This window comes from Natrinema sp. LN54 (assembly GCF_052439245.1).
GTDB lineage: Archaea > Halobacteriota > Halobacteria > Halobacteriales > Natrialbaceae > Natrinema > Natrinema versiforme_A.
The window spans coordinates 114295-159952 of record NZ_JBQVRP010000008.1; the positions used below are offsets into that span (position 1 = coordinate 114295).

Here is a 45658-nt window from a genome sequence, read left to right on the forward strand (position 1 = left end):
GAACTCTACGACCGGCTTGAACATCGGTCACCCGAAGTACTCTGCCGGGTTTTTAATCACTTCTACTTTGAGAACGTCGCGGACCATTGCGACCCAGACGAATACGATCCAAAGGGCTGGCGACGCCTTTTAGCAGATGCCCTGCCTGAGGAGACGCGAACCTGGCTGCAGACTTATGACCAGATCGTAAACGAGAACGTTGATCGCGTCCATGCGGTCGCACATCTTAACGAGACGTACGACGTACCTGAAGAGAGGCGGGATCCGGACACACTGTATGAACTGGCGATTTTAATACACGAACTCGGAGTCGAAGAGCAGCTACCACAGTTCATCGTTTCTGCGCGGATCAAACAGAACGAGATGAAACGAACATGGGTCCTCAGCGAGGAGATTCCATTATCAAATCTCTCTGAGAAGATCGATTCGTTTCATGAGTCGTGGAACCGGCGGGAGAACCGAACGAAAGCAGTCCTCGTCCAGCAGGAACTTTCAGACGAGTCTGTAGCGTCACTCCAGATATTCGCGGAGAAAGGAGCGGGCGTAACTGAAGAACTCACCTTCGAGTTCCGAGAAGGAGGGCAAGGCAGTGACACCGAAATTCCAGAGCGACCGGAACTCTCGACGGTACGCTATCGGGAACTCAAACAAATTCGGATTTTGTTAAAAGTCGAGTCGGGTAGAACACTCGTCGTTTTTACGGACGAGCATAGACGCGGGTGGACCGGTGTCCTCAATGGATTTTTCGAACACACCTTTGGTATCGAATCGATCACGAGCACGATAGATAAGCAGACCGTCACTGAGGCAACCGAGCTCCGTAAAGAGGCGCATGAATCGGTCGATATTGACGACAACCCCATTGAGAAGATGACAGGGTTGATCAACGACCGTTCGGAAGCCGCCCTTGATGCAGTAGATAATTCACCACACGGAGCTGAGCGGAAACAGCGACTCAAGACCAAAATCCAAAATATCGAGCTCTCTGGCTCCGAAATCGAAGATGATCCCAATCTTGGCACCGAAGAGTTCCGATTGATTGGTAGAACGAATCTTGATGAAGTGTTCAAACAGGTAGATATTGAAGACGGGTTTTTCCAGTTTCTCGACCGGGCAAGCAACGAAAGTCTGGCACTGGTTCTGAATGTCGATGGACGACACGTCGCTGCCCGTAAAACAGGTCCTCAATCGATTGATGGCTCTCGGCTTGGCTCAGAGACACAACTTGCGCTCACGTATTTCTTCGACCAGGAGGGGGTACTGTGAACGAAGAAACAGTCAAAGCGCTTGAGTCAGTCATTGATGGACGAGGGAGCGACGGTCGGTACACAGACGAGAATCTCCCAGAACCCCTTGCAGGAACAGAATTCGTTACTGCGAGCGAAGAACTCCCCAACAGATGCCAGCGAGACGAATGTCGAATAAGCTGCCAAGTAGTCGAACGGAACGGCAGAGAGATTCGGATGGAATGTCGACGCGAAGAATATCCCCACACATTCACTATCAGTAGTGCTAAATACACTTTCTATGATATCGAATTCGATTCTCTCCTCCGGATTGTCGCCGACCACATCGGAGAGGCTATCGGCCAAGTAGCGTTTGATCTGCCACGCCGAGTTACTGCAATAACCGATTCTGGTTTGCGGCTCACAATGCCAGTCGCTCCGGCTCGTTTTGAGCGAGAAGTGATGGAGATTTACGCGGAGGCGCTCCGAGACGACCAGCCAACACTGTTACTCACAACAGAAGGTAAGCTAGAGGACCTTCTTGAGCTCGCCTCACTGTTTTCGACAGGGAGTCTCGTCTACGCAACACCACTCTCTGCCTTAGCAGAGACGTCGGGACATCTGTCAACGATGACCGAGACAGCTCAAGCGATTCAAGCAATGGAACAGGAGTTCGTTGATGAGCGATACGACGAAGCTGGTGATCTCGTCCACCGGGTGAATATGAACCCGCGATACATTCTCACGGAACTCAATCATATGCGATTGCTCCGGAAGACAGGACATCTCTCGGGTGGTGATCGTTTAGAGACAGTTGCTGAACTCGTCTTCTCACACTTGTTCTCGACATATCCAGGGGAAGGCGGAGAGGACAATAGTGGCCAGAGCGTCCCTGATAACCTGTTCCATGTTCCAGTCCTCGATTCGAGTAAGTACTCAAAATCGATTCTTGGCGTCGTCGACGCTAAATCCGCAGATCGTGCAAAATTCGGTCGAGAGGAAGCCCGTGGTAAACATGACGAGTACCTTGAACGGGCAGAACGAGAATCAATCAACACCGACCAGGTCGCACATGCGTTTATCATATTGGAGTTCAAAGGTCAACAGGAAATCGAGTTTTTCGATAAGATGGACGAGTTCTACGATGAAGATACTCACCTCGTGATCTTTACCGCCGATGGGCTTGCGATGCTTATGGCAGCATATCTCGCAGCGACTGTCGCAAACGAATTGGAACTTATTCGAGGCGACTTTCGTGCAGCAATCTACCCGCTGTTCGAGCCAACAGCGTTCAGAGACGCCGGTCTGGGCCGTGTTGAACGGGAAGTCGGTCAGTTGCAAGAGGATTACCGTGACAGATACCTCCAGCGGTCGGACCTCTTGATCGTCCACCGTAGTGTGGTAAAGAAGCAGTTACAACGCTGTCTGGCGTCTGAAAAAGAAATCGAGCCAATCTTCGAGCGGTATTTCGCTGAAATGCCGCTTATTTGAATTAAGAACATAGGATATATTTTCATATAGTGGTATAAAATAATATGGGAATTGAAGCTGGCTGACACGTCGATGTGGACAGAGTGAAACCCTTGCCCGCTCGCCGCTGCCGCCCTCCGGGTCGCTCGCGACCGACCATTCCGGGCGTGCGGGCGCTCTCCGCACCGCCCGCGCCCATTCCGGGCTAAAATGAATCTGGTCTTGACGCCAGCGCATTCCCCGTTCGCCGCGACGGACGTGGAATGCGCTGGCCGCTCGCTCCGGGCGGGGTCGGCGCGTGAGCGCCTTCAGTGGTACCATGGAGAGATATCAATACCCAGTAACAACGCTAGCGGAAAGGTCGTTTCGGTCGATGACAAGCATTCGAGAAAGCGGGCGGTCAGGCGGTCGATGAAGACGGCTTCCCGGTCGTCGACGAGACGCCGGAGTTCGAGGCCGCGGTCAAGCAGGAGACGCAGGCCAAGGTCGATGCGAACCACCCGGACGGGATCGCAGACACGAGCAAGGACCGGATTCACGGCGTTACCCTCGAACAGGAGGAGCGCATTCAGGCGCGGGAAGCCGAACTGGAGCGCATCAGTGCCCAGGCCGAGCTGGGAACCCAGGACGGTCGCGAGCAGCGCACGCGAGAGGTCGTCAGCGAGCAGTGTGGTCGTGACGAGCCGGTGCCGGCAGCGCACGGATCCCCGAGAGAAGCTGACGCAAGAGGAACTCGCGGCGGTCAACAAGCAGGCGATGCGGATCAGCGACGAAGTGCAGGGCGGCTGGTCAAGAGCGGTCGTCGCGAAGCAGCTGGCCGAGAAAGTGCAGCGCGGTCGGGACGTCACGAAGGCGGTGCTGGAGACCCTCGAGGAGTTGAAGGCGACGTCGGGGGCGATCGTGCCCATCGCGGACGTGTCGGACGTCCCGGTCGGTGAGGTCACGGTAGAATGCACAGTGAGCGAACTCTGGGATCCTAGTTCCCCAGCAATCGCCCAAGTCGGACTCATCGAAGACGAAAATGGGCGCACGAAATTCACGATTTGGGAACGCTCGAATCAGCCCGTGGTGCGTGAAGGGCAGACGGTCAGGTTCCGGGCGGCAGCCAAGAGCTGGTACGAAGGCCGGTGCTCAATTGCGCTGACTGGCTGGTCGGATATCCACTTCCCAGAGCGCGGCCGCTGGTGGGAAGCATAGCCTGCTGACGTAGTCTTCTTTTCTTATGAGCCGGACCGACCCAAACCCCGCCACCCCACCCTCCGCTTCGTGCTCGCTCCCTACGGTTGCTGCGCGCGCAGCCACAACCTCAATACAGACTAGCCAGCGAATGACATTACTGAGAGGCGGGGTCCTCTTGAATTTCGAGGAGAGCTTCATCTAGCGAGAATTCTCCGGGCAGGTTCGCCCGTTCCCGATGCCAATCACTAGGCATTTCCTCGGGAGGATTGAAATTCACACGTTGCGTTTTTTCCATTTTGTGAGCAGGCACGTATATCGCCGTACCTTCTTCGTGGATGGCACCAGCGAATATGTCGACGGTACCATCAGGATACCGTTCTGGGTCAATTTCCAGTTCGTATCGATAGTTATCATACTCGCTCGCGGTCTTTACCTGGACTCGTAACAGCCCCCACTCAACGTCGATTATCAGGTCGTATTTTTGCTCGTGACCATGGGGATAAGCTACACCATGCCCGTTTCGAAGGATATCTGCGGCGACTAAGGCTTCGGACGCATCACCCCGCCAACCTCGTTCCATATCCATACTAACCCTCTAGTGGTACTACTACAGGAAAGTACGTCTGATTTGTCCCGGCTTCGATGAAGTGACTGCGCCATTCTATTGTAGAGGACTACAATACCGTAATTCAAGCCGATAAATCGCAGGCGATGCGACAGTCCTGCACAGAGTCTATTGTCCCCTCAATAGGTGAGGGGCTCGCTGTACTGGCAGATTCCCGAAACACGGTGAGAACGATGGCAACTAGAGACATCTACGAAACTGGCTTCGACGAGGATGTCCAGACGGACTCGAACACCAACCAATGCCCCGAGTGCGACGGCCGGGTCACCACGAACACGGTCGAAACGGTCTGCGAGGACTGTGGCCTGATCATCGACGACAGCGTGTCGATCACGGGCCGGAGTGGCGGACGTACGACGACGAGGAGTGCGAGCGAACGGGCGTCCCACTCACTGCGGCCCGTCACGATCGTGGCCTGTCGACGGAAATCGGTCGCGGCACCGACGCGAAGGGGAACGAGATCTCTGGACAGAAGCGACGGCGACTCGCTCGGATGCGCCGTGAGCAGACCCGGGGCCGCTGGCGGTCGAAAGCAGAACGGAACCTCGCACACGGGCTAGGCGAAGTGTGCAGGCTGGCGAGTGCCCTCGAACTCTCCGATTCGGACCGGGACCAGGCGTGTCAGCTCTTCCGGAGGGCCCAGAACGAGGATCTGCTTCGTGGCAGATCCATCGAGGCGATCGCCGCGGCCAGCGTCTACGGGGCCTGCCGGTGCAACGGCCGCTCGCGGTTAGTGGACGACGTCAGCGAGATGGCCCGCGTCGCGGAGTCACGGGTCACGAACGCGTACAAAACGTTGAACGAGGAGTTGGGACTCCCTGCCGAGCCCGTCTCCCCTAGCATGTTCGTACCGCGACTCGCCTCGGACCTCGAGTGTCCGGACGAGATCCGGCAGCGGGCCCGAACCCTCGCAGAGCAGGCCGAGGAGCGCGGCGTCACGACGGGCGTCCATCCGGCCGGATTCGCAGCGGCCTGCCTCTACAAGGCCGGTCGCGAGGAGGGCCGATGGTTGACGCAATCCGAGGCCGCGGACGTAGCGAACGCCTCGAAGGCGACTGTTCGGGCACACCGGGATACGTTGGAGGAACGGGTCGCCTGAGGCAGTCCACTGTCTCTCCGTCTGTACTGCACATCGTTCTATCCACGCTACGATTTAAACACGAAGGCGAGCCATGTTCTCTGTAGACTGCTCTATGAACGGTCGTTACTCCGACTTTGAGGAACTGCGGCCGACTGGCGAGGCGTCCCACATTCCGGACACGAGGCTGGACGACGGCTGTGAGGGTGCCCCCCGGCGGCAACGCGTCGCGACGAGCTCTGGTGGCTACCCTGATGCGCCGACGGTAACCGACGGCGAGTGCCGGTCCTGTGGGGCGTCAGTCCCAGACGGCCAGACGAAATGCCGGTTCTGTCTCACTAACCATCTCGGGAGTGACGCCACTAGCACGAACGAGACAGCGTCGACGACGTGCCTCGGCATCGTCCACCTGGTCGTCGAGTCGACCACGTTCTATGGCGCCGTCGCGAAGGGCGGCGCCGCGGCGAACCTCCTCTCTGCCAACGAGGCGGAGCCGGCCGTCGACGACTACACGCTCATCTACGATCTCGACGAGGCGCCGGCGCGCCAGCTGGCCGAGCAATGGCCCTCACTTCCCGACGCGGTACAGGTGTCGTCAGCGGAGGGAGAGCGGCTTCTCAGTGCCGCCCGTGACCGGACTGGGTGGCACGGGCAGGAAGCGTCGGAGCGTCAGGAGCAGGCCCCGACGCGGCTCTACGACCAGCGTGGGGACGGCATCCGCGGCGCGTCGCGTCTCGACGCGGTCCTCGACGACGCCGACGACGCGGTGTGGCTGGTTCCAGCGATAGCGCTGACCGAATCCACTGGCGAGGCTGCGGCTGATCACCAGGAGTCGTCGGTACCGACGACGCAGGAACTCGAGTGTCAAACCTGTGGACGGGCGACCGACCATCGGTTCAAGACCCACGAGTCGGTCCCGGATGCGGCGTGGACGGGGCAACCGATCTGGGAGTGTCGGGTGTGTGGCTCGGCTCGCTATGGATCCAGTCTCGAGTAGCCCCAGTGCTGGGCGTCGATTAACCAACAGCTTGCGAGTACCGTCGAGGTTCGTTGGTTAATGCCGCCAGCTCCTGCAAGCCCGACGCCAGTCTCGATGGCGAGTCTTTCCGCGCCGGCGAGCGATGAGGCGCTTCCGATGGAGCAAGAGTTCAAACAGGGCTACCGGATGCATCGTATACTCAGCAATCTCAACCGACTCGACATCGACCGGTTGGACGAGGCGGATCGAGAGCGAGTCAAGACCGCGAGAGACCTCCTGGAGGAGGTGAGCCTTCTCACGCGGCCGGGCGACGGAGCCGGGGCGGACGCCCACGCAGATTCCTAACTGGCGTCTCCGGCCACGCCTCGGGAGGCAACTCTCGCGTCGGTTTATCGCCCCCGACAGGGGTGCGGGGGCGACCCCGTGAGGTCCAGACATGGCGACACTACAAGCTGCGACGACGTCGACCGGCGCGATTGTATCGGATCCGCAGGCAGTCCGCGAGCTCTGTGAGAGCTACTGCTTCGGGACGCTCGACTGGGAGGTGACCGAAGACGGAGAGTCCACCATCTGGGGGTACGACGACTTCGAGGTGTACGAGGCGCGGGAGAACAGCCTGCCGGACTACGAAGGCGGGATCGTGACCCACGAATTCCTGCGAGAGCTCGCCGACCACCTCGAAGCCGACGAAGAGTTCGATATCCAGACGGCGGGGTTCACCAAGTGCCGCTTCCCAGTCCTGGCCAAGCGGTACGTCGTTCGCGACGGCGAAGTCCTCCAAGCGGACCTCAGTTCCCCCGACCCGATCGACGAGTAGCAGTAGTTTCCGATACTGTTTCTTTATTTAGAGTGAGAGCTGAAACAGCTGGTCAGTACAGAGCATAGATGCATCAGAGCGGTCACTACAGGGACGTGAGCAAACGGAGTGAAAACGATCTCCGGCAGTTATATTGGATTAATTGACATTTGCGGCGTCTTTCCACTGGTTCATAATGTCGTTGCTAAGACGGCCAGAGTCGTACTGGAAGCGTTTCCCCGTTTGGACGCCTTCGGCGACCTCTTTTACGTCATCGGCATAATCCGGGTCCCAGCCTTTTTCAGCGACTAACCAGGCTCTGATTGCTTCAGGATCGAAGCTGATGCCGTTGCTATGGAGGGTTTTGAAGATCTCGATACAGGTAGCACGATCTGACGAATGCGTGATCCCAGTCGAGGTGTTGACCAATGCATCGAGCGTGTCGACAGCTTCCTTGGCGACCGGATTATCGATTTCTGGTGCATCGCCACTCGCATCTGATTGGAGTGCTGACGCGCCCCAGGTATCGATCCAGAACTGGACGGTGTCCTTCGACCAAGGCACGACGAGCACATCGGTCACACCATACATTCCGTCAATCTTGTCCAGCAGGTCTTTGTCTGGGTAGATAGCAAGGACAGGACCGCTTTGCCACCCCGATGGATCAATCCGTTTCGTCATCAGCTGGATCTCTGCTTCACCGACGCCGACCGGCTTCTTTTTATTCAACGCCTTTGCTGCCTGGTCACCGATCACAGTAGATACGACACCGTCCAGCTGCTTTTTCGTGTTTACTGCCAAGACAGCATCTCGTTTCTCTTCATGCTGCTCACCGAGCTGTTGCACCCACGCGAAGGCCAGTTCGACAGCCTCCTCATTTGGCCCCTCGGAATCGATGAACCAAGATGTCCTGTCGTTTTGACTCATAATTCGGTACTTCTCAGCAACTCTTGAAAAATCAGGTGGGTATGTCTGATTGAGGCTGCTCTCCTACGACTTATAATACTGGTCTGTGAATACTTGCAGTGATAGGATGTCGGTTGGGCAGTACGTGACTGAGCGGTTCATCGGGAAGCTCATCCTTGCCTGGCTTGCTGCCTTGATTCTCGCAGGGATCGGAACCGTCTATACACCTTTTTCGCTCGTGGAGATTGCTGGTGTGATCGGTATGTTAGGCACTCTGGGTATTCTAGCGATCCAAGTCCACAACACGTCGAACAATAGAGTCGAGCCGGAGGACGCTGGCGAGTACGTGGACGGGACTGATCGGTCCGATACCAGTGACGATGTGGTGAATGGGGATGGAGATGGGGCATCGACGGAGCATGACGTAGGTGCGACAGAGGGGCTATCGGCGACCGAGCGGCGGGTCCAGAATGAATTGATCCGTGAGTCATATCGTAGGTTTACAGAGCAGCCGTTTACGTTCTGGCCGAGTCCACAAGGTGAACGGCTACGCAGCTATCTCAACGATGAATTCGAGGACGTTGATGAGGACGTGATCGATAAGGTGTGGCGGTTCTCAAAGGATGATGGGTTCTTCAAGCGGCGGCCAGGGAAGCGGTCACTGACGATTACACCGACGACGCTGTGGCGAGCAAAAGAGTTGGGTGAGGAACTCTTGTTGGATGACGCGGTTCAGGATGAAATCCTGGACGTGTTACTCCAGTCATACCGATCGGATCCTACCTATCCACGGGTTGATCGTGACGAGTTGATTGAGGCAGTGGGCCGGTCGTCAGACGTCGTGGATCATAACCTCTGGTTGCTCCGAGAGAAAGGATACGTCGAGACACAAGCCTACATCAATTCGAGTGACGGCGGGTACAGTGAGGCGGAGATCACCAAGCTCGGGCGGCAGGTCAGTCAGTAACCCACTTCAGTTGAATTGACGTTCAAGGAACCGCTGAGCCGCAGTCTGAGACATAACTTCCCACGATGGGAAATCCGTGTGCTCGTCGACATAGGTATCGAACTCATCCTCCGGGATGGCCTCGAAATCGTCCTCGTCCTCAACATCCCATTGACTTGCCTCAAGCAACGCTTCGAAAGAGTCGAATTCTGTGTACAGCTGCATGAACTCCTCTGTGAACAATTGCTCGAACGGGATCTCATTCTGCTCGTTCATCCGGAGCCCTGACTGCTCCTCTAACGCCTTCTCTATGTTCTTCTTGAACTCGCCGGCGTCAATATCCATACACGCATTTACACTGACTTCGTTCAAATAACTAAGCAATTCTACTTACCGATTTAGCCGCCCCGATTTCACTACTCATCCCGAATAAAGAAGCCTCGATAACAACTACTGGTAGCGTTGTTCGTCCCCCGAGAGGGGTGCGGGGCGATCCAGTCGCGGTCGCCCCGGAGGTGATTGCTCGATGGGACACCGCGCACTCGTTGCGTACGAACGCACAGACGGACAGTACACGCTCCACTACAGCCATTGGGGTGCAGCAAACCTCAAGCTCAAGCACCGAATCTCGGCTGAGTCGCCGTTCGGTGGCGACGACACCGACTCCAAGTGGGCGAAACAGCTGCTGGCGGAACTGGCCGATGGCCTCGAGGCAGATGCCGTCGACGGCTACCTCGCCGGCGAGGCTCGACCGTCGACGGTCGTCGAGCCGAAGCCCCGCGCTACCGGGCTCACCCTCGACGAGATCGTCGCTGATCACCTCGACTACCTCCACCACGAGGCGTTCTTCGTGGTGTCGACGACGTTCGAGGTGACCGCCTACCGGACGCTGTGGTTCGGGCTACAGTACGACTCGGAGACAGTCGAACAGGGAGAGACGGTCGGAAACGGTGCGCTCACGACGGTGCGCTGGTACGACGGCGAGCCGGTCGGCGACGGCCACCTGCAGGGACAGTTCGCGGCCCTCAAAGACGTCGTCGGCGACATGATCGACAAGGGCGTCTTCACGCCATCGACGGCGAGACAGTATCTGAAACGGAAGCTCGCTGAGCGGGTCGGGGATCGACAGGAGCTGCTCATTCCGACCGGAGAGTCACCCTTCGAGAAGGCGAGTCTGAACCACTCCTAGTTCGATCTGCTTCGTGGCAGCTGCTGTTTTTCAGGGGTCGGAATGGGTGAGCCCCGCCGTAGGCTCGTGATTCGATGACCTCAGAGGACGACCCGTTTCACGACTGCGAGTTGGATCCCGAGGCGATCCTCGGGACACACACCTTCGAAGACGTCCTGTTCACCGACGAGACGGAAACCCCGGTGAACGTGCTCACCGGCGAGACGCCGGCACATTCGCGAGCGACAGTCGAGGAAGCGAAGGAGTTCGCTGCGAGTATCGACACGGAGACGCCCCAGATCGCGCTCCCCGCATCCGTCGAGTCGCAGGTCGAAACACAGAGCAAGCCCTACACGGCAGCCGCATTCTTCCACTTCAAGGCAACTGGCTCGCTCGCACGCCACCGTGCTTACTACGCCGCCTACGAGTCGGACGCGTTCGCGGTCGACTTCGAGGCAGACTACGAATCGGGCGACCTGACTATCACTGTCGAACGAGCGGACGAGGCCTGAGAATCCGCCGTCACGAGGTGAGTTTTTCGAGCGCCGGCGATGGGTGCCGGCGCAGCTGGGGCGAGCAACAACCCCCGGTGCGTCGGCGTTTCGAGGTGTTCGAGATGCATATGGTGATTTACGCACTGGTAGAGGCATCGACGCACGACGACGCGCTGGCCACCGGAAAGTCGGTGTTCGACCGACTGGTCGGCGCGGACCCACACGCCGGCGCCGTCTTCGACTACTATGTGACCTTCGACGAGGAGGACACGTCCGTTGCGGGGAAGGCACGATGGGGGAAGTTGCCGACGGCAGCCCCCGTCGATTCTGATGACGGCCAGGATCTCCTCGAGCGTGGCTGGGAGGCGACGAAGGAAGAGTTCGAGCGTAATCTCGATCGGGTGAAGGAGGCCATCGACGAGCTCTCCGACGAGGAGATCATGCGCGACGAGGACCTCGCCCGGCACGCCTTCCACCAGGTCGGTGCGTACGACGGCCCGACGATCTTCCTGTATACCGAACACGGAACCGGCATTCGCCACCGAGGACAGCTGGATCGACTCCTCGAGGAGAGTGAAGAGCTCTGGATCGTGCCCGCTGACGTCCACTTCTAACCAATGCCTCGCATCACCAACTGGCGACGCGAGAGCCGCTCGCCGACGCTTGCGTATCGGAACACCGAGACCGGTGCGCGAGCCGTCCTGCATCGAGCCCCGGATTCCTACCGGTACAAGTGGCGCGGAGCAATCATCGTCGACGGCTACCCGGTCTGGTCGCGGGGATACGAGACGAAGGACGCGACGTCATTCCGTGACGAACTCCGGGAGCGGCCCGCGCCGGACCTCAGCTGTCCGGAATGTCCGAACAACGACGTTCGCGTCGGCGAGAAGGCAGCAGACGGGGCGAAAGTCCAGCGGTGGTATGACTGCCCCAACTGTGGGTACGAAGCCCCCTCACGTATCATCTACGGCGCCGAACGGTGAGTGGGTGAGCGCTGGGCGCTGTTTTTCGGCCGGGCACGAGGTGGTGGCCCGGTACGACCGGGTGAGTCAACCAATGAGTCTCGAAGTACTTGACCGACACAGCGAGGCACTGTTCGAGTTCCTCTGGTGTCCCGTCTGCGGGCAGGAGGTCTTCACCCACATCCGTTCGAGGGGGTGTTCTGCAAGAACTGCAACACCCAGGTCGAACTCCAGGAATCCCGCGAGACACGCGGCTACGAGGAGGCCGTGCTCGCCTGCTTCGATTCAAGCACGACCTGGAACCTCCACGTCGACGAGAAACTGCGGCGCGACCTGCCTGATGGGTCGGCGCGCGTGAAAATCCTCGGCGCACCGAAGGCCTATGAGGTCGACTGGTGGAGTCCAGAGCCGGGGGAGGACTGGGAACCTGTCGAGCGCGGCGAGTTCGACGACGTCGAGGAACCTGACGAGGTAGGGCATTTAGCGTAGGCACTCCCCAGAATTCAGCTCGGTAGTCGATCGGGTGAACTCCGTTGTCGAAGAGGTCGTCTACGCTGTCTCAGCCACTATTCGGTCAATTAGTCCGTCGCGGAATAGTTGTCGTGTCATTCGTCTTTAGATAAGACACACAACCCGATTGCGTAGCGGTAGCAAGTGTCTCTTGCAGGCTCGATTGTTGCGTGTAGATCCTCTGTACCCCTTTGAGCCGTCGTTCCAATAGCGACGATGGCGAGTAATCGAGGTACTCGCCGAATTCGTGGAGGGGAGCTGGGCATTTGACCGGAAGGTCGCCGCCCACCGTTCTGGCAGAAACACGATCTCATCGTCCGTCTGTTCGGTGGCTAGATCCAACAGATCACAACTCACTATCAGCGACAGCAACGGTGCGTACAGCAGGATTTCCACAACATCCGGATTGCTCGTATCGAACTCGTCCAGTTCGTACTGCGTCTGCAGCTCACGGAATAGCAATTCCCTCTCCAATCGACACCGGTAGAGCGTTGCTAGATCCGTCGACAGAAACTCTTCTCGCGTCAGAATTGTGATTACAAATGGTAGTCATCGGTGTCCGCGACAAGGACATCGACGACGCGGAACCGCTTCGTATCCAGCGACCGGGTCCCATTTTACGACCCACGCGTAAACTCGGCTTCAACCTCCACGTCGATGTACGTCCGCGAGAGGTCATCGACTACATCTTGAATCTGCTGCCTTCCAAGAAAATGGCGTAGCCGCGCCATTCCGTGATTCTTGCGACGACGAACGTAGCCTAGACGAACCCGCCAGCGATAGTCGCACCGACGTCGAGAACAGCAAAATACCGCCGCCCACCATACCTCCAACGGCGAACGATATCGCCTCAATCAGCCCGATTTCGTCGGAACTCATGTGACGGTTCTCCGGTGGGAGCCCGCGGAAGGGCGTTATCCAACCTCGCCGAGCCCTGCATCAGCGCGAGAATCTGCAGGAAGTCGTCTCCAGAGACGAGTCCGAGAACCCTCCCTCCGTGTTCGACCAGCACGCAATGTGCGTCGGATTCACCTAGCTTCCGAAACAGCTTGAACGCATCATCGTCGCTGGAGATCGTCGGTGGGTCCTCGGTCATCACGTCATCAACCTTCGTCTCCGGACCGATCATCTCCGGGAGCGTCTGGATGTTCGCGAGCGTGACGACGCCTAGCACCGTCCCGGACTGATCGACGACCACGTATTCGGTTCGGCGGTCGCGCAACATCCGATCAATCAGTGCCTGGACCGATGTTCCGGCACGCACAGTTGGCAGTTCTGGGCGAATCAGATCGCGGACTCGGACACCACTCAGTAATTCCTGCGTCATGACGATCGTCGCCTCGGAGCGAGCAGCGAGGAAGACGAATCCGGCAATCAGCAGCAGCAGAATATCCAGGGTAAAGATACCGACGAGGGCGAGGAGGATCGCCACGACCGTCGCGACTTGCACTGCACGCTGGGTTGCCTCCACGAACGGCCGCGAGCGAGCAAGCAGGGCCCGCAGGATGCGCCCGCCGTCCATTGGGAACGCCGGCAGCAGATTGAACAGCGCCAGCCCCACGTTCGTCAGTCCGAACCAGCCGAAGACAAAGCCGGCCACGGGGCCGACGGTGGCGTCACCTGAAGTAGCACGTATCCGAGAGCGCCGAGCAGCAGGCTCGTGATTGGGGCGGCGATAGCGATCCAGAACTCCTTGCGCCATTCTCTGGGGAGATCCTCGATATGAGCGACTCCACCGAACAGCCACAGCGTGATCGAGCGGATCGTGAGATCATATCGGAGCGCGACCCACGAATGGCCAAGCTCGTGGATTGCGACGCCCACGAACAGACTCACCGCCCCAGCAATTCCTATCAGCCAGGGTGTCGAACCCGACAGCAACGTGTCCGCCGTAATCGACAGTGGCGAGATGGCGTTAATGATCCCCGTCCACGTTTCGATGTACTGGGGACTGGCGAGTTGCCACGCGAGGAACGGGAGAATCACGAGCAGTGAGACGTGAATCTCGATCGGAATGCCCATCACCGTCGCGATCCTGTATTTGCTGCGCATGGCTACTGAAAGCCCGCTGGAGCAGCCTGTTCGTCAGACGATTCGCCACCCAGATCGTCGACGAGTTCCTCGTAGAACTCGTGCATTTCTTCCGTGACCGAGGGTTTGACTTTCCGAACAGCTTGCTCGAAGTGCTCCGCTTCGATTATGATCCCGTCAGCAGCCTCGTCGAGTTCTTCGGGCGATTCGACCCCGTCGCGTTCGATTGCCGTCACGGCCTCGTCCAGCGCAAGCATGCTCGCTTCTCGAACGATACCCTCGATATCGCCGCCCGTGTACCCATCTGTGTTCTCTGCGAGGGTATCCAGATCGACATCGTCAGCGAGCGGCATCTCTCGGGTGTGCACGCCGAAAATTTCGCGCCTGGCCTCGTCGTCTGGAATTGGGACATAGATGTTTTTCTCCAACCGACCGGGCCGAAGGAGTGCTCTGTCGATTATATCTGGTCGGTTGGTCGCGCCTAGGACGAAGACGCCGCGTAATTCCTCGATCCCGTCAAGTTCGGTCAGCAGCTGTGAGACGACTCGTTCGGTCACCTGCGAGTCGAACGACTCGCCGCGTTCGGGGGCGATTGCATCGACCTCGTCGAAGAAGATGATCGTCGGGGCGTTCTGTCGGGCCCGCTGGAAGACCTCTCGAACGCCTCGTTCCGACTCGCCGACGTACTTGTTGAGGAGCTCAGGTCCTTTGACCGAGATGAAATTCACGTTACTCGCGTTCGCAACTGCCCGTGCGAGGAGCGTCTTCCCCGTCCCGGGCGGCCCGTACAGAAGAATTCCTCTCGGTGCCTCGGTGTGAATCTTCTCGAACATCCGCGGGTACGAGAGCGGCCACTCGACCGACCGGACGAGCTCGTGTTGGACCGACTCGAGCCCGCCGACATCCTCGTAGGTGACGTCCGGGACCTCCACGAACACCTCCCGCATCGCGCTCGGTTCGACGTTCTGTAAGGCCGCCTCGAAGTCGTCCCTCGCGACCTCGATCTCCTCGAGAACGTCCGGTTCGATGTGGTCGGTTTCGACGTCGATCTCCTCCTGGACACGCCGCAACGCGTGCATCGCGGCTTCCTTTGCGAACGATTCGATGTCGGCCCCTACAAATCCGTACGTCCGATCAGCATACCCTTCCAGGTCAACATCGTCCGCAATCGGCATATCCCGCGTGTGAATCTGAAGGATTTCGAGGCGTCCATCCCGGTCGGGAGCGCCGATCTCGATCTCGCGGTCGAAGCGCCCGCCACGTCTGAGTGCCGGGTCGATCGCATCGACACGATTGGTCGCGCCGATGACGATGACGTCACCGCGGGCTTCGAGGCCGTCCATCAACGAGAGCAGTTGCGCCACGACGCGTCGCTCCGTCTCCCCCGAGACTTCGTCCCTCGACGGCGCAATCGAGTCGAGCTCGTCGATAAAGACGATCGCGGGCGTGTCCTCTTGAGCTTCGTCGAAAATCTCGCGGAGTTGCTCTTCGGATTCGCCGTAGTACCGCGACATGATCTCCGGCCCCGACAACGAAAAGAAGCTGGCGTCGATCTCATTCGCGACGGCCTTCGCAATCAGCGTCTTGCCAGTTCCGGGCGGCCCATGGAGTAATACACCCTTGGGCGGGGCGATGCCAAGGCGACGGAACAGTTCCGGATGCCGCATCGGCAGTTCGATCATTTCCCGGATGAGTCCGAGTTCCCGCCCGAGTCCACCCACGTCCTCGTAGGTGACATCCGGGAGTTCGGAGCGCTCCCCCTCGAGATCTTCCTCGGTAATTGGCTGGTCGCGAACCTCCAAGGTCGTTTGTTCGGTCACGAGAACGGGACCCGTTGGAGTCGTCTGCGTGACGATAAAGACGAACGGTTGGCCGAGCAATCGAAGGTGGATTGTGTCGCCACGAACGACGGGTCGGTTGAGGAGATGACGCTTCAGATACGGCTCTGCCCCACGCAGAATGATGCGCTCCGGGAGCGCAACCGTGATCGAAGTAGCTTCTTCCGGATCTACCTCTGTCACTTCGACGTAGTCGTCGATATCTACGTCCGCGTTTGCCCGAGTGTTTCCGTCGATTCGGATAACGTCCTCGGGATCGGTTTCGTATGCTGGTCGGACCGTCGCAACGGTGCGTCGACGACCGGTTATCTGGACGACATTACCCGGTTGAGCGTCTAATTCGTCACGGCTCTGTTGGCCGAGACGGGCAATTCCACGGCCGGTATCTTCCGGCGCTAATCCCTGGACACGGAGCTCGATAGGCATGATTGGTTTCGGGGTCTGTACAGGTCGGCGATCAGAACCCCATGATAGTATTAGGCATGGGTGTGGATAGCGGTAGAGGTTGCTCTGACTACCCAGTTATCAAGAGGGATGGGGAACGCCCCGAAGCGTTGCCAGAGATGTTCAATACTTGGAATCGAGTAATCACAGGCATGTTCTCCTCAATGGTCGGAAAAATGATTTGATGGCATACCTTCAGGGGCGCCCTTGTGGTCCTCCGATTCGTAGATACGGATGGTTACTCGATTTCGATTTCCTGGCTTTCCATTTCTGGCGTCTCAGATTTTGGCAGCGTTACTGTGAGTACCCCGTTTCGATAGTTCGCAGTAACCCGATCGGCATCGATCTCCTCCGGAAACCGGACGGATTCGACTAACGCTCGTTGCTCGCGTTCACTCCGAAGGTAACTCTCCTCCCCTTCACCCTCGTATTCCTCATGCCGGGCCGTAATGAAGAGAACATTACCCCGGACGCGGAGATTGATCTCCTCCTTGTCGAACCCGGGAACATCTGCAGATACTTCGTACTCATCCCCCTTGTCAACGAGATCGATATCCGCCTCCCGTAACTGGCGAGTCAGTCGGTCAAGCATTCAATTCACCTCAATTGGCCGGACGCGTTCGGTACTCCGTGTGTTCATTGCTTCTCGTGGGGCATGCTCCCCATGCACTATTTCCCGTGTGAATAGTTAGCATTGCAGGTTGCTCTGACTACCCAGTTATCCGCCGATATGATCATCGGTGACGAGGTCACCTCGTGGTCTCCAAGGCGTTTGTGACGAGTTTTTCGACGCCGCTCCGAATGCGTTTCGAGCACGCCTGCGAGCTGATTCCGAGTTCGTCCCCGATCTCATCAAGCGTGACATCGCTCGGTGACTTGAAGTACCCGTGGTCGGCAGCTACTGCGAGAGCCGTACGCTGTTTCGAAGTTAATCCAAAATCCCCGCCATCCTCGTTCGTACTAGAAAGAGGATAAACACGTCTGACTTGAATGTTAATTTCGTTGTCTTTACAGAAGTCAAAGAATTTTCCCAACTCCTTTCTGTCGCTGAAGAGCGTTTGAAGCTTCCACGTAGTATCCCCACTCGCTTGGAGCAAAACCCCATCTGATTCGAGAATACCGGAGAATATGTTTGTCTCTTCGCTCGACTGAATTCGATAGAGAACGTGGTCCCCGATCTGATCGATCCGTTTGAGACTCTTGATACACTGGTACCCTCGGAGTGTCTCCTCGAATCGGACTGCATCGTCGTCTTCAGCCCAAAAATATGGAGCGGCACCCTTCTGTATCGGGACTACCTGTTTGAGTTCGACGTGCCTTGGGGAGTTTCGAGAGAGAACTTCCCCGAAGTGAAACTCCTCCGACGAAAGTGTGAACTCGGCCAAGACGCTCATAGTCTACCTTGGTGGCTGTGACGATAATAGGTTCGTATAGCTTCTCTGAGATGAAACACCATCCAAGTCGTACATTCCGTGATGAGGACCATAACAAGGAACAATCCCACTACTAGGTGGGTGTCGTAGATTCGCTGGGTGTTCGATCACTGCTCTGCCAGCGACGCAGTCGGATTGCGAGCGCGAGCAATAACACGCCAAAGATGATCGCGTAGGCGGCAATCAGCCAGACTACCGCGAGGGCCCCGGGGACAGGAAAGAAGACGAGGAGAAGCCCGAAGATCACGGACGCGACGCCGCTCAGTGCAAGCCACCACTCGCTTTCGAGTTCCCGGCGGAGTTTAACCGCCGCGTACAGCTCAAGGGCTCCACTTATCAGGGCCCACGCAGCGATAACGTACAATAGTGCCACTGCCGTAATATTTGGCCACAGAAAGGCAACGATCCCCGCGATGACGCCGAGAATTCCTTCAAGCAGAAACGGCCACGCAGTATCGCGATTTTTGGAGGCCCGGTACGCACTTACAAAGGCGAACACACCATCCACGATGGCGTACGCCCCGAACAGGACCACTAGTACGAATAGTGTGAGACCCGGCCAGATGAACGCCAGTATACCAAATACAATCGCCAGGGCTCCTCGGAGCGCAACCAGCCACCAGTTCTCTCCCGTGACGGTGAGTATACTTTCTGGAGTGTGGCTCTCTGTAGCGTGGCTCATTTGACCTGCACCTAACTATGCTATGGTAACGACTCACAAGCGCAAAAAGCGCGAAGTTGCTGAGACAACCTATTTTTACCGTTTAAATGCCCCCGCTTTGGGGTATGCTGATCGAACTCGCCAAACCAGTAATATAAGATGTTTTGTCCAGCCGTTCACCGGTGCACTATTTCTTCCATCTAAGTCACGGAAATTGCTCACCGTTGACCAAGAATTGTATCGGGGGTTGCAGCGCCGATCATGCAGAAGTTGGCGCTCATACTGATGGCTCTGAGGGCCACTGCGTTCGTCATACGGAATGTTGTCGGAGCAGCGACGGACAGCGCTATTCTCTGTATTCCACGAATAGGCGGTGAGCACGACCAAACGTAAATGGGAGGAGCTCCGATGTAATCGGCCTACGACGCCTTCTGGGGGGTGTTTTACCTAGTATCGCGGCCAACGTCTACAGGTTATGGTCGCCACGGAATCGGTTGTCTCGTTGCTGGTCATCTTTGCCCTGTCACTGCTAATCGTCCGGATCGGATCAATCGCACTTCGGATGACGGGGCTCTCTCCGGATGTCGCCTCGTTTCAATCGACGTCGGCGTTCTCCGGTGCGGGATATACGACAGAAGAAGCGGAACAGACAGTGACGACACCGGAACGGCGGAAAATCATCAAGGCACTCATCCGGCTCGGGAGCGTGGGGTTAGTAAGCGTCATCGCGTCACTTGTCCTCTCGTTCACCGATGCTCAGGGGGGTAATGCTCTCAACCTCGTCTACATCCTTACCGGGGTCATTCTACTCGTCCTCGCCACGCGTAGCGAGTGGTTGAACCGATTGCTGACTCCGCTCATCGAATGGTCACTCGAACGGATGACGGATCTCGAACTTCGAGATTATACAGAAATGCTCGGTCTCCAGCAAGAGTACCGGGTTGCGGAAATCGACGTAGAGGAGGACGACTGGCTCGCCTACGAAACACCTAATTCGTGTGGCCTCAACGATGAAGGTGTCCTCCTGCTCGGCATCTTACGGGAGGGGGCGTACATTGGAGCACCCGGTCCAGACACCGAGATCGAGCCCGGGGACGCGGTCATTCTCTACGGAAAGGAAGATCGATTGATGGAGCTCTCAGAGCGCGTCGCGGGGAACGAGGCAGCCCACCAAGAGGCCATCGAAGACCACGAAGAAGAGTTGGAAGAGCAGGAGCGACGGACGAACGGCTGATTATCCCCGAGCCCACTTCCTGTGTCCTCGCTACCGTTGATCATCCGCGTCATCCGTGATTCAATCGATTGGGATCTCCCTTCGACATAACGCTGATCGACTGATTGCCTCCTCCAAACCGGACTCCACCCACGGAGACGAGTCGTTCCTTATCTCTACACTCCACGAAGGGAGCACTATGCCGAGATCACACCCGTTCAGAATCAGCGACTTCGTTCAGCAGATCGTCGGCGGTCTCTTCGTCGCCGGCCCACTCGTGCTGACCGAAGAGACGTGGCGCCTCGCGGATGGGATGCAAATTCAGCATATTATGCTGACGACCGCCATCGTGTTCGTGGTCGGCTACGCGCTCCTCTACGAGACTGATAGCCAGCACAACATCGGATCGGAGAGTAACGCTGGCATCGGCGGAGTGATCCCTCGCCGATTCATCTCGCTCATGCTTGTGGCGTACCTGTCGGTCGGACTCCTCGCATTCGCCTTCGACGCTCCCTCGACGTTCGAAGAAACGCCTCTTGAGACGCTCAGGGCCGTCAGCATCTGTGCGATCTTCAGTATGATCGGTGCCGCGACCGCCGATACGATTCTCGGACAGGGCTGAGGAATCGCTAGCTCCGCTAGTAGCGACCCCAATCACTTTGACCTATGCTAGCAAAGAACAAGACGAACTACTACCTGTACTGTACCGGTGGTGGAAAGCCGAGGAATCCAAGGAGAATCCGACGCGAGGTCGTGGATCCATGATAACAGAGGTTGACGTTTCCGTACCCGCAGAATCATTCGCACTCGGGCAACTCCTCCGCGAGCACCCAGACGCGACTGTCGAACTCGAACGGCGGGTGCCGCTCGGGGAGGGGACCGTCATCCCACAGTTCTGGGTCACTGGTGTCGAGGAAACTGCGATCGAGGCTTCATTCGGGGAGAGCCCACTGGTTGAGTGGTTCGAGCGGCTCGCCGGGTCTGCGGGATCGACCTTGTACGAGGTGCAATGGGCCTCCGACATTAACGGTCTCGTCCAGTCCCTCGTTGATGTCGGCGCGGATCTCCTGCAGGCTGAGGGGACCGACGAGGACTGGGATTTCCGAATCCAGTTCAAGGACCATGCAGATCTGGCCGCATTTCGGCGGGTCCTCCGGGCCGAAGGCATCCCCCTCACACTCCACAAAATCTCTAATCCGACCGTGGTCGATGAAGAGCAGTTGCTCACTGCCGAGCAGTCAGATGCGCTCGTAACGGCGTACAAGGAGGGATACTTCGAGGTCCCACGAGGAATCGACCAAGCCGAACTAGCGGCCCTCCTCGGGATCAGCGACAGCTCACTCTCTCAACGCCTCCGCCGAGGGACCGCCCGCATCGTCCAAGATCTCTATGAAGGAGGGCGACTCCGTACCTGACGGGGACGCGAGACAAAGCGTCCAGATCTATCGAGAGGGCACCGTATCGACGGGGCAGATGACGCACCCAGTGTCGGTGTCGCCGGAGCACTCTTTTAAACGGTGCCGAAATCGAGAGCAATAACCATCCCCTCGATCAACGAATGAGAGAATGAAGATGCGCGCCAAAGAAATAGCTACGACGATTCACGCTTCCACAGTCACAACCGAACGATGATACGGAAACAGATAGAAGGCTCACCAAGTGAAGCCGTCGTCACAGCGGTTGCCGAAGCCTTGGATGTGGACGAGTGTTCGTTATCACCACTCTACGAAACCGTCGATCCCGACGCGCTGAATGCCCTGCTCCGACCGCAACGCCCCGACGACAGTTGTGTGACGTTCAGTTGGGTAGGGTGTACCGTGAAGGTGGGTACGGACGAAGTCGTCGTCCGCCGAGACGAGACTGCAGGGGAGGGGATCGAACCTACGAGCGACCTAATGTCGCAACGGGAACTCCAAGAGAGATTTACCGACGACGTGGATTCTATCGATGTCCTTCACGTCGACGATGACCCTCAGTTCGCCGACCTGGTGAAGGACATCTTGGAACAGATCGCTCCAGATGTCGAAGTGGTAACCTGTGACTCCGTTGAAGCAGGATTGCTCCACTTAGAGGCGGAGGACGTCGACTGCGTCCTGAGCGACTACGACATGCCAGAGATGGACGGCCTGGAGTTCCTAAAGCAAATGCGAGCTCGCGGGCTTGAAAGCCCATTCGTCCTCTTTACTGGGAAGGGCTCGGAGGAGATTGCCAGCGAGGCCATCACCGCCGGAGCGTCTGACTACTTCCAGAAATCGGGCTCCATCGACCAGTTCGAGATCTTGGCCAACCGAATCCGGAACCTTGTCCAGAAGTCTCGATCGGAACAACGTGTGCAAGACGTGTACGAGGCGATCGACGTCGTCGACGAGGGAATCGGCCTCATCGACGCTGACGGCCGATTCGTCTACGTGAATCAGCGGTATGCCGAGATCCTGGGCTACGACCGGGAGGAGATGACGGGGAGACGCTGGACGATCCTGTACGAGGACGAAGAGGAAAGGACGGTCCTCGAACAAGAGGTGTTCCCCAACGTCCCAAACATGTGTTCAGACGGGGTCTGGACCGGCCAAACGGTGAAATGGCGGAAGGATGGCTCACGCGTCCGGACGGACCATCGATTGGCGTACACCCGGGACGGGATGATGGTCTGCCTGCTATCCAATCCGACCGACGTCAGTCACGATTACGACGGCCCAGTCGCAGAACAAGTGTAATATCCGAGTTATGTTGTTTTTGCGCCGGCGATGGGTGCCGGCGCACACGCGTCGGCGGTGATCGATGTCGACACGAAGTCAACTCCGATTCATCCAACGGAGCGAGACGGCAGACGAACAGTCGGAAACCGACCGCATCGCACAAATCTACCGCCACTCGGACGGGTATCCCGATAGCGTCCTCCGTGACCTTGTCCAGCTGAAGCAGCTGCTCGACGAGACACGAACAGAGCGCGGGCCTGCATACGCCGCTGCCCAGTTCCTGTTCCTCGACACGCTCTCGACGATGACCCTCTACGTGGACGAAGGGCGTGATCGGAGCATTCACGCTGACCACCCCTCGGATCTCCTCGAGCCGGACAATATGGAGCACCTCGACCAGCCGATGTTCCTGCTCGGACACGGCGTTGAGAACCCAGCCGACGGCATTCACGGCGACGAGGAGTACCTCTACGTCGTCGAGCTCCCGACCCGGAACCCGTTCGAGGACCCCTCGGAGTGGACCGTCAAGGTGAGTGGTCACTCCGCCTTCCCGCGCTGGGATGGCCCGACCGAGGAAGCCTTCGATCGGGCCAGCTGGCAGTTCCACGGCCCGCTTGGGCACGCGCTCGAAGAGGTGGTCGCTGAGCCGGCGTGAACGCTTAGCCCGCTCAGATGATGCCGCCGATGACGAGTAGTCCGACGACGACCAGCAGCGTCGCGACAACGCTTCCCCCGGCCAGCCACTTGTTCTCCATCGCCTTCTCGTGAAGCGGCATCGCGGCGTACTCCTCGCGGAACGCTTCGAGATTCTCCTCGTCGTAGAAGTACTTCGTCTTCAGCGCGAACCGTTCCGTCCTCGCACAGCCCGTACAGACCGGCTCGCCTTCCAGCCGCTCCGTTTTGATGTGGCTGGAGCAGGCGATTGCCCCGCAGTTCGGACAGTAGGTGTACGTCTCGTCGCCGCCGCTCGTGTCACAATGGACGCAGCGGTGGATGCCGTCCTCGGCTGTCACTCGTGACGGGCCTGCCGCGTAGTACTCGTAGGGATAGGTGTACTCCTGGAGGTCGGTCGTGTGCCGAACCTCGGGGAGGTATACGGGCTCGATCGACTGGACGGAGATGTCCGAGCGGTTCGGCTCGCAGGTCTTGTTGTACGTGACGTTGTTGTCGCCGGTGTAGGTCACCGTCGTCGTGTGGTGGTGCTGGAGTCGCTCGACGGCCCACTCCTTGTACTCCGTCTGAGTCTGGCCGAACCGGCGCTCCTCGACGTCGTCGAACACCTCTCCGAACTGCTCGGCATCGAGATTGACCGTCGCGTGGAGGTTCTCGGTGACCAGCGTTGCGACATCTTCGTCGACCACCTGCGGCTGCCCGCGTTCGGCGTGGGCGACAAATCGCGTCCGGTCGTTGATCCGGTGGATGACGCCCACCGACGTCTCGAAGACGGCGTTCGTGTCCGCGGTGACCGCGACCACCGGGCGAAACGTCACCGCCGAATGCGGTTCTGGGAGGTCGGCGGCCTCGATGTTCTCGATGTCGCGGAACGCCTCCGCGACGGCCGCGTCGACGTCGACGGCCGGGTCGTACGGGCGGAGCGTCTCGTCGCAGAGTATCTCGATGCGCCCGTTGTAGAGGTCGAGGCCGATCTCGTCGGCGATCTCCCGGAGGTCCTCGCCGTCGAGCAGCTCGATTGGATGAGGGTCGTCGTTTTGCTGGAGTCGGTTTGCGTACTCCTGAGCAGGGTTCGTGAACCGGCCGGTCGTGACGACCATCCCGCGTTTCGGGCCGTCGAAGTCGAAGGTCGCGATGGCGGAATGGAGCTTCTGGACGACCGGCCGTCCGACCGTCCCCGTGTGCTTGCACTCGACGATGATCGCACGCCGCGTGCCGTCGACGACCTCCTCCATGATGACGTCGCGACCCTCGTCAGCCGTGCGGTCGGCCTGGCGGACGTTCTCGTAGCCGAGGTTCCGGAACACGTCCTCCATCACGTCCTCGAACTCGAACCCCGAGAGATCGTCCAGTACAGCCATCCTCAATTATGTGGACAGTACGTTGCAACTGCCAAATACGTTGCCGAACGCAGCGCCGTCCTGTTTGTTGAACCCCTGAGAGGGGTGCGGGGGTCACCGAACCGCCCGCGAGCAACGATGAACGGGAATGTACCTATGGCCAGTTCGGAATCGGTTCCAGTCGCATCGCCAGGTCAGGCTCACCGAGACGCAGTCGAATACGTCGGCTTCCGCGTCGACGGCCAAGCCGTCGTCCTGAACCTCTCGGAGCATCGGCGACTCTCCCTCGAGCGCAGTCTGGACCTCGTCAACCACAGTCCAAGCGGGTTCGAGTGGGGGTACAGTGGTAGCGGGCCCGCCCAGCTCGCGTGTGCGCTCCTCCTCGACTACTACGACGATGAGCAGTTCGCCCGTGAGCACTACATCGCGTTCCGGAATCAGGTGGTCTCACAGCTGGAGTGCGACGGTGCCGCGGCGTGCTGGCACCTCCCCGGCGAGGAAATCGACGCCGCGATGGCGACCCTTACCGACGACGTCGTCGCCCTCGCCGACGGCGGACGGCCGTCACCGACGCTCCCCGAGAACTGGCGAGCCGTCTCTCGCCCTGATCGAAGAGTGTTCCAGCGCGCTGATCGCGACCACTACATCGTGCTCGGGGATGGAAGCGACGAGTGGCTGGTCGTGCTCTGCAGCCAGGGTGACCGGGCATATCCTGCCCCGCTCGCACATCGGACAGTTGTCGAGGAGGCTGACGTGGAACGGGTAATCCAAGAACTCGCCGAAGAGAGCAACGACCTCATCGAACCCCCGGAGGGGGAGCACTGATGGAGACGCTTCGACTGGCGCGAGCCACCCATCAGCTCCTCGAACGTGGTGTCGAGGCGCTCGAGAAAAATCGGGCGTGAACTGGAGCGATACAACGACCGACAGGAGCGCACCGACGACACCGACTCGTGACCGAAACTCACTCTCTAGACCAAATACGGAGTACCGGCTTCCAGTATACGCCTACCCCCGAGGGGTGCTCGTGACCCATCCATCGGGAGGGGCAGCCGGTCACGGCGCCGCTCGGTTTGCGGTTCGCAGAGCGCGTCCATATCGAATCGATCCCGCGCCATGTCGCCGGCGCGATCTACGAAGCACATCACTCCTATATGGACGATGTCCCCCGGACGAATCTCGTCCATCACGGACTCTGTTACCAGGACCAGCTACTAGGTGCGATTACGTGGCGCTATCCGCTGATTCGCTCGCTGGAGTACGACGGGACGCGATTCGAGGGTGACGAAATCGTCGAGGCAGCACGGATTTGCATCGGCGTCGACTTCCCCAATCTCGCCTCTGCCGCCCTCGCCCGGTCGATGGAACGATTCGTGCGTCGGCACGGTCGGCGACGAGGCGTTCGGCTCCTGCTGACGTTCGTGCGAGCCGACTTCGACGGCTCGATGATCAAAGCGCTCAGAGACAAGGGCTGGCACTGTGCCGGTAAAACGGACCCCGGCCAAGCGGGAAATCGCCCCGATAAGCAGATCCGAGAGCAGCCGAAGTGGCGGTTTCTCTGCGAGGTCCCAGCTGAGTCCGACCGGGAACAGGCCTCACTCGGGAGGTGGTCCCCGTGACCACGAATGCCAGTCTCGATGAATTCGTAGCGGAGCCAGATTCGGACAGCCAGACAGATGACGGCCCATCGGTCGTCGACCAGCTTTTGAAACCGGTATCGCCGTCGCTCGGACTACGGCTCGTCCCGGGCAGGGGTGACCCAATATACCTCCAAAACAGGGGGACCGAACGCTACCTGTTCCGAGATGACCACGAGCGATGGTTCATCCTCCAGCCCTCAGCCAAGAAATCGGTCGACGACTTCGTTCGCTGGGTGTATCTCCCCGAGGACAAGCCAACCGAGATCGCCCGAACAGCGATGGGGCAACGGACGGTTCTCGGCTACAGGTACGTTACGCGGAGCGAGGCCCCCGAGCCGGTGGCGACGACGGTGACAGCGATGTTCGTCAGCGAGCCTTGGCCCGATGCCACCTACGAGTGTGGATCCTGTAGTAGAGAGTTCGACTCACCGCATAGTCACGCTCGGCATTGCTGGGAAGCACACCCCTGGGTTCCAAATCTTGAGCAGGTCCGGGTACGGAGAGACGAATCTGAGTAGTTCCGACATCTGATCCGAGCCGTGGACTGGATCTGGATTAACCAACACTCCCCGCCATTCAGAGACGGGCGTTGGTTAACGTGGTGTTGTTTTTGCGCCCGGGAGAGGGGCGCAGGGCGCGAGACGATGCAGTCGCACGTCGACGAGGATTCCTCAAGTGAGGTGACTGAGATGAAAGATCCAGAGTCCAGAACCATCTTCGCTGGCGTCGATGGGCGTACCGACACCGAACTACCAGAGTGGTACCGAGAGCGACACGGGGATGCAGACCCTGTGACCTTCGCCGAGGCGATTCGCGATCTTCCGCAGGCCGTCGAGACGACCGTGGCGTACCAGAATCCGTACACCGACGAGTGGGTCGAGACGGAGCGGTTCAACGCGCTCGTCGAGCCGAGTCGAGCCCGGGAGCAGGCCCGAGATGAGGACATGGAGACGGACCCGTTGTTCCATATTCCGACTGACTCGTACTCGATCATCAACCCGGTCGACGTCTACGGGCCGCTGGAGGAGGTCCTCCGCGAGGAGACCATCGACGGGACCCCGCTGGGCGAGGTGATGTTCGGCGAGATTCGGCGTTACCGGGGCGGCGGCGAAGTCCATATGGACATCATGTTCGACGGCCTCGAGGTGCGCCTTCCCGGTCGGTCGGACCCGATTACGATGGGCGTCACGTCGGGCTACGACTTCTTCGGCGAGCACGCTGTCTACGTCGAAGGTTTCGCTCAGGATGGCTACTGCTCGAACACGATGCGCTCGCTCACCGACAAGGAGGTTATCAAGCACGTCGGCGACGTGCGGAACTTCCGCACCTGGTGGGAGGAACTCCTCACACAGGTCGAACTCGTCGCCGACGACCTCTTCGAGTTCATCCGAGACGCCCAAGATATCGATCTCGACTTCTCGGAGCTCCCGTTCACCGTCACGGAGTTCTACACCCTGCTGGGCTTCCCGGACTACCTGGCCGAGCGTGCCGCCAGCGATGCAGAAGCCAATGCGGCGTCCCCCTTCGAGATCGATATGTGGACGCTGCATTCCGGCACGACGTACGCGCTCACCCACTTCTTCCAAGGGAAAGAGGGGGCATCCCTCGATCAGTACGTCCGCATTGCCAACGACATCCTGTTCAACCCGGAAGGCACAATCGAGCGCGTCGAGCAGGCGTACGAGCAGCAGTTAGATGCGGACGGTGACGACGGGTCGCAGGCCTCGCTGGAGGGTGAACGAGCGCTGGCGAGCATCGAACGGGTCAGCGACGACCTGCAGGAGAAAGTCGAGCAATTCGAAGAGCGAGAGGACGCGCTGCGGGAGCGGTTCCAAGAGGCGATGGCCTGACGCCGCGTCGGTGATGTAGTCGTCTGTTCTGTTTTTCTCGCCCTGGAAGGGTGGAGGACTACCGAGATGGAACAGTCCACGATTAGCGACGGGAGTGACGACGAATTCCTACCTGAGAAGCGTCTTGAAGCACCGAATTACCGATTGATCAAGGCCGGTATCGCGACAATCCCGGATATGGAAACCCTCCAAGAGTGTGTTGCCTACGAGAACGCCCACCAGAATCGGACGCAGATCCTGCGCCGGCTCAAGTGGAAGGCCGAAGAGCTGCGTGAGGGCGAAGAGTAAGCTCTGCTCTTAACCAACACACTCCGCGTGAGTTCCCCCTATTGTTGGTTAATCCGCTGTGCCCCGGTTTTTCAGGCCCCTGAACGGGTGCGGGGCAGCCAGCAGCGGCCTCGCGAGCCTAATCATGTCCCTTAATCTGAGCTCCAGCGCCAGCACCGCCCGCGAAATCGCCGCCGCCAGACAAGCAGACTATGTGGCGTTTTTGCATCGAGCTCCGTTCGTCGGCGATGCTCTAGCCCTCGGATTTCTCCCCGGATTTCGCGAGGACTGTGGATACCAAGAGACGCAGTATCAGAACCTTAGCCTCCCCGTCGGGATGCTCGATAACGATTTTCGAAATCCCGATCTGGAGCGGTTCATCGACCGTTTCTTCGAGTACGAACCAGAGGTCGGGGTCATCGGGGATGTCGACGAACTCGACGACGTCGACGCCCACGTCGCTGCTGCTCGTGAAATCCAAGCGAGCTATCCCGAGGCCCAACTCATCGTCGTTCCGAAGTCGCGGGCGGTGATCGACGCGATACCCGAGAACCTCGTCCTTGGCTACTCACGAGGCTATGCTGACCGGTTGGCCCACGAGTTCTCCGACCCAGCCGATTGGAGAGGGCGGCGCGTCCACATCCTCGGTGGGAGCCCGCCCAAGCAGCTCGACTCCATTCGGCAGCTGACCAGGCCGACACTCACGGACGAGCCACCAGCCGACATCGTCGGCGTCGACTGGAACGGCCTGCATCGCGGCGCACAGTTCGGTGAGTTCTGGACGGCCGACGGCTGGGACGACAGCGGTCGCGACGCCGACCACGTCACCGTCCGAAAGACGGTGCGCCACAGCCTCGCTCGTGTCCGTGAGTTTTGGAGGACCCACGGAATCTGGCCCGAAACGACACCGCAAGACGAGGGGCTCGACGTCGAGTACGAGGGACCGAGTCCTGCCGATCTCGAGGACGCCGCCTGTACCGAATGCGGGACGAACGTCTGGCGAACTCGCCGCGGCCCGTACGTGGCCGAATACGATACCGGCGCAATCTGTGGATACTGCAGCTACGAGTGCTACTTCAGCCACCGTCATCGGAATAACCTGGAGGAGATTGCCGGCGAGCAGAGCGTCTACCTCCCGCCGGCGTGACTTCGCGACCTGTTTTTCGTGCCCCGAAGAGGGCGAGGGCTCCTTCGAAAGCTCTCAGAGGTGACTTCCAGTGAGTCAACAACAGAGTCCCGACAACGTCTCGATCGACGAGATCCCGGTCGATATCGACAACACGCAATCAGCCGAGGTCGATCCCGCCGACGTCCCCGACGAAATCGAGTCCATCACCCGTGGGCTCGCCGGTGAGCAGCCGCCGACGAATCCCATAGTGGTTCTCAAGGCGGCCCGGTGGTGGTACATTCACGGCAAGGGCGGCACGGATCCCGCCTTCCAGTGGGCCATCGAGTGGGCGCGTCATCTTGCGACCGACACGCCCAGTGACGTCGAGCGGTTCGACGAGTTCCTCGAGTACCTCGTCACGGTCGGCTTTGCAGACGAACGCCACGAGCTCCGCTGACCGACAGAGCGGTTTTTTGAACGCCCCTGAGGGGTGCGGCGCGGTCTAAACAGACGCAGTCGCCGTGAACTCGATTCGGTGATCACGATGTCTACGACCAGAGACTCGTCGGTCTCCTTCGACCAGACCGACACGCGATCAGACGAGATGAACAGTACCATCGAACAGTGGATCGACGACCTCGTCGCCGGCGTCGACGACGCGCAGGCCAGCGCGGAGTTCCAGGAGTGGCTGGACGTCCAGAGTCGTTTCCACGACTACTCCTACCGGAACACGCTCCTCATCAAGCGGCAGTGTCCCGAGGCGAGCCGGGTGGCGGGCTACCGGACGTGGCAGGAGGAGTTCGACCGCCACGTCAAGGAGGGTGAGTCGGCCATCTGGATCTGGGCGCCGATCATCACCAAGCAGTGCCCGGAGTGCGAGAATTCGCCGAGCTATCACGAGGATAGCGACTGTGACTACGACGAGACGCCGCCCGAGGAGTGGTCCGAGGGGCTGGTCGGGTTTAAGCCCGCGCCGGTGTTCGACGTCTCCCAGACCGAAGGTGAGCCGCTTCCCGACCTGGACACGGAAGCGACCGGCGACGCCGGTGACCTCGTCGAACAGCTAACTGCCGCCGCTGATGAGCTCGGCGTGACGGTGCGAATCGTTCCAGCCGAGGAGTGGACCCACGGCGAGGCGAAGGGCATCTGCGAGCAGCTAAGCCTCGTCGACGTTCAGCCGCTCGTCGAGGTGCGTGATCGGGAGAACGAGGCCGACCTTGCGCGGACGTTGATTCACGAGTACGCGCACGCCCTGCTCCACTTCGACGTCGACGACGACACCGAGCGGTCGAAACGCGAAGTCGAGGCCGAAGCCGTCGCGTACGTCGTCGGGCGCTACTGCGGGCTCGACACCAGTGGGTCAGCGTTCTACCTCGCAGCCTGGGAGTCGGACGATCCCGAGGTCGTCCGCGAGCGGCTTGGACGGATTAGTCGAACGGCAGAAGAGCTCATCGACGTTCTCGAGAGCGAATCCTCGTCCCAGCCCGGTTAACCAACAGAGTGATGGATTCCTCCCGCTCTGTTGGTTAAGTTTTTCCGCTCTTGTGTAGAGCTACGGAAAGATCCTGTTGTTACACTGAGCCGGCACTAATTTGGCGATATGGCTTCTGCTCAGCCGGCGTTCGGCGCGATGTTTCGAGAGCTGATCGAGCTGGGCGTCGTCGAGATCGACACGGAGCCGCTCGATGCGGGCATCGAGCGGCGACTCAAGGACTTCTGGGAGAACACATCTTGTCCACGGTGCGGGCACACCGCCATTCAAACGTGGCCGCATCTCGACCGCGTGTGGTGCCGAGACTGCAACTTTAAGCCGGTATACACCTACGGAACGCCGTTCCACGAGAAGCATCTCACCTGCGGCGAGGTACTTCTCGCGTTCACGCTCTACGCCGATACGTTGCTCAGTATCAACCAGATCGCGCCGTTGCTCGGTCGAGCCTACAAAACCGTTCACACGGCGATTCGGGAGGTTGAAGCCGCGATGGATCGCGGCTTCCCCGTTGTCTGGAAGCTGCTTGACCAGACCATAGATAGCCCGACGCAAGTCGACGAGTCTGGTAGAGTCTGTTCGGGCTACAAAGGCCAAGAGCCGCCGCGGAACAGCCGTTCTCGCGGCGGCTCGTCTCAGAGAGGGCGCTCACGCTGGCGAGGACGGAATGGTGATCAACTGACGCTCGTCGCGGCGTGCCGCGACTCGCTTCGGGTGATTCGCGGCCAGTTCGGCATCGACTATGAAGGCGATCTGGAACCAGTAATTCAGGAGGTTGAAGACCTCTCCCAGCCGCTGGGAGAGGTTTGGACCGACGGACTCCAGGCGTATCGAGAAATGGAGCGTGACCACCGGACAGTCGTCCACAAAGAGAGATACGTATCGCCTGACGGCGTCCATATTAACCAAGCAGAGTGCCTGTTTTCGCTCGTCCAGCCGTGGATGCGGAAGTTTCGCGGCCTGTCCAAGCAGGGCTTGGAACAGGCCGCTCACACTTTCGGCATCGTTCGGTCACTCACCCTGACTGGCGAATCCGTCGATTCAACTATTGATTGTCTCGTTATCGGGGCTTTCCGCAGTTCTACATAAGAGCGAGTCGTCTTAACCAACAAAACTATGGATTAGCGGGTTATGTTGGTTAACACGAGAGTAGCCGATGTCCTACGAACCCCCGACCCCACCGGCGAACCTCCCGACGGAGATCGTTAACACGCTCAACGAGTCGGACCCGGAACGGCTCCGAGACGTTGCTACGTACGTCGAAGCGCTAACTGAGCACAAGGAACGTGAGGCCCGTCTCGAGGAGGCAGCAGACCAGGACGAGGTGAAGGAGCGACCGGACGACCTCCCGGATGACGTTCCCTCAAAAGCGACTATCACGATCAAGGAAATCAACGACAATCGCTACTACTACTGGCAGTGGCGGGACGGGGACAAAGTCCGCTCTCAGTACAAAGGCCCGGTCAATTCGGACGAATAGAACTCGGGGAGAGACGACACCCACCCCACGTTTCCGTTGTAATTGGTTGGTGGGGTGATACTGAGATTACGGAGACCACACCTCCCGTATTTCTGTCATTTCTCTACAACATCCCCATCATTGATGGCACTAACAACGATAAAATCGTAGGACACACCCCCCGTTTTCGAGCTGTAAATGGGAAAGGGCGAAAAGAAAGCACATCACATCCAATAACACGTCGAATTTCTTAGCTCCCACCCCCCGTTTTCGAGTAGTAACGAGAAACTCCGACGAATGACACCCCCCATTTTCGAGTTGTAACACATCTCCTATAGCCCAAACACCCCCCGTTTTCGAGTAGTAAGTATGCAGAGCTGAGATTAGTCCTTGCTTCGGAACTGCTTCAGCCGTTCGCGTACAACCGCGCTGATAGTCGCATCTTCATGAGCTAGGTCTTCGAACCGTGAATCCTCACGAATCGTCTCCATGATCGTTTCCGGATCCTCAGAGAGGGAGAAATACATATGCACTCCTCTACCTCGACCCTTGCCTCGGCGCTCGAAGTCTAACACTCCGTACGTGCTCTGCTCAGTGACGTGGTTTACGAAAGTCTCGCGACTGTACTGATCCGTATCCATCGTATCAGCAATGAATTGGTACGTTTTGAACGCAGGTCCAGCTGGTATCCACTCAGGATATTCTCTTGCATAATGGGCAGTGGCCGCCACAGCGTAGATCGAGAGTTTCTTTTGAGTCGAGATTCCGCTGATATGGCGGAGTTTGCGATTTTCAGTATATTTCTCTTGAGCCTCACGGACATCAGTCTCGGTGACTGTGTCAGCACCACGCCGTTCCGCTAATTCGCCAGCCCATCTGAGGAGATCAATCGCTTTCCGCGCGTCCCCGTGCGTTTGGGACCCGAACGCAGCAACAAGCGGAATGACGTCATCCGCAAGTGATTCCGGTTTGAATGCGTCTCGCCGGTTTTTGAGAATACTACGGAGCTGCGTCGCATCGTAATCGTCGAAGAAGATATCGTCAGGATTGTAGGAACTCTGTGCGCGGCTGTTGAGATTCTTCATGAAATCGGCGTAGTTCGTGATAGTCGTAAGTGAGATCGGACCATCAAAGTCGGCAAGTTTTCGAGCCCGAGAAAGCTGGTAGATGAGAGAGTTGTATTCTGCCTCTTGATACGGTCCCTCGAGCGTATCGATCTCATCGAGGATGAAAATGACACCGTCGTAATGCTCACGCATTAGTTCGTACAGTCGCTCAAGCTTTTGATCCGTTGAGACGCCAGTTTGGGGAACACCAGGATCAACACCGAGGTCATCGGCAGCAGCTTTAACTAACCGATAGACAGCACGATCTGCTGTCTTCGGCCCCTCACAGTTGATAGAGAGGACTCCGAAGGTCTTGCCTTGTGACTCACACAGTTCGACGATCTGTTTACAGACTGCATGAATGATGAGCGACTTCCCAGTTCCAGAGGGACCACTCAGAAGCATATCAGGGATCCCTTGGTTCTGGAGCACTGGTTTGAGATTATCGACGACACGACCCAGCTGGTTATCACGACCGACGATACGATCCTCGTCAATGATAGTATCTGATCGAACGAGATCTTTGCTCGCGAAGACTCCACCGGACGACTCAGTTTGTAGCCGATCCCGGATTGAGATGCCGCCATCATTTCCGTTTGCTGCCTCTTGAGATGAATCGGTAGGTTCCGATTCATTCTCGAACGTCGTTTGTGACGTATCGGGAGACTCTACATCCATTGACTCGGGATTTTCAGGATCAGTAGAGGAGGATTCATGATCCTTCTCATCTGACGGATGATCCGATCCTGTTCTTCGTCCCTCTCGTCCCATTATGAGCCCTCTCGAACTCTGGGTATAAAAATATGGGCCCTTGTAGAGTTGTAACCGGTCGAAAACAGGCTATTTAACAACCATATCTGCCCATTCTCGGAATATGGCTGATACCGTCTTCGGAATCTATCACCCACCATTATCGAGTTGTAACGCATCCTCGAGGATCTTCATCATCGAAATCCTTGCGTGACCCAGACCCCCCGTTTTCGAGTTGTAAGAGGTTGAGGGGGGTGGCATATCTGTCACGGTTCCCCACCACCCCATTTTCGAGTTGTAAGTACAAGTGAGTCGAATTGAGCACAGAAGTAAAATCCAAACTATTGGATTCTGTGAATGAGGTCCTATGTGAGACGGCCCGTTCCACACACCCCGTTTTCGAGTAGTAAGTGCCAGAATCGTCGCAAAAGGACGATACTTGCAGGTTCAGTTCACGAATGCCAATAATATCAGCCTACATATACCAGGACTACTGGATCCGATTTGGGAATCTTGAACACACTACCCCCTCCCCCCTTTTTCGAGTTGTAAGTCGTTGAGTACAGATCACTCAAAACGCCGAGTCGGGAGAGGTTAGGTTATTAGAGTGGATAGAGAGGCCCTGAAATGCCATTATTTATGGAAAAGATCGTGCGCTCTTTGAAATTCTAATCATCTAGCTTAGCTAGATGATTTGTTCTCTCGTCCTCTAGTGCGGTTATGGTTAACAAGACTATGGGATAAACTTTCGCATCTCTAGTTGCAATCTGTAGAATCACTTTTTCAAGCCTCCTATTGCGTGTATTCGCTATAATCGACTACTTTACTGTCCCTTTTACTCCTCACCCCTCCCCTTCGTCACGAGTTTACAACTCGAAAAAGGGGGGAGGGGGTTCGCCAGAATCAGTCTGTTATAACGATCACACGTGTATCATCAAGTTCACGTCGAATGAGGTTCCGATCCCAACCCAATCCCATTGAGTAGCTTAAGACACGATTCTACTCGACGAACCGCTCCACAGCAACGTCACCAGAATGGAGCGCTTCGATCTCTCGAGGTGACCGAACACCACTTCTGGGGACTGTGTTGCATCAAGACGCTCGAGATTATTGCGCTAATCACGGCCCGAATTACCGTTTGAATTACGGCTGAGTGTAATTCTTGAGTACCTCTAACGATCAGAGGGTATGGTATTCTAACAAAGATTTAACCGACACCGCTGACCTTCTCCATATGTGCCATTTCCCCGCGCCAAATCGCCACTCCAACTCTACGACGACGTCAAATCGTACGACCGGGTGATCACCCCGGACGGACCGCTTGCGAGTGCCCTCAACCGCCACCTCGATTGTTCGCATCTCGGTCCGTTCGCGATCCCACCACGCCGGCATGCAGTTGGTCGACGCCAAGAGTCTGAGGATCGTCTCGCCTTCCTCGGCATGCTTGATCACGAGGACTTCTCCTGGAAGCGTTGTGCCTACGCGGTTGGGAATATCCTCCAGTGTTGGGAACACCGAGGGTCACACGACGCAATCTTCGAGTACGACGGCTACGTCGACGACGCCACCGAACGAGCTGTGGAGCGAATCGCGGAACTCGAGACCGCCTCGATGAAACTCACGAACGAGACCATCGATCCGGATCTCGACGTGGTCGTCGTTGAGCCGGCGATGCTCACCCAACTCGAACGAGCGTATCTGCCCGTCGAGTACGACACGGTCGACCTTTTCACTGATACGGAGCTCGATCTCCCGCCATTCCGTATACACGATTCGCCGACGGAGATCGTAGAGACCGTCGTCGATTCCGTGGATGACGAGAACGCTGATAACGTCGGGATTGTTCTCGACCAGGAAAGCGAGTACTCACCGCTTATTGAGTCCGCCCTCGAAGCGGCCGATATCCCGTTTTTCGGCGGGCCGGGTTTCACAGATCGCAGCGAACATCGCTTGTTCCTCCACCTCCTCCGGACCGCCCACCGGGGGACTGATACCCGAATAAGCGAGATCCGGTCGCTATTGACGGTCTTCGATTGTGACGTCGATGACGCTGACACAGACAAGCGACTGCACGAGCTTGACGATGGAGATCTCAAGTGGCTGATCGAGTTCTGTCATGATGTCCAAGAATACACGTTCTCGGACGCCCTTTCAGTGTTTGAACGCCACGCCAACGACACGCTTGACGCCTTCCGCGAGGAACTGGAGACACTCACTATTGCCGACGAATCCGTTACGGAAGCGCGCCTCGACGATTTGTCGTTCTATCTCCAGACCTACGAGGTGCCGGTCGACCGAGAGAACGAGGGCGTCCTGCTCGCCGACGCGAAATCGGCGTCGTACGTGGGTCGTGAGGTTGTCTTCTACCTGGGGCTCGACGACCGCTGGACCCACTCGGCACCACGTCGTCCGTGGGTCGACCAGGACGCCCAGTTCACACGGAACCTCAAGAGCTTCCAGCTGCTGTTACAGAGCGGCAGCCAGCAACACTATCTCGTCCAAGACGCGACCGGCGGATCATCCGTTACGCCGTGCCTGTACTTCGAAGAGCTCCTCGAACCGGAGTACGACCGTTTCTCCGATCTGCGTTCGACAACTCATCAGATCCAAACCGCAGCACGTGCTGGTGACGGATTCGAGAACGAACCCGTCGGCGTGACTTCCGACCCGATCGAGACGATCAGCAAGTCGAGTCTCAACACCTACGTGAACTCACCGCGGGACTATTACTTCAGCCGGATCGTCGACGATCCGGAGAAGGCGTATCTCACCGAGGGCAACCTGCTCCACGACTTCGCGGAGTTCTACGTCAACCATCCGGACGCGGTTGACGAAGAGACACTATCGGAGGTTGTCGACCTCATGCTCGAGGAAGTCCGTCCGCTGGTTCGCTCCGTCGACGAACGGACCCGGCGCACTGAATATCGTGCGAGCCTCGAAACGATCGTCTCATATCTTGACGCGAACCAGCCGACTGAGGGCGCGTTTCTGACGCCGTCCAGTGGGGGTGACAATGCCGTCGCCGCTCACTTCGGTCGGAATGTCGACTCCCCCGTGACTGAACGCCGGTTTACTGACGAGGAACTGGGTATCAACGGAATGATCGACCTCGTTCAGTCGGATCGAGACCTACTCGACTACAAGAGCGGCAGCGAGAGCAGCGCCACCTCGATTGTCAAACACGCTGCGATCGACGAGCCGACAGACGAGCCTAACTTTCAGGCGTTGCTTTATCTCACCTATTGGCGATCACAGACGCCGGGTGAGAAACTCTCGTTCACGTTCTTCTACGTTACTGAACTCGTCGACGACGTGATCGCTGGCGACACCAATGTCGACGACGCACTGACGACTGTAACATACTACCCCGAATCGCTCACCGAGCACGTGCAACGTGAGGAGTTCTTCGAGTATCTCCGTAAGGAGGGGGCACAGAAGTGCCAGAAGATCCTCTCGAAGATTGACTATCAGACATACGACGCGCTCTTCGACGCTGCGCCGCTCGTCGAGACGACCGACAGCGACGAACTCATCGAGTCCGAGTTCGGACAGACGATGATCAATCGGCTCGAAGCGGAGATTGGCAAGTACAAGTACGTGACAACAGGGAGTAAGCAGGTGATGCGAGCAATCGTTGACCGGCAGAAGGGTGCATTCTTCAAACGTGATCTCGATGCGTTCGAATCTTTTGTCGACGAGCGACTGGTGGAACTCAATCGGCGCCGCACTGGCGACGAGGCGTTCCCAATCGAGGGGCTCACCGGCGAGCCAAACTACCGATGGGTTGACAACCGAGATCTCCTCCTGGAGGGTGAACAATGAGCGGCGTCGACCCGAACCCGGAGCAACGCGAACTCATCGAGGCGATTGACGGGCTCTATCTCGTCGATGCGGGTGCTGGCACCGGGAAGACGTTCACAGTTACCCGGCGATACGCCAATATCGTGGCCCAAGATGGCGTTGATCCTGAAGACGTGCTGTTGGTGACCTTTACGAACAACGCGGCCGAGGAGATGCGAGAACGAATTGTGCGTCACAGTGAGTACGGGATGCGGGAACTCGCGAACGCGCCGATCCAGACGTTCCACTCACTGTCACACGACCTGCTCGACGAATACGGACACGATGCACCGACATCCCTTGGGATTGATGAGACAATCACTGGCTCGACACGGATTATCGAGGACGAAATCATCGAACAGGCGCTGTTTCGTGAGTTCATCGGCCAGTTCATCGACAATCACCCGGAGTATGACGAGTTCTTCACGGCACTATCGGAGACATCTGAGCTGCTCGACCTGATCAAGGAGCTGTCCGCAAAGGGTGTGTTCCCCACTGCGGATGGCTGGTACCGGAACGGCGAGTCACATCTCGACGGGAACTTCGAGGCGTTCGAGACGCTGTTCACTGACCGGAATGAACCACGGAACGGCGGGAGCAAGCAATCGAAGCTTCGAAAGAAGCTCTATCAGTATGGTGAAGACAAGACGTACCTCCCGGAGGCGCCCACAAAGTGGGACATCCGCGGCGATGGCAAGCAAGTCCCGGCAAATCTCACTGAACGCGTCTTTGAGGAGGACAGAACGGCACTCAAGCGGTTCGTCCACGACGTATATCACGCCTATCTCGAGTTCGCGCTCCGGCGGAACTACCTGAACTTCGGGTTCCTCCAGCTGTTCGCGTTCGTGCTTCTGTGTGAAGATCACGACCTCCGAGAACAGCTAGGGTACGAGTACGTGATGGTCGACGAGTTCCAAGATTCCAGTGAGATCCAGTTCAAACTCACGCTGCTGCTCGCCGGCACGAACAACATCTGCGTGGTCGGCGACTGGAAACAGAGCATCTACAGTTTCCAGTACGCGGATGTCGATAACATCCGCGAGTTCGACGATCGGCTCGAACGATTTGCCACGGAGCTGAATCGGGACGCAGATCGAGTCATGTTCCCGACGACGCCGATCAATGACAAGCAACTGATGCGGAATTACCGATCGACGCAGTCCATCTTGGACTTCTCTACCCACGCGCTGACTGCCCGTGCGACAAAGAACGAATCGCTGGATACAGAGGCTATCTCCGAGCAGGTTACACCACTGACTGCCGATACAGACCGAGACGATAGCTACATCGAGGCGCTCACGAGTGAGGACGAACACGAGGCCATTCTCGCGAAGATCGACGCGATCGTCGACAACGACGCCTACGCCGTCGAAGGTGATGACGGTACGTATCGCGCTCCGGAGTACGGCGACATCGCCGTGTTGACGCGAACCCGTGATTTCGGCCGGGATCTGCTCCATACAGCGAGTAAGTTCCGTCTGCCGATGGCCTACGAGGGTGGGATCGAGGTCTTCCGGACCGACGCCGCGAAGCTGGTGTTAGCGTGGTTGCGTATCCTCGAACGCGACGCCAAACGCGGGTGGGCGCTGGTCCTCGAAGAGGCTGGCTACACGATCGACGAGGCGAAGGCGATCATCGAGCGTGAGGCGTACCCCGAAGCCATGGTCGCCTTCCGAGAAGATCTCCGAGAGATGGAGACGTTCGGTGGCGTCGCCCGGCGCGTGTTCGAACAGTACGGCCGTTCCGGGCCGACCGCAGACGTCGTTCTCGACACTATCCAGTCGGTTCACGGGACGACGACGTTCACCCGTGGAGAGCTAATCCGATTCATCGAGGAGGCGATTGCTGATGGGAGCATACACGACGTCGACGCCGGGGCTGGGACGAATGCGGTGACTGTCCAGACGATCCACGCAACGAAGGGGCTCGAATACCCGATCGTCATTCTGGCGAATATGAACGCCAACAAGTTCCCGTCTTCCGGTGGCAGCGGCAGCGATATCGCGTATACCGACCCGATTGGTCTCCGACAGCAGAAGGTGTACTCAGAGGAGGCACACGATGTCCCCCATGTCTACGACAGCTGGAAGACAGACGTTCTCAATCGCTGTCTCCCTCAGAACTACGATGAGGAACGTCGTCTCCTCTATGTGGCTGTTACGCGTGCTGAGAGTCACCTCGTTTTGACCGGTGGCGCTGACCCGAATTCGTTCCTCGATGCACTCCCCGTTGCTGTCGAAGAAGTCGATCCCGATTTATCTGCGTTCAATCCGGAAGACGGCGAGTATTCACCGTATTCGGTCGACATTCCCGAGCCTGATGGCCCGGCGAGCTACTCACCGCACACCTTCATCGATGACGCCGTCTTCGAAGGGAATACCGGCGGCCGGGGAATGGAGTTCGGGTCAGACGTCCACGAGTTTGCGGAACGGTATGTCCTCGGTGAGGCAGTCGAAACCGGCGATAACCCTGACAAGGAGCACGTGAAGGCGTTACTCGACTCACTCGATGGTGAGGCGAGAGCCGAGATCGATGCGTTTCTTCCACTTACCGTCGACGGCGAGAAGGTAACGATCGGCGGCATCATCGATTTGCTCCACGTGACAGCTGACCGTGTTGAGATCATTGACTACAAAACCGATCTCACAACGCACGCAGAAGATGAATACCGGAAACAGCTCAGTATCTACTACCATGTCGTCGCCGACCAATATCCCGATCGGTCGGTCACTGCGTCTATCTTCTACACCGATGATGGCACTCAGCACAATATTACCCCTCTCGATAAGGCGGCTCTTCGAGAGCTTGTGCTAACACATAGTGTTTAAATTACTTGCCTCGTGGGTACTGAGCACTAGACACTCAATGGTCGAAATTCCCAACTCCCTTCGCTCTCTGTTCAGTGCTCCAATTAAAGAGCAGGATGGGACGTACATAGTGGAAGTTCCCTCGAGGGAAGTAGATCGTGAAGCGTTGTCAGCTGACGAAACGTATCGCGTAGCGATTCTGCAATCTCCAGTCTCGACGGAGTCGTCAGTACAACAGGAGTCACAGAGAGCACCTACTCATGAGACTGCGAGCCATTCTCCCTCCGAACCCCCCGTTGAGGAAGGCGAAGTACGTGATGTGACCATCGAGACAGTCGGCGATCAGGGCGATGGTATCGCAAAAGTCGAACGTGGTTACGTCGTGATCGTCCCCGAAGCTCAACCCGGTGACGAGCCAACCATCGAAATCGAACAAGTTCAAGAGAATGTTGCGTTTGCGAGCATCGCCGATAGCGATCCGCGGACGGTCTAACTGTTCTCGCTGAGCCAGCTTTCTTCTCGGTAAACCATCGGTGTGAGAAGGCTCCGTTCGAGTTAGTCTGTTGAGGCGGTTCTGAAAGATACGTCTTTTCCACCGTTCGTGATGGCACAACCTTCCAAGACCGAAATTCATTCTATGACAAAGGAACCAATTGAGGTACTCGACTGCCTGGCCGACCAGGTTGCCGATGAGTTCGAGGCGTATAGACAGCCGGGCGATTTCAAGGATGTCTCACTCGTGATTGAGAACAGTGACGCGGAGCATCCGACGTTGATCGTCCACGTCGACAGAGAGGATGCAGAATGACCATGGAGGCGCACCCGTAGGCGTGTGCTTGAACAGCGGGACACTGAACGTGAATGGAGGCTATCCTCCTGCCGAAGATTCGGCCAGAACGGGAGTCCACGCTGAAAGCCCACGGCTTTAGCCGTAGGTTAGCTTACGTCTGTGCCCGTTCACTCTCTTGATACGTGACGCCGAGGTCAAGGTCTTCATACATCCGGTCGAGCATCGCCAGCGCCGACTGGAATTGGGCGTAGTTCTCACGCATATACTCGATCGTCTCAGCTCTCGGGATCACTGGGTACCCTTCGACATGATTGATGTCGAGTGACGGGCGTGGCTCAAGGACGATCTGTAGCGGTCCGTCCAACTCGTCTCGGGGCTGTCGCTCGAATGCGGTCGGGAGATCGAACGACTCGAAAAATGCCTCCCAGGCGTCGACGTCCTGCTCACGAATAGCGAGGAACAGCGGATAGTCGTTGGGATCGCGACCGACTTGGTAGCCGCCCTGGGTCCATACGTAGACGGCGTCGATCCGCGTGAAGGCGAACGGCCAGTCACTAAACTGTGGGAGGACGTACGCCTCCTCAATCGAAGGCGGACTGACGCCGGCGCTGGTAGCGACGAGCTCGCGTGCGGCGTCCCTCACGCGCTCGTCGACGACGGAGAGGCCGTCATCATAGCTGACGTAGCCTGCGTCTTCGAGACGGTTCACGGCCTGCCTCACCGTCTCGTACGGCGTGTGAAGGTGTTGTGCGACACGGCGGATGGAGTCTCCACTCTCGATGGCGAGGATGACCCGTGCCGCCGTGTCGTCGAGCACCTCGTACATTTGGTAGTTACCAATATTCCGGGAACAGTAAAAAGACTTACTAGACTGGTTGGGTATCCTCAGCCACGGTTGAGGGGCTTCTCTCCGATTAATCAGTTGCGTTGAATCACTAGACAGCGTCGGTGAATGTCAGTCAATCGAAGGAGTTGGAGCAGGAGACTTCTGTTGTTCATGATCTAAATCTCCCGCTTCACCGATCGTTGCGTCTCGAAATCATGAAACAAAGAGATACAGCAATCACGTCGACAGACACTGGACCAACTCGGTTCCTGAACCGAGGGGATACTAAATGACTGACTGAGATGAGTGTCGGATACCAACATGTTCAGGACCCACTCGCGATCGGGGTAGAATATTCTGATCGGTGGACATTCGAGATGCCGGATTCATCCAACCGCTATGATGTGCTGAATGAAAGCAGTGCGTGGCCATCGTGTCTGCCGGTCAGGTCGGGACGACTCTCCACGGTGTTGCTACCCGATCGCGACCGTAGCAGGCGATGGCCGTTCCTGAAAGACAGTTTTGTCGACTTGGTGTCGTCTCTGGAACAGTGATCTATAACAGAATACTGTCATAGATAACTGTTACAGATGTGTGTTACAGATATCTGTTACAGACATGTGTCACAGATACTTTTCACAGACTGGTTATTGGGACAAAAACGCAGCAGTGCAGCATTTACAGAAACCTGTTACAGATATCTGTTACAGAGTACTACTTCAGACATCTGTAACGTATCTCTGGAACAGATTTATGTAATAGATGACTGTACGGTCTGTATATGATAACTGTAGTCGTGTACTCCGAATCGGGCGGCACCTTCAAAACCACCACAACTGCGAATCTCGCAGTCAGTCTCGTCCGGATGGGGCTGGACGTCTGCGTGATCGATCTCGACCCACAGGAGGGCAACCTGACGAGTCTGTTCAATGTCGGGGAACACCGCAGTGATCCGGAGGCTGATAACCTCGTCAAGCACATCCTCGAGATGCCGGACGGTGATTTTGAGGACCTCATCGAAACGTCGGACGAAGGCGTCGACGTGATCCCAAGCCACGACATGCTCGGTGACTTCACATCGAATCTCGAGCAGAAGATCGCCTACGAAACGGGCATGAAGAACATGAGCAAAGAGGAGTTCCCGCGGTTTGAACTCCTCTATGATCTCCTCTGGAACGAACAGGAACTGCATGAGGATTACGATGCCGTCCTCATCGACCCGAACGCTCGAGCGGAGGACCTGCTGTACAACTCGATCTATGCCATGCGGACGCTGGTTGCTCCGGTCAAACCAGCCGGCAAAGGAAATCTGAGTCTCGACGGCCTCGACGAACTCGTCGGTAACATGGAGCGCAAACTGGACATCGAGGTCGGCCTCTCCTGTGTCGTTCCCTCCGGTGTCGGCCAGACAAACGCTCACCAGCAGTATTCCAAGCAGTTCAAGAACACCGACGAGTTCGCGACGCCGATTGCAATCCCCGATCGGGAGAGTTTGATGGATACGATGTGGGAAGCGCGGGGTTCGGCGTACAAGGTCCTCGAGGAGCGCTGGAAAACCTTCGAAGAAGACGGCGAAATGGTCAGCAGTCCCGGTGAACGAAGCGTCCGTGACCGTGAACTCGAGACGATCCGAGACATACACGAGCTCGGCGTGTTCGTCGCGACGGATACGTTCGACGCTCAAATTAATCCCGAACTCGTCCTCGATATTCAGGGCCGCGGAGAGGAACGCTTTGATTTCCGAGATGCCACTGAAACCGAGGTGGCGTCCCAATGAAAGACGGCTCTGGGAATCTCGATTTCGGCGACAGTGATAGCAGTGAGGAGGAGGAGTCAACCGAATCCAAACCGCCAGGTGGACCGATCGACGATAGTCAACCGGATCGTGGCCGATCGGGATCGTCGTCAATTCGATCGGAGTCGAAGCCCGATCAGCCTGGCACATCGTCGACGTCGACCAACGAGTCAGAGCAGGACAAGCACAAGTATCCGTATTTCGTCCGTCGAAGCAAGGTCCTCGACGAGCGAGACGAACGAATTGAGGCTCATCTTCGGGAAGTCGTCACCGACCAGGAGTCGGACTTCCGAAGTGAACTCGCCGACGAACTCGAGACAAACGGTAACATTCCAAAATCAGACGCACGCGAATTCGCACTCTTGTATGCGTTTGAAAATCCGGAGGGCGTCGCGGAGTTGATGCGAGAGGAAGGCTTCGGCGAACTCGAGTAGTCAATATCTGCTGCTGCTTGATCGATTATACAGCGTTGGGGAGTGGTTTGTAGAGTACTTCTCAAATCCGGCTTAGAATCAGAATTAAGTGAGTAATAGTGATGGTTCCTGTATGGCAAATATCGCAGTCGCGGGGTTTCGACTTCTCTTGGGTCTGTTTATCTTAGCCGCTGTACTGTTTCGGAGAGGAGAAACCTTTTGATCCTATGGACCCGGCCCCGATGCCCTAGTGGTGCCAGAGGAACTCGCCAGTAACTATTGGCGGTACCTCGCTCGGTTCAAGGTTCGTATAGAAATAAGTATACGAATAATGTCATTCAGACATAAGTCGAACTAATTCATTTGCATGACCATTATACATCTTGAACTGATTATTGATTTGATCTTCCTCAATTTCTATTTTAGAACTTCTAAAATTCTCCTCATAGGTCACAGATGATATCTTATCAAGATTATAGGACTGGTGTACATCATTGAAGACGCCTTTTTTAAAATGTACCAATCTTTGATCAGATAAGATCAATTTGGGACAATAGTAATCTCTTTTCCACCCATAGTTCCGACGTAGATATGCCTCCCAAAGATGGTAGCCGACTATGTGATCTTCAGACGAACTAAGCGGAATAGGATGGCTGTATCTATAACGGTCTTCATAGCGCATAAATGTGAGATAGTGTGACTATATATAGAACTTTGGGATCTCTGCATGGGCTGTGTTTAGTTAAGCGTGAAAAGTGAGGCGGCACGATTTTATGCTGGTCTATGGCAAAAATCGACCGCCTCAATGGTTGTAGCGACTGGATTGATTTGAGTTTTGTGGAGAGAGAACG

The 45658-nt window shown here is 57.5% G+C and carries 44 protein-coding genes and 5 pseudogenes (1 of these 49 cut by a window edge); 35 read left to right on the forward strand and 14 right to left on the reverse strand.

All coding sequences use genetic code 11. From position 1 onward, the window contains the following. The 3 genes and pseudogenes from ACT4ML_RS19970 to ACT4ML_RS19980 form a co-directional block, all read left to right on the forward strand. Nucleotides 1–1266 carry the 3' portion of a hypothetical protein gene (locus tag ACT4ML_RS19970; protein WP_444722425.1) on the forward strand. The gene continues 36 nt to the left of window position 1, outside the view, so only the last 1266 of its 1302 coding nucleotides appear in the window; its start codon lies beyond the left edge, outside the window; the stop codon is at nucleotides 1264–1266. Continuing rightward, nucleotides 1263–2717: a hypothetical protein gene (locus tag ACT4ML_RS19975; RefSeq protein ID WP_444722426.1), complete on the forward strand. Its 1455-nt coding sequence runs from the start codon at nucleotides 1263–1265 to the stop codon at nucleotides 2715–2717. Before ACT4ML_RS19970 ends, ACT4ML_RS19975 begins: the two co-directional genes overlap by 4 nt. Before the next feature lie 312 nt (nucleotides 2718–3029). Beyond that, nucleotides 3030–3893: pseudogene (locus ACT4ML_RS19980) on the forward strand (DNA-binding protein). Between the two features lie 136 nt (nucleotides 3894–4029). On the opposite strand, the gene ACT4ML_RS19985 reads toward ACT4ML_RS19980, so the two are convergent. Beyond that, nucleotides 4030–4461, reverse strand: a complete 432-nt coding sequence (locus tag ACT4ML_RS19985; protein ID WP_444722427.1) for a group I intron-associated PD-(D/E)XK endonuclease — start codon at nucleotides 4459–4461, stop codon at nucleotides 4030–4032. Between the two features lie 212 nt (nucleotides 4462–4673). Here ACT4ML_RS19985 and ACT4ML_RS19990 point away from each other — a divergent pair. The 4 genes and pseudogenes from ACT4ML_RS19990 (at nucleotide 4674) to ACT4ML_RS20005 (ending at nucleotide 7374) form a co-directional block, all read left to right on the forward strand. Then, nucleotides 4674–5599: pseudogene (locus tag ACT4ML_RS19990) on the forward strand (transcription initiation factor IIB). 94 nt (nucleotides 5600–5693) lie between these two features. After that, on the forward strand, nucleotides 5694–6575 hold the full coding sequence (locus ACT4ML_RS19995; protein WP_444722455.1) for a biosurfactant protein 1: 882 nt from the start codon (nucleotides 5694–5696) through the stop codon (nucleotides 6573–6575). A 138-nt stretch (nucleotides 6576–6713) separates the two neighbouring features. After that, a complete protein-coding gene (locus ACT4ML_RS20000; RefSeq protein WP_310894397.1) occupies nucleotides 6714–6902 on the forward strand; it encodes a hypothetical protein in 189 nt (62 codons plus the stop codon). Nucleotides 6903–6993: 91 nt separating this feature from the next. Further along, on the forward strand, nucleotides 6994–7374 hold the full coding sequence (locus tag ACT4ML_RS20005) for a hypothetical protein (protein ID WP_444722428.1): 381 nt from the start codon (nucleotides 6994–6996) through the stop codon (nucleotides 7372–7374). Between the two features lie 138 nt (nucleotides 7375–7512). Here ACT4ML_RS20005 and ACT4ML_RS20010 read toward each other — a convergent pair whose 3' ends face one another. Continuing rightward, entirely contained in the window at nucleotides 7513–8280 is a 768-nt protein-coding gene (locus tag ACT4ML_RS20010; protein WP_089649930.1) for a DUF1889 family protein, read from the reverse strand. A gap of 106 nt (nucleotides 8281–8386) precedes the next feature. On the opposite strand from ACT4ML_RS20010, the gene ACT4ML_RS20015 reads away from it, so the two are divergent. Beyond that, nucleotides 8387–9226, forward strand: a complete 840-nt coding sequence (locus ACT4ML_RS20015; protein ID WP_137783371.1) for a hypothetical protein — start codon at nucleotides 8387–8389, stop codon at nucleotides 9224–9226. Between the two features lie 6 nt (nucleotides 9227–9232). Here ACT4ML_RS20015 and ACT4ML_RS20020 read toward each other — a convergent pair whose 3' ends face one another. Continuing rightward, a complete protein-coding gene (locus tag ACT4ML_RS20020) occupies nucleotides 9233–9550 on the reverse strand; it encodes a hypothetical protein (protein ID WP_173862854.1) in 318 nt (105 codons plus the stop codon). 181 nt (nucleotides 9551–9731) lie between these two features. Between ACT4ML_RS20020 and ACT4ML_RS20025 the strand changes: the two genes are divergently transcribed. From ACT4ML_RS20025 to ACT4ML_RS20045, 5 genes and pseudogenes are all read left to right on the forward strand, one after another. After that, nucleotides 9732–10394 carry a DUF6735 family protein gene (locus ACT4ML_RS20025; protein WP_444722429.1) on the forward strand — a complete coding sequence of 221 codons (663 nt, stop codon included), beginning with the start codon at nucleotides 9732–9734 and terminating at the stop codon, nucleotides 10392–10394. A 74-nt stretch (nucleotides 10395–10468) separates the two neighbouring features. Next, complete coding sequence (locus tag ACT4ML_RS20030; RefSeq protein WP_444722430.1) at nucleotides 10469–10885, forward strand: hypothetical protein; 417 nt, start codon at nucleotides 10469–10471, stop codon at nucleotides 10883–10885. Between the two features lie 104 nt (nucleotides 10886–10989). Continuing rightward, a complete protein-coding gene (locus tag ACT4ML_RS20035) occupies nucleotides 10990–11481 on the forward strand; it encodes a hypothetical protein (RefSeq protein WP_444722431.1) in 492 nt (163 codons plus the stop codon). Nucleotides 11482–11484: 3 nt separating this feature from the next. Beyond that, nucleotides 11485–11850 carry a DUF7568 family protein gene (locus tag ACT4ML_RS20040; RefSeq protein WP_444722432.1) on the forward strand — a complete coding sequence of 122 codons (366 nt, stop codon included), beginning with the start codon at nucleotides 11485–11487 and terminating at the stop codon, nucleotides 11848–11850. 73 nt (nucleotides 11851–11923) lie between these two features. Next, nucleotides 11924–12318: pseudogene (locus tag ACT4ML_RS20045) on the forward strand (DUF7567 family protein). 85 nt (nucleotides 12319–12403) lie between these two features. Here ACT4ML_RS20045 and ACT4ML_RS20050 read toward each other — a convergent pair. From ACT4ML_RS20050 to ACT4ML_RS20080, 7 genes and pseudogenes are all read right to left on the reverse strand, one after another. Next, a pseudogene (locus ACT4ML_RS20050) lies at nucleotides 12404–13075 on the reverse strand (IS4 family transposase); the annotation flags it as partial. Between the two features lie 114 nt (nucleotides 13076–13189). Then, nucleotides 13190–13939, reverse strand: a complete 750-nt coding sequence (locus ACT4ML_RS20055) for a CBS domain-containing protein (protein ID WP_444722433.1) — start codon at nucleotides 13937–13939, stop codon at nucleotides 13190–13192. Further along, nucleotides 13906–14391: a site-2 protease family protein gene (locus tag ACT4ML_RS20060; protein WP_444722434.1), complete on the reverse strand. Its 486-nt coding sequence runs from the start codon at nucleotides 14389–14391 to the stop codon at nucleotides 13906–13908. Before ACT4ML_RS20060 ends, ACT4ML_RS20055 begins: the two co-directional genes overlap by 34 nt. 2 nt (nucleotides 14392–14393) lie before the next feature. Then, complete coding sequence (locus tag ACT4ML_RS20065) at nucleotides 14394–16628, reverse strand: CDC48 family AAA ATPase (RefSeq protein ID WP_444722456.1); 2235 nt, start codon at nucleotides 16626–16628, stop codon at nucleotides 14394–14396. A 262-nt stretch (nucleotides 16629–16890) separates the two neighbouring features. Then, nucleotides 16891–17244 carry an Hsp20/alpha crystallin family protein gene (locus ACT4ML_RS20070; RefSeq protein WP_444722435.1) on the reverse strand — a complete coding sequence of 118 codons (354 nt, stop codon included), beginning with the start codon at nucleotides 17242–17244 and terminating at the stop codon, nucleotides 16891–16893. 157 nt (nucleotides 17245–17401) lie between these two features. Continuing rightward, complete coding sequence (locus tag ACT4ML_RS20075) at nucleotides 17402–18046, reverse strand: helix-turn-helix domain-containing protein (RefSeq protein ID WP_444722436.1); 645 nt, start codon at nucleotides 18044–18046, stop codon at nucleotides 17402–17404. A 112-nt stretch (nucleotides 18047–18158) separates the two neighbouring features. Then, nucleotides 18159–18767: an HdeD family acid-resistance protein gene (locus ACT4ML_RS20080; RefSeq protein ID WP_138246875.1), complete on the reverse strand. Its 609-nt coding sequence runs from the start codon at nucleotides 18765–18767 to the stop codon at nucleotides 18159–18161. Between the two features lie 454 nt (nucleotides 18768–19221). Between ACT4ML_RS20080 and ACT4ML_RS20085 the strand changes: the two genes are divergently transcribed. From ACT4ML_RS20085 to ACT4ML_RS20105, 5 genes are all read left to right on the forward strand, one after another. Next, nucleotides 19222–19980: a TrkA C-terminal domain-containing protein gene (locus ACT4ML_RS20085; protein ID WP_444722437.1), complete on the forward strand. Its 759-nt coding sequence runs from the start codon at nucleotides 19222–19224 to the stop codon at nucleotides 19978–19980. A gap of 178 nt (nucleotides 19981–20158) precedes the next feature. Further along, the gene (locus tag ACT4ML_RS20090) at nucleotides 20159–20581 is read left to right on the forward strand and encodes a DUF2391 family protein (RefSeq protein WP_444722438.1); all 423 of its coding nucleotides are present in this window, start codon (nucleotides 20159–20161) and stop codon (nucleotides 20579–20581) included. Between the two features lie 139 nt (nucleotides 20582–20720). Continuing rightward, nucleotides 20721–21374, forward strand: coding sequence for a helix-turn-helix domain-containing protein (locus ACT4ML_RS20095; RefSeq protein WP_444722439.1), 654 nt, complete (start codon nucleotides 20721–20723; stop codon nucleotides 21372–21374). A 213-nt stretch (nucleotides 21375–21587) separates the two neighbouring features. Continuing rightward, nucleotides 21588–22673 (forward strand): response regulator, encoded by a 1086-nt coding sequence (locus ACT4ML_RS20100; protein WP_444722440.1) that lies wholly within the window; start codon nucleotides 21588–21590, stop codon nucleotides 22671–22673. Nucleotides 22674–22737: 64 nt separating this feature from the next. Then, the gene (locus tag ACT4ML_RS20105) at nucleotides 22738–23310 is read left to right on the forward strand and encodes a hypothetical protein (protein ID WP_444722441.1); all 573 of its coding nucleotides are present in this window, start codon (nucleotides 22738–22740) and stop codon (nucleotides 23308–23310) included. A gap of 13 nt (nucleotides 23311–23323) precedes the next feature. On the opposite strand, the gene ACT4ML_RS20110 is transcribed toward ACT4ML_RS20105, so the two are convergent. After that, a complete protein-coding gene (locus ACT4ML_RS20110) occupies nucleotides 23324–24688 on the reverse strand; it encodes a restriction endonuclease (protein WP_444722442.1) in 1365 nt (454 codons plus the stop codon). 135 nt (nucleotides 24689–24823) lie between these two features. On the opposite strand from ACT4ML_RS20110, the gene ACT4ML_RS20115 reads away from it, so the two are divergent. The 10 genes from ACT4ML_RS20115 (at nucleotide 24824) to ACT4ML_RS20160 (ending at nucleotide 32501) form a co-directional block, all read left to right on the forward strand. Next, nucleotides 24824–25492, forward strand: coding sequence for a DUF6166 domain-containing protein (locus ACT4ML_RS20115; RefSeq protein ID WP_379730280.1), 669 nt, complete (start codon nucleotides 24824–24826; stop codon nucleotides 25490–25492). A 329-nt stretch (nucleotides 25493–25821) separates the two neighbouring features. Then, the gene (locus ACT4ML_RS20120; protein ID WP_008580592.1) at nucleotides 25822–26286 is read left to right on the forward strand and encodes a hypothetical protein; all 465 of its coding nucleotides are present in this window, start codon (nucleotides 25822–25824) and stop codon (nucleotides 26284–26286) included. Continuing rightward, a complete protein-coding gene (locus ACT4ML_RS20125; RefSeq protein ID WP_444722443.1) occupies nucleotides 26283–26825 on the forward strand; it encodes a hypothetical protein in 543 nt (180 codons plus the stop codon). The genes ACT4ML_RS20120 and ACT4ML_RS20125 overlap by 4 nt, the downstream gene beginning before the upstream one ends. A 171-nt stretch (nucleotides 26826–26996) precedes the next feature. Then, entirely contained in the window at nucleotides 26997–28157 is a 1161-nt protein-coding gene (locus ACT4ML_RS20130) for a hypothetical protein (protein WP_444722444.1), read from the forward strand. Between the two features lie 66 nt (nucleotides 28158–28223). Further along, nucleotides 28224–28445 carry a hypothetical protein gene (locus ACT4ML_RS20135; protein ID WP_444722445.1) on the forward strand — a complete coding sequence of 74 codons (222 nt, stop codon included), beginning with the start codon at nucleotides 28224–28226 and terminating at the stop codon, nucleotides 28443–28445. A gap of 124 nt (nucleotides 28446–28569) precedes the next feature. After that, complete coding sequence (locus tag ACT4ML_RS20140) at nucleotides 28570–29571, forward strand: DUF6610 family protein (RefSeq protein ID WP_444722457.1); 1002 nt, start codon at nucleotides 28570–28572, stop codon at nucleotides 29569–29571. Between the two features lie 70 nt (nucleotides 29572–29641). Continuing rightward, nucleotides 29642–29989 (forward strand): hypothetical protein, encoded by a 348-nt coding sequence (locus tag ACT4ML_RS20145; RefSeq protein WP_444722446.1) that lies wholly within the window; start codon nucleotides 29642–29644, stop codon nucleotides 29987–29989. Nucleotides 29990–30076: 87 nt separating this feature from the next. Continuing rightward, nucleotides 30077–31024 carry an ArdC-like ssDNA-binding domain-containing protein gene (locus tag ACT4ML_RS20150; RefSeq protein ID WP_444722447.1) on the forward strand — a complete coding sequence of 316 codons (948 nt, stop codon included), beginning with the start codon at nucleotides 30077–30079 and terminating at the stop codon, nucleotides 31022–31024. Nucleotides 31025–31132: 108 nt separating this feature from the next. Continuing rightward, nucleotides 31133–32110 carry an IS1595 family transposase gene (locus ACT4ML_RS20155; RefSeq protein WP_444722448.1) on the forward strand — a complete coding sequence of 326 codons (978 nt, stop codon included), beginning with the start codon at nucleotides 31133–31135 and terminating at the stop codon, nucleotides 32108–32110. A 67-nt stretch (nucleotides 32111–32177) separates the two neighbouring features. Further along, the gene (locus ACT4ML_RS20160) at nucleotides 32178–32501 is read left to right on the forward strand and encodes a hypothetical protein (RefSeq protein WP_444722449.1); all 324 of its coding nucleotides are present in this window, start codon (nucleotides 32178–32180) and stop codon (nucleotides 32499–32501) included. 362 nt (nucleotides 32502–32863) lie between these two features. Here ACT4ML_RS20160 and ACT4ML_RS20165 read toward each other — a convergent pair whose 3' ends face one another. Beyond that, nucleotides 32864–34264, reverse strand: a complete 1401-nt coding sequence (locus tag ACT4ML_RS20165) for a Cdc6/Cdc18 family protein (RefSeq protein ID WP_444722458.1) — start codon at nucleotides 34262–34264, stop codon at nucleotides 32864–32866. A 1308-nt stretch (nucleotides 34265–35572) separates the two neighbouring features. Between ACT4ML_RS20165 and ACT4ML_RS20170 the strand changes: the two genes are divergently transcribed. From ACT4ML_RS20170 to ACT4ML_RS20185, 4 genes are all read left to right on the forward strand, one after another. Further along, the gene (locus ACT4ML_RS20170) at nucleotides 35573–38158 is read left to right on the forward strand and encodes a PD-(D/E)XK nuclease family protein (protein WP_444722450.1); all 2586 of its coding nucleotides are present in this window, start codon (nucleotides 35573–35575) and stop codon (nucleotides 38156–38158) included. Beyond that, a complete protein-coding gene (locus ACT4ML_RS20175) occupies nucleotides 38155–41004 on the forward strand; it encodes a UvrD-helicase domain-containing protein (protein ID WP_444722451.1) in 2850 nt (949 codons plus the stop codon). The genes ACT4ML_RS20170 and ACT4ML_RS20175 overlap by 4 nt, the downstream gene beginning before the upstream one ends. Nucleotides 41005–41041: 37 nt before the next feature. Further along, nucleotides 41042–41476 carry a TRAM domain-containing protein gene (locus ACT4ML_RS20180; protein WP_138246988.1) on the forward strand — a complete coding sequence of 145 codons (435 nt, stop codon included), beginning with the start codon at nucleotides 41042–41044 and terminating at the stop codon, nucleotides 41474–41476. A gap of 144 nt (nucleotides 41477–41620) precedes the next feature. After that, nucleotides 41621–41791 (forward strand): hypothetical protein, encoded by a 171-nt coding sequence (locus tag ACT4ML_RS20185; RefSeq protein ID WP_175416486.1) that lies wholly within the window; start codon nucleotides 41621–41623, stop codon nucleotides 41789–41791. A 133-nt stretch (nucleotides 41792–41924) separates the two neighbouring features. On the opposite strand, the gene ACT4ML_RS20190 is transcribed toward ACT4ML_RS20185, so the two are convergent. Further along, a complete protein-coding gene (locus ACT4ML_RS20190; RefSeq protein WP_444722452.1) occupies nucleotides 41925–42599 on the reverse strand; it encodes a helix-turn-helix domain-containing protein in 675 nt (224 codons plus the stop codon). A gap of 781 nt (nucleotides 42600–43380) precedes the next feature. On the opposite strand from ACT4ML_RS20190, the gene ACT4ML_RS20195 reads away from it, so the two are divergent. Both ACT4ML_RS20195 and ACT4ML_RS20200 read left to right on the forward strand, forming a co-directional pair. Continuing rightward, a complete protein-coding gene (locus ACT4ML_RS20195; RefSeq protein ID WP_138246986.1) occupies nucleotides 43381–44376 on the forward strand; it encodes a ParA family protein in 996 nt (331 codons plus the stop codon). Further along, nucleotides 44373–44828 carry an acyl-CoA dehydrogenase gene (locus ACT4ML_RS20200; RefSeq protein ID WP_138246985.1) on the forward strand — a complete coding sequence of 152 codons (456 nt, stop codon included), beginning with the start codon at nucleotides 44373–44375 and terminating at the stop codon, nucleotides 44826–44828. Before ACT4ML_RS20195 ends, ACT4ML_RS20200 begins: the two co-directional genes overlap by 4 nt. Nucleotides 44829–45141: 313 nt before the next feature. On the opposite strand, the gene ACT4ML_RS20205 is transcribed toward ACT4ML_RS20200, so the two are convergent. Beyond that, the gene (locus tag ACT4ML_RS20205) at nucleotides 45142–45489 is read right to left on the reverse strand and encodes a PH domain-containing protein (RefSeq protein WP_175416500.1); all 348 of its coding nucleotides are present in this window, start codon (nucleotides 45487–45489) and stop codon (nucleotides 45142–45144) included. A gap of 101 nt (nucleotides 45490–45590) precedes the next feature. On the opposite strand from ACT4ML_RS20205, the pseudogene ACT4ML_RS20210 reads away from it, so the two are divergent. Continuing rightward, nucleotides 45591–45658: pseudogene (locus tag ACT4ML_RS20210) on the forward strand (IS6 family transposase); the annotation flags it as partial.

Bases quoted from the DNA above. Each gene is read 5' to 3' on its own strand.
- ACT4ML_RS20100 (WP_444722440.1), top strand. From the start codon at position 21,588: ATGATACGGAAACAGATAGAAGGCTCACCAAGTGAAGCCGTCGTCACA.
- ACT4ML_RS19985 (WP_444722427.1), bottom strand. From the start codon at position 4,461: ATGGATATGGAACGAGGTTGGCGGGGTGATGCGTCCGAAGCCTTAGTC.
- ACT4ML_RS20070 (WP_444722435.1), bottom strand. From the start codon at position 17,244: ATGCTTGACCGACTGACTCGCCAGTTACGGGAGGCGGATATCGATCTC.
- ACT4ML_RS20165 (WP_444722458.1), bottom strand. From the start codon at position 34,264: ATGGATGTAGAGTCTCCCGATACGTCACAAACGACGTTCGAGAATGAA.
- ACT4ML_RS20195 (WP_138246986.1), top strand. From the start codon at position 43,381: ATGATAACTGTAGTCGTGTACTCCGAATCGGGCGGCACCTTCAAAACC.
- ACT4ML_RS20095 (WP_444722439.1), top strand. From the start codon at position 20,721: ATGATAACAGAGGTTGACGTTTCCGTACCCGCAGAATCATTCGCACTC.
- ACT4ML_RS19995 (WP_444722455.1), top strand. From the start codon at position 5,694: ATGAACGGTCGTTACTCCGACTTTGAGGAACTGCGGCCGACTGGCGAG.
- ACT4ML_RS20005 (WP_444722428.1), top strand. From the start codon at position 6,994: ATGGCGACACTACAAGCTGCGACGACGTCGACCGGCGCGATTGTATCG.
- ACT4ML_RS20130 (WP_444722444.1), top strand. From the start codon at position 26,997: ATGAAAGATCCAGAGTCCAGAACCATCTTCGCTGGCGTCGATGGGCGT.
- ACT4ML_RS20115 (WP_379730280.1), top strand. From the start codon at position 24,824: ATGGCCAGTTCGGAATCGGTTCCAGTCGCATCGCCAGGTCAGGCTCAC.
- ACT4ML_RS20150 (WP_444722447.1), top strand. From the start codon at position 30,077: ATGTCTACGACCAGAGACTCGTCGGTCTCCTTCGACCAGACCGACACG.
- ACT4ML_RS20155 (WP_444722448.1), top strand. From the start codon at position 31,133: ATGGCTTCTGCTCAGCCGGCGTTCGGCGCGATGTTTCGAGAGCTGATC.
- ACT4ML_RS20085 (WP_444722437.1), top strand. From the start codon at position 19,222: ATGGTCGCCACGGAATCGGTTGTCTCGTTGCTGGTCATCTTTGCCCTG.
- ACT4ML_RS20030 (WP_444722430.1), top strand. From the start codon at position 10,469: ATGACCTCAGAGGACGACCCGTTTCACGACTGCGAGTTGGATCCCGAG.
- ACT4ML_RS20035 (WP_444722431.1), top strand. From the start codon at position 10,990: ATGCATATGGTGATTTACGCACTGGTAGAGGCATCGACGCACGACGAC.
- ACT4ML_RS20090 (WP_444722438.1), top strand. From the start codon at position 20,159: ATGCCGAGATCACACCCGTTCAGAATCAGCGACTTCGTTCAGCAGATC.
- ACT4ML_RS20135 (WP_444722445.1), top strand. From the start codon at position 28,224: ATGGAACAGTCCACGATTAGCGACGGGAGTGACGACGAATTCCTACCT.
- ACT4ML_RS20025 (WP_444722429.1), top strand. From the start codon at position 9,732: ATGGGACACCGCGCACTCGTTGCGTACGAACGCACAGACGGACAGTAC.
- ACT4ML_RS20190 (WP_444722452.1), bottom strand. From the start codon at position 42,599: ATGTACGAGGTGCTCGACGACACGGCGGCACGGGTCATCCTCGCCATC.
- ACT4ML_RS20180 (WP_138246988.1), top strand. From the start codon at position 41,042: ATGGTCGAAATTCCCAACTCCCTTCGCTCTCTGTTCAGTGCTCCAATT.
- ACT4ML_RS20185 (WP_175416486.1), top strand. From the start codon at position 41,621: ATGACAAAGGAACCAATTGAGGTACTCGACTGCCTGGCCGACCAGGTT.
- ACT4ML_RS20105 (WP_444722441.1), top strand. From the start codon at position 22,738: ATGTCGACACGAAGTCAACTCCGATTCATCCAACGGAGCGAGACGGCA.
- ACT4ML_RS20175 (WP_444722451.1), top strand. From the start codon at position 38,155: ATGAGCGGCGTCGACCCGAACCCGGAGCAACGCGAACTCATCGAGGCG.
- ACT4ML_RS20200 (WP_138246985.1), top strand. From the start codon at position 44,373: ATGAAAGACGGCTCTGGGAATCTCGATTTCGGCGACAGTGATAGCAGT.
- ACT4ML_RS20120 (WP_008580592.1), top strand. From the start codon at position 25,822: ATGGACGATGTCCCCCGGACGAATCTCGTCCATCACGGACTCTGTTAC.
- ACT4ML_RS20080 (WP_138246875.1), bottom strand. From the start codon at position 18,767: ATGAGCCACGCTACAGAGAGCCACACTCCAGAAAGTATACTCACCGTC.
- ACT4ML_RS20075 (WP_444722436.1), bottom strand. From the start codon at position 18,046: ATGAGCGTCTTGGCCGAGTTCACACTTTCGTCGGAGGAGTTTCACTTC.
- ACT4ML_RS20060 (WP_444722434.1), bottom strand. From the start codon at position 14,391: ATGCGCAGCAAATACAGGATCGCGACGGTGATGGGCATTCCGATCGAG.
- ACT4ML_RS20010 (WP_089649930.1), bottom strand. From the start codon at position 8,280: ATGAGTCAAAACGACAGGACATCTTGGTTCATCGATTCCGAGGGGCCA.
- ACT4ML_RS20140 (WP_444722457.1), top strand. From the start codon at position 28,570: ATGTCCCTTAATCTGAGCTCCAGCGCCAGCACCGCCCGCGAAATCGCC.
- ACT4ML_RS20205 (WP_175416500.1), bottom strand. From the start codon at position 45,489: ATGCGCTATGAAGACCGTTATAGATACAGCCATCCTATTCCGCTTAGT.
- ACT4ML_RS20110 (WP_444722442.1), bottom strand. From the start codon at position 24,688: ATGGCTGTACTGGACGATCTCTCGGGGTTCGAGTTCGAGGACGTGATG.
- ACT4ML_RS20020 (WP_173862854.1), bottom strand. From the start codon at position 9,550: ATGGATATTGACGCCGGCGAGTTCAAGAAGAACATAGAGAAGGCGTTA.
- ACT4ML_RS20040 (WP_444722432.1), top strand. From the start codon at position 11,485: ATGCCTCGCATCACCAACTGGCGACGCGAGAGCCGCTCGCCGACGCTT.
- ACT4ML_RS20160 (WP_444722449.1), top strand. From the start codon at position 32,178: ATGTCCTACGAACCCCCGACCCCACCGGCGAACCTCCCGACGGAGATC.
- ACT4ML_RS20015 (WP_137783371.1), top strand. From the start codon at position 8,387: ATGTCGGTTGGGCAGTACGTGACTGAGCGGTTCATCGGGAAGCTCATC.
- ACT4ML_RS20000 (WP_310894397.1), top strand. From the start codon at position 6,714: ATGGAGCAAGAGTTCAAACAGGGCTACCGGATGCATCGTATACTCAGC.